Below are 54,050 nucleotides of genomic sequence, written 5' to 3' on the forward strand. Positions count from 1 at the left end.
CGCTGAACGGTCCTATCCAGGACGGCTCCGACGCCGTGATCACACCAGACACAGCCAGATCATCTCACCCATGACCAGCAGTTACGGGACAACCCTTAGACAAGTCCCATCGTTGCAGGTCAGGAGCACTCTTCGCGTTTCCGATCACCCACCGGACACATTAGGGGCGCGAACTCTGCCGCCCCCGGGCTTCACACCAGCAAGGGAAAATTCCCGCGATGACAGACGAACACGAACCTGACGGCGATCTCTACGTCCTGTGGCACGCGCGCCATCTCGCGGTGGAACAGGACGAACGGGTCATCCATCTCGATGCGGACGGCACCATCCACCTGGACGAGGAGGAATGGAGGATCATCGGCATCTACCCGGACCAGGCAGTCGCGGAGAGACAGCGGGAGATCTCCAGGAAGCTTCCAGGGTTCCGGGACGAACCTGATTGTTTCGAGATCGCACCCGTGATGGTGGACGAGGATTTGTGGAACCAGGGGTTCGTCACGGTGTACCCCGAAGGGCTTAGGCGAGATTGATGGACCGGACGCTCTACCTCCTGGTGCACAGGCATCACTTCGCGGACGAGCCGGGTGCTCCCACCACCGTCGACTTCATGGAAGACGGCGAACCGCTCTTCTGGGACGACAGCGAGGACAGCTTCACGTTCCTCGGCCTGTACTCGAGCCAGCAACGGGCGGAGCAACGCATCGAGCAGGCGCGCACCCTACCCGGATTCAGGGACCATCCCAACGGCTTCCACGTGCACGAGTACACCGTGGGTCAAACCCACTGGGCCGAAGGATTCCTCGTCGGCGAACAAACCAATGGCTGAGCAGGCATCACCGCCTCCAGCCGCGATTCTCCTCGACGGCCCGCCGACTCCATAGCAGGACCGAACCGGCCTGCGCGGCCGTCCGGCGGCCGTCTCCCTGGACACGGACGCGCAAGTACTACCCGGTAGGCCCTGTCACCTGGAAAGTGCTCTTTCCCTTGCAGTCGATAGGACCCTCAGCAAGTCCCATCATTGCAGGTCAAGAGCACTTTCCATTTTCTGATCAGCCCTCGGACAGGCTGCTTCGTGAAAGCGCGAGGTTAACGGCCCCAACCGAGATCACCGTCGTTCCGGCCGGAGGCGAGAGCGGGATGTCGATCTGCTGCGCGACCTTCCCCTGATCGTCAGGTCTGAGCACACTCCAGTAGAGGTCCCTACCCCACTTCCCGGAGGAAAGAGGGTTCACGGTCACCTCGATGTGCGACCACTTCTGGACGCCGTCGGCGTGTACGCCGAAGTGCAGCCGCATGTTGGAGCGAGGTCCGTCGAGTCTGACGTCGGTGAAGGTCGGGCGGCCGTTTCCGCCCGCGGCTTGGGCGGCGCCGACCACGGCAATGCTCAGGGATGCCACCGGCACCGCGCTGACCTGTACGGCCGCAGTCGAGGGACTCGCCGTCCTGGGCCTTGCCGCCGCCCCGAACTCGTACGTGGCCGGGCTGGCGCTCACCGTCTGCGGAGCGGGCATGGGCGCCACGATGGTGCTCGGCCCCTCCCTCCGACAGGCGATCGTCCCCGCCCACCTCATGGGCCCGCTCTACACCGCCGCCGGCCTCCTCCTCACCATGACCACCGTCACCGCGACCATGACCAGCAACCGCCGGGTTGAGGCGGCGCTGCGTGCCGCCGCCCCGCCGATGATCCGGATCACCCGGAATCCCGGGACCCCGTTCAGGAGCGTGCCATTTAGGGCTCCGCAAGGTCGTTGAGCCGGTGCTGAGCCCGGCTCGGCGTTCCTCACCTCGGACCCGGAGCGTCGGGCGCCTGGCCTCCACCGGATGCGACGAGTGGCCCGGCGGGCCGGTGCGGTGCTGTCAATCCTCGTCGTCCTCGGTGTCGTCCGGGTCCCGGAAGGGGCGCAGGCCCTGGCCGGGGCCGCTGGCTTTGATGTTGAACAGGTAGCGGCCCGGGAAGTTGCTGTGCCGGTCCTTGAGCGGGGAGAGGCGGGCGACGACCTCGTCCCTGATGTCCTGGCCCTCGGCGCGGAGTTGGGCGACGGCGGCATCCAGGTAGCGGGTGTTCCACAGGACGACGGCGTTGAGGACCAGACCGAGGGCGGCGAGCTGGTCCTCCTGGCCCTCCGGATACGGTCGCCGGCCTCCTCCGTACGGGCGGGCGTGGACGCACGCCGAGGGACCGGTGGCGCTGGGCGTCGCAGAGCTGTCGGCCGGGAGCCGGCCCGTACTCGGGGGGCGCCCCGGTGCGGGTGTGTGATCGGCTCCGCTACCGGATATGGCAGCAGGCCCGGCGCTCGCTACCGTGCCCGTGCCCCAGGCCGCTGTGGTTCAGCCCAGCGCGGTCATCAGGGCGGTGACGTAGGTATCCAGCCGCTCCTCCACAACTCGCCTCGTCAGCTCAGTCCTTCCTGCCTCCCGCCATGGCTGCGACACCTGCTGCACTTCTTCCGAGCATGCCAGCCCGTCCCGCACCCGCCAGTACAGCCGCTCGCTCGCGGCCGTGGCCAGCACCCCGCCGGCCTCCTCGTACGCCTCAGTGAACCGCAGACCCCATGCCGGGCCGTGCAATAGCGCGAGAATGGTCGAGCAGTGCGCCACGTCGAGATCCGCCGGGCCCCAGGAGGCCGCTGCCCAGTCGACGACCCCCGTGATCCGGGCACCTTCCGGTCTTGGTGACGACACGTATCGAACAGCACATTGCCGGGCTGGAAATCCCGGTGCAGAAATCGCCCTTCATAGGGCGGCGCGGGCTTGCGGATCACGTCGATCGCCGCGTCCCATACCGCCGTGTCGGCGCCCTTTGGAGTGACGACAGTGTCGGCGGTCGTCAACGCCACATACTCCCTGGGCCGCTCGGCGGGACGCAACGCGTGGATCGCCACGAGTTGACGGGCCAGCAGGTGAATGCGCGTCTCCAATCCCTCATCGTTGAGGACTGGCCGGCCCGCCAGATGTGTCATCAGGAGCGACGGGTACTCGCAATGCGCGGCGGTCGGATCTACCGCGACCAGTGCAGGAGCCGGCACGTCGGTCCCCGCAAGCTGGGTCAGGGCGCAGACCTCCCTGTTCAGCCAGTCCTCGGCGCGCTCCACAGAGAACGGGTCGACGAAGGTGCGCAGCACCAGGTCACGGGTGCCTCCCTCGCGCGTGCTGATGGTCAGCCTCGGCAGTGATGCCGCCGTGCAGTGCCTCAGCTCTGACGATCCGTTCGCCGACCTCCAGGTGCCGGCTCACCCAAGCCAGTGTCAACGGTCGGACAGCCGCCTCATCGTGGTGGGTCACCGAGCCACCTCAACATCCGGACGGCAGCATGCGCAAAACCTTTTTCCCCGGAGGCGATGGCGACACTGCTCCGCTCCTCTCCCCGCTGCCGCAGGCACCGGTGATCACTCGCTGATCCCGGCTGGGGGGCGCTGCTGCTTGCGGCATGCCGCACCAGGTCTCGCGGCGGATGTCCGCCGCTCCCTGAGCGGCGGACGCCGGTTGCGAGGCCCTGCACGCGTAGTGGTTTGCCAGCAGAATCCGAGTGGGGTGAGTGAGGCGCCGTCCGAGAAGAGGGCTCGCGCCGCGAGCGCTCGGGCCCTGTCGCGCACGCAAGCGACGTCATCCGATGCGGGCGTATTGTACTGATGTGGGTGGTGTTCGACGCGGCCGATGTGAGGCTCCACCACTGGTTGAAGCTTGCCGTAACCGACGGTATGGCCGTCCGAGGCGCCAGCAGGCGGCCCGGAGGGGGCAGCATCGGTGGCGGGCTGCGGCGGAGAGACGGCAGGGGCCGGTGTGCGACGGAGCGGACCTGCCCGCCCGGGCTCACGCGACGGGGCAGCGGGCGGGTCTGCTGGTCCCGTGTCGGACCGTGGCGGGAGCTCGGAGGCGTGTGGCGGCGGCCGGGAGCCGTTTCGAGTGTGCACGGGGACCGTCGTCCAGCGCCACCGGGGGAGGATGAGAACGTGCACGACGCTGCCGGCTTCCGTCCTGCCGCGGGCTCCGGCCCGGAGCTCCTGGATCCCGCCCTGGCCCAGGTGGTGCGGGAGACCGGCGCCTCTGTGGGCTCGGTGTACCTGCTGTCGCCGGGGGAGCAGCTCCTGAGGCTGGCGGTTCTGGCCGGAGTTCCCCCGCGGTTCGCGGCGCCCTGGGCGCGGGTGCCACTGGGGGACCCGATGCCGGTGGCCGAGGCTGTGCGTGAGCGGCGCCGGGTGTGGATCGGCAGTCACGCACAGCTGGCGCGCGGCTACCCGCGGGCCGCGCTCGTATTGCCCTACCACCTGGCGCTGGCTGCCGCACCGGTCACCACCGGCGCCACAGCGTGGGGCGCGCTGGTGCTGCTGTGGCCCGGTGCGCGCCCGCAGCAACTGAGTGCGCACGAGCGCGACGCGATCAGCACCGCTTGTGAGCACATCGGTGCGCTCCTGCAGCGTGCCGCCGACAACGGCAGTCCGGTCCTGCCGGGACGTGAGCCACATGCGTCGGCCACGCCGTGTGTTCCCACAGCCGAGCCGGTCGAGGTGCCGGCAGTGGCGAGGTTCGTCGACCGCCTCCCGGAGGGCTGCTGCGCTCTGGACCTGGAGGGCCGCATCACTTTCCTCAGCGCCGCCGCTGCCGACCTGGTCGGCTGCAGCGGCGCGGACCTGATCGGAGCGTTGCTGTGGGAGGCGCTGCCGTGGCTGGACGAGCCGGTCTTTGAAGACCGCTACCGGGCCGCGGTGATCAGCCGCGAGCCCACATCCTTCATCGCCCTGCGCCCACCTGACCGTCGCCTGGACTTCCGGCTGTACCCGGACGCCTCCGGCATCAGCGTCCGTATCACCACCACCGACGACCTCACCCGGGCGGAGGGGCCGGACCGCAGCGGGAGCAACGCCATGGCGAGGGGGACAGGCTCGCTGTACGACCTGATGCACCTGGCCGCCACGCTCACCGAGGCGGTCAGCGTACGGGACGTGGTCGAGCTGGCCGCCGACCAGATCATGCCCGCCTTCGGTGCCCAGGGCTTCGTCGTGTCCGTGGTCGAAGGCGGGCGGCTGCGCATCGTCGGCTCCCGCGGTTACCGATCCGAAGTCCTCAGCCGCCTCGATCTGCCGCCCTTCAGGGACGCGGCAGCGCCCACAGTGCGCGCGCTGACCACCGGTGTCCCTCTCTTCTTCGCCTCGCCCTCCGAGATGGCGCGGCTCAACCCCGAGATTCCGCGGCTGACCCGCAGGGCGGCGTGGGCATTTCTGCCGCTGATCGTCTCCGGGCGACCGGTTGGTTGCTGCGTGGTCTCCTTCGACCGCCCTCGGCCCTTCGCCCCCGACGAGCGCGCCGTGCTGACCTCTCTTGCCGGACTGATCGCCCAGGCCCTGGACCGCGCTCGCCTGTACGACGCCAAACACCAGCTCGCGCACGGCCTGCAAACCGGCCTGCTGCCCGCCGAACTGCCGGCCATACCCGGCCTGGAGGTGGCCGCGCGCTACCTGCCCGCGGCACGCGACATCGACATCGGCGGCGACTTCTACGACCTCATCCGCCTCGACGACACCACCGTCGCCGCCGCCATCGGCGACGTCCAGGGCCACAACGTGAACGCCGCCGCACTCATGGGCCAGGTGCGCACCGCAGTCCACGCCACCGCCGGCGCACCCCCCGGCGAAGTCCTCGCCCGCACCAACCGCCTGCTCACCGACGTCGAAACCGGACTGTTCACCAGTTGTCTCTACGCTCACCTCGACCTCGCCCACCACCGCGTCCAACTGGGCACCGCCGGCCACCCGCCCCCGCTCCTGCGCCACCCCAACGGTCACACGGAGGTGCTCCGCATCCGGCCAGGGCTCCTGCTCGGCATCGACCCCGCCGCCGCGTACCCGGCCACCGAGATGCCTCTGCCGCCGGGCTCCGTACTGGCCCTGTACACCGACGGACTCGTCGAAGCGCCCGGCGTCGACCTCGACGATGCCACCGCCGACCTGGCCGATCTCCTCGCACGAGCTCCGAACGAGACCATGGACACCCTCGCCGACACCCTCGTTGGCCACGAGCTGCACACCGATGCCCGCCGCGACGACATCGCCCTGCTGCTGCTCCGCCCGCATCCGGTCGGCGGCTGACGAGGACGGGCCTGCCCCCTGCGACACCCCCGTACAGGGCCTGGCGGCGTCCGGTGCGGAGCTGGAGTGGCTTGCCCTCGGCCAACTCCTGGTCCACCCAATGCATTTCGGCGTCACTCACGTGCAGGTCCGCATTGCGAAGTCGGCGCGCAGGTGATCCGCAGACGCGAGCGGCGGAGATGTCATAACCCCGATACGAATCCGCTCCGGCCTGAGGGGAGAGGCGAGCGCCGGCTCCATCACCGCCTGGCCGCGGGCATGCGGCCGGCGGCATACGACGCTTCCTGGCTAGTGATGCACCCGGGTCAGACACAGCGTGGTGTCGCCCTGCCGGCCTCCCCGCTCGGTGTACTCGTCGAATTCCGGTGGGCATTTCCCTTGGAGGGTGGCGCTGAACATGACTTTGTAGTCGGCTTTGGTGTCACTGCAGGCGATGGTGAACATGACCGGATCCGCGTGGGTTCCGCGGTTCTCAAGACAGTCCCCGGCGCCGGCGTAACGGGCGACCTCCTCCGGAGGCTTGCCGTCGTCGACCACCGCGTTCAATACGCAAAACCCTGCAACGACCACGCTCACGATACCGAGCGCGATGAGCGGCCGAAGCCAAGGACGTCGTGCGGGCCCCGTCGGCGTGAACATCGGGACGCCTGGCTGCTGCAGCGGCGGATGCCCGTATGCGGGCTGCGCAGTGTGGAAGTGCGGACCAGCAGCGGGCGGCCCGTAGGGGGCCGGACCGACGTGATGACCTGCGGGCGGCCCGTACGGGGCCGGGCCGGGTTGCTGGCCGTAGGGAGCCGGCCCCTCAGGCGGCGGTGAGTACGCAGTCATAACAGATCCCCCAGTCGTATTGCTGCCGGCCTGGGAAGCCAGGACGAGTTCGATCACCAGGCTATGAGGTCCCTCATCGTGCCGCACACCGGGGCCACTTCTCGCTGCCAGACAGGGCAAGGGGCGCACGTGCGGCCTCCCGTCTGCTGCGACCGTCGGCCCTCAACCGCCGCCCCCGTGACCGTGGAGTGGAGGGCAGCGCTGAGTCGCTGGCCCCTCGCGGAGCACGACAGGACGGAGCTGCCGGCCCGCGAGGACAGCCGACCTGGGCCAGGTCACCAGGACCGTCAAGCGCAGGCTCAAGCAGCTCCACTACCGCCCGGACCTGGTCGACAGCTGAATTGCCGGCACCGGCCTGGTCACTGACAGCTCACCGACATCACGAATTCAAGTTCAGCAGTAGTGCGCGATTCCCCAAGTCCCGTTATTTTTACCGCTGGTTGTCGTCAGTTGTGGGCGATGGCGGGAATGTAGGTGGCCTGCGGCTGAGGGGTGGACGGGGATGGCAAGGGTTCCGCGGCAGGGGGCCAGGGCCCTTGGGGAGCCGGGGGCCGGCGCACCGAAAGAACCGAGAGAGCGGTCCGACGCCGAACTCGTCATGCGCGCTCGCGGAGGGGATGACGCGTCGTTCGGCGTGCTCTACGAGCGGCACTTCGACTCGGCCCGCCGTGTGGCCGGCGCCTACGCATCCAGTCCCATGGATGCGGAGGACCTCGCCTCTGAGGGCTTTACCCAGGTGCTCGGTGCGATCCGGGCCGGTGGCGGCCCGCAGAAGGCGTTTCGGCCGTACGTGCTGACCGTGGTGCGCCGGCTCGCCGCCAACGACGCGGCGCGCGGAAGGCGGACCACGCCCACATCGGAGATGGAGGCGTACGCGCCGCTGCTGCCCTTCGAGGACCCGGTGCTGGCCGAACTGGAGGCGTCGCTGGTCGGGCGTGCCTTCGCCGCGCTGCCCGAGCGCTGGCAGACCGTGCTGTGGCACACCGAGGTGGAGGGGGAGAGCCCAGCCCAGGTGGCGCCACGGCTGGGGCTATCGCCCAACGCCGTCGCCGCGCTGGCCTTACGCGCTCGCGAAGGGCTGCGTAAGGAGTATCTGCAGGCGCACCTGTCCGAGCAGGAGCAGCGGCTGGAACGGGAGTGCCGCATGTGCGCCAAGAAGCTGGCCGCGTATCTGCGCGGCTCCCTGGGCAGACGGGACCGCCGTCGCCTCGAAGCGCACCTCGACACGTGCGACCGCTGTGTCCGGCTGCTGCTGGAACTGCGCGAGGTCTCCGGCCGCCTGCGCGGCATTCTGACCCCACTTCTCCTGGGCCCGGCATTCGCCGGGTACTTCGCTTCCCTGGTGGAGGCTTCGCCGGACGACGCGACGGACGACACGCCAGACACAGCAACGGACGGCCCCACCGACGGAACGACGGACGGCCTGAGAGGGCCGGCAGGCGGCGGAGGCACTGGCTCCAGCACCGGCGTCGTTGCCCTCTCCGCAGCCGTCGGCCTCGCCCTCCTCACGCTGGTCTCCGTACTGGTCCCGTCGTCGCGCGGATCCTCCTCCCTCCCCCGTACGGACAGCAGAGCGCCCGCCCCCACATCCTCTGCGCCCGCCTCCCGGCAGCCGGTGCCGCCCAGCCCGACCGCGCCCTCGCCGGCGACGACCCACCCCGGCGAGGGCAACCAGGACAGCCCTCGCCCGGACCCCGCACCACGAGCCCCCACCACCGAACCCGCGTCACCCTCTCCGCCCCCTCCCGCCAAGCATCCCGTTAACCCGACCACGCCCCCCTCTTCTCCGTCTCCCTCGCCTTCTCCGCCTACTCCCTCCCCTTCACCACACCCCCCGCGTTCCGTGCTGGCCGACGGCAGTCTCGAAACCCCCAGGGTGAAGCCGAACACCTTCCAGACCTTCACGGCCGGGCAGTTCCTGGGCCCCTGGAAGGTCACCAGCGGCTCGGTCGACCTGAAGGACGCCGGCTACTGGCAGGCCGCCAAGGGGAAGCAGTCCATGGACCTCAACGGCAATGGAACCGGGGCCGTGTCCCAGACCTTCGCCACAGTCACCGGGACCGCGTACACGGTGACGTACGCGCTCGCCGGCAATTCCGACGGCCAGGCTCCGGCGGTGAAGACGGGCACGGTCCTCATCGACGGGCAGAACGTCCAGGACCTCTCCTTCGACGCCACCGGCAAGACGCACACCGACATGGGCTATGTGACGCGTCAGGTGCACTTCGTGGCCACGGGCAAGTCCACGACACTGACGTTCGCCAGCACCACCCCCAACAGCGATGGCGGCCCGGTTATCGACGACGTCACGGTCATCGCCAAGCGGGGCAGGGGCTAGCTCTCCATTGCACGCTGGTCATGTACCAGGAGGGTTGCAGGTAGCCGCGTGCGAGGGAGCCGTTGGTGAAGTCCTCGATGTGCACCGTGGTCGCGTTGGTGGGCTGCTGGCAGACGCAGGAGACGGTGTTCCATGCGGGGTTGCCGCCTCGCGGGCGTACCACATGTTCCAGTTGGCGCCTTCCAACCAGACGGTGCCGACCTTCGAGCCGAACAGCTGCGGAGGCCCGGAATGGTTGGCCGAGATCATCAGCTCCGAGAGCGAAGGTGAACTCCTCTACGCTCAAAGCCCGTTGAGTGCCCCAAACTGCACGACGCTCCTGCTGGCCGACGCCGGCTTCGACGGAGCCGAGTTCGTCCGCGGGGTCCATGACCCGGTGCGCAGTTCCTGGTGCGCTCCTCCGGCCGCCGGGTACCCACTCCCGGGCATCGTGCCGACGGCTCCTGCCTGGCCCGGATCGGCTACGGCGTCCTGCCCGCCCTGCTGACCGTCCACGCCATGGAGACCCACGTCACCCTAATCCTGACCGACGGCACCGTCCGCCACGGACAATGGCGCCTGCTCAGCAGGCTCCTGGGCCCCGCCCTGCACCCCGCCACCGAGTTGGTCACCCTGTATCACGAGCGGTGGCAAGCCGAGACCACGTTCTCGATCAAGGCGACGTTGCTGGACGGCCGCGCCCTGCGGTCGCGCAGCCTGCTCGGCATCGACCAGGAGGTTCAGGCTCTACTCGCCACCTACCAGGCACCGATCCGCACCGCGGCCGACAGCGCCTGCACCCGGCCGGACCTGGACATGGACCGCATGAGCTGCACTGTCCTGTTGACCATCGCCGCCGACACGGTCGTCCCCGCCACCGGCATCCAGCCCCCGACCGACCCCGCCGACCTCCTCGGACCATCAGCCGGGCGGCACTCGGCGCCCTGCACCCCGCCCGGCGCCGACACCGCGTCAAAGCCCACATGCTCAAGAACCCCACAAGCAAGTACGGCCCGAACGCCGGACAACACCCCAAGACCAGCCAGAGCTACACCGTCCACAGCGTCATCACGTTCTTCGAGTGCGGGCTTGCGAATAGCTCACGGAAGTAAAGGAAATGGCGTTGCATTTGGCAGGACACCATTCGAGCTACCCCTGGAATGGGCCGGCCAAAGGCGCTTGGCGCTCCCGTGAGGGGTGGACTCACCCCTCACGGAAAGCCGAACCCGGTTCCATGACCCAACAAGCCGGGAGGGCCACCCGGTTAAATGGGTATCCCGGACCTCGCCATGCTGACCGCAATGACCTGCGGGAATGCAGGGATCGGCCGTGAAGCCGGCCGGCGGGCCGCAAAGGCGGCCGGCTCTGACACCTGGTTGACGCGGTGAATTAATGCGTAGCGGCTGAGCGTTGACCGCGAATCCGGAGCTTGCTTTGCTTGGGGCCGGGACGACGCCCGACTCGCCGACCGAATCCCCTCGGCACTCGAATTCAGCCCGGGCGTCTCCCATCGCACAGTTCACCCGACATGACCGTGACCACAAGAAGACTTGGCATGTTCCTGACGTGCTGCGGATGTCACACGTCAAAATTCCCCGACGCGCGACCAGCGGATCGAGCTGACCGTATTCGCACCGACCGGCGCCATCTCTTTCTCTGTTCCGGCCATGCACATCCCTGTAGTTCACATCAAGGAGTCGAAAAAGTGCGCATCAAGAGATACATCGGTATCGCCACCGCGCTCGCCTTTTCCTGCTTGGCACCCGTGGTGAGCGCCACCTCCGCGAACGCGACAGCACAGTCCCCCGCCCACCACCATCGGCACGGTACGGGCCTCAACCTCGCAGAGCTGCGGGCCCACAAGGGCGCCGCCAACAGGCTGGTGAAGCACGGAAACATGCTGGCGCCGCGTCCGCGAACAGGCGATGCACCGGAGAGCGCGGACCTGAGCAAGTACGCGCTCTCACCCGGCGACCAAGGGCGGGTCGGCTCCTGCGTCACCTGGGCCACCGGGTACTCCGGGTACGGGATCCTGATGAACGAACAGGGCGTCAAGGGCACCCCGATGGCGCCGATGTACATCTACTCGCAGATCGCCCAGGGCAGCGACCACGGCACCACCGGGCCCACCGCACTGTCGATGGAGCAGGACCAGGGCATCGACACCAAGGACGACTACTGGCAGGGCGACTTCGACTACACCACCCAGCCGGACGACAACGAGCGCGCGAACGCCGCCCACTACAAGCTGTCCGGGTACACCGAACTTCCCACCGACTCGTCCGAGTCGGCCAGGCCGGCCATCGAGGACGCGATATCGCAGGGCGAGCCGGTGGCGATGGGGTTCGAGGTGCCCGCGAACTTCGACGAGATGCGTGATGCCCAGGCCGCCTCGAGCTACAGCTACCAACCCGAGGGTTCCACCGGCGACGGCCACGAGGTGACCATCGTGGCCTACAACGACCAGGGCGTGAAGATCGAGAACAGCTGGGGCGACGGCTGGGGTGACGGCGGGTACTTCACCGTCCCGTGGAGCTTCTTCGACAGCGGCTTCGCCAACGAGCTCAACGCCATGGGCAAGCTCGTCCAGAGCTGAGGCGGCACGGTCCCTTCTCGGCCCCGGTCGGCGCCGGGCCGGGAAGGGGCCGTTCGACGATGCGCCCGCTCGTGTTGCGACCAGCGCGCCGCGCTGCCCTGGCAGGCGTCGGCCGATACCTGACGAGGCGGTCCACGTCCGCCGCGCGGTCCGGCTCAACGCCGATACCGCCCCATCGTGCACACGAGGCAGCCCCACCCGCCGCCCGTACGGTCATGTGCGGTGACGTCAGACACGCCTACCCTGTGGCGAGCCAGCGGGCGAGTTCTTGTAGCCGCACCCAACCTCTCGACGCCACTGAGGCGTCTGGGTTCACAGCGCCCAGCGCCGTGTGATGGTCAAAGTGGGGCCCCCGGGCTCAGGACAGCGCACCAGCGTGCGCGGCTGGAGGGAGATAACCGCGATGCGCGAGGTCGTCGAGTGGGATACGGGGATACGAGAGCCGCTCGCGTCGTTCGCACCGGGCGCCGCGGTGCTGGTGCTCGTCGAGGGAGAGGCGGGGACGGGTAAGACCCGGTTCGTGCGGTGGCTGCTCGGGCTCCCGGAGCTCGGCCGGATGCCGCGCCTGACCGTGGCCTTCACGGCCTCGGGCGCTTCCGTCCACGAGGAATCCGCCCGCCCGACGGGGACCGCGCAGCCGCGGCCTGCCGCCAGGACCTGCACCTCACTGGGGGAACTGCCGGTGCTGATCGGCGCTCGTGCGCCGACGCTGCTGGTGGCCGAGAACGTCCACCGTGCGGGCGAGCAGGACGCACGCGCACTGCGTGCGGTGCTGGCCCATCCCCCGGCAGGGCTGCGAGCCGTACTGACGTACCGGCCCGAGGAACTCGCCCGTCACGGACTGATGTTGGGCGCCCCGGTGGGGTACCCCGCCGAGTTGACCATCCTCCGACGGCGGCTCGGGCCACTCACCGTGGAAGCAGTCCGTGAGATGGCAGTGGCGGCACTGGGCGAGGAGCGTTGCCCGGCCCGGTTCGTCACCCGGCTTCATGAGCGCTCGGGCGGAATCGCGCAGGTGGTGGCCGATCTGGTGACGGAGCTGAAGACGGCCGGTCCGCCGGCGGACGGGAGCGCCACACCCGTCGGTCGGCACCGGCTGACCGCCGCGGACGTCGACGAGGCCGCGGTGCCGGTTCGGCTCATGGAACTGGTGGTCGGCCGAATGGCGACGCTGGACGAGAAGCAGCAGCGTGTGGTGTCGGCGGCAGCGGTGCTTGACGCGGTCGCCACGGAGGACGAACTGATCTCGGTGGCGGCCTTGTCCACGGGCGGCCGGGCGGCGCTGATAGCCGCGCTGTCCCCCTCGCCGCTGCACGAGGTGGGGCCCGGTCGGTACGGGTTCCGGGTACCGATGGAGTCGGCGGCCGTCTACCAACTGCTGCCCGGCCCGGTGCGGTGGGAGCTGCACGGTCGCGCGGCCGAGGCGTTGAAGGCTCGGCGCCCGGTGCCGTGGGAGCGGCTCGCCCGCCACCAGCTGGCCTCCGGCCGGATCGCGGACTGGCTGGAGAGCGTGGAGAACGCGGCGCGAGAGGCCGCCGAGGCCGGAGACCACCAGCTGACGATCTCGTTGATCGAGGACACACTGGCACACCCCGAAGTTCCCCCGTCGGAGCGGGCTCGACTGGCCCGGATCCTCACACGCAGCGCAAATGACGGGCTCGGTTCCGACCGGACGGCGAAGGTTCTGCGTCGTCTGGCCGATGACCCCGCGCTGCCGACCGTCGTGCGCGGCGAGATACGCCTCAACCTTGGGATATTCCTGTACAACCAGGTCGGACGGGGCCACGATGGACGCGCTGAGGTCGCCAAAGTGGCCGAGGAGTTGAGCGACTCCAGTCCGGTACTGGCGGCGCGGGCCATGGCGACGCTTGCGATGCCCTTCTTGACCGGTGTCCCGCTGGCGGAGAATCTCGCGTGGCTGGCGCGGGCCGAGGCCACCGCGGCCGAAAGCGGGGACGCGGTGGTCCAGGCGGCGTTCGCATCGAACCGGTCGAGCGTGCTGTGCGCCACGGGTAATGCGGACGGGTGGCGCCACGTGGCACGACTTCCCCGAAAATGCGACGATCCGCGCATTCTCCGGTACTCGATATTCGGCCTGGCCAATGCCGCCGAACTGGCGGTCTGGCTAGGTGAGTACGCACGAGCGCGCGAGCTGACAGCCGAGTGCGTGAGCATGTGGGCTCGGTGCAAGCAGCCGTACTGGGAACAGTCCGCATTGGTTACCTCGATGCACCTGGATCTGAGGACCGGTCAGTGGGCCGGCCTGGCCGACCGGGCCCGCACGCTGGTGGCAGAGGCGGGTGGTCCGCGTGTCAGCAACGCCAGGCTCGTACTCGGCCTGCTCGCCCTGGCGAAAGGCGAGTGGGACCAGGTGGACACGTACCTGTCGGGCTCCGAGCTGTTGGGCGACGACGCCAACGCACACGAGATGGCCGCGGCATCGGGCGGTCGCATCAGGCTTGCGCTCACCCGCCACGACCCGGAGGCCGCGACCCGCGAGGGAGCCGAGGCATGGGCCAGGCTCCAGGCCAAGGGCGTGTGGGTATGGGCGGCCGAATTGGCTCCTTGGGCCGTGGAAGCGACGTCCCGGGCTGGCGACCTGGACACGGCGCGACAGATGGTGGACGAGTTCGCGGCTGGTATAGCGGGCAGACAGGCACCCGCCGCCACGGCAGCACTGACCTGGTGCCGCGCGATGCTGGCCGAGGCAGACGGCGAACTCCAGGAAGCCGCCGAGCACTTTCAGCTTGCCCGTACACACTTTCAGGCGCTTCCCCGGCCCTACGAGGCGGCCCTCACCGCGGAGGCCGGCGCCCGGTGCGCCCTGGCAGGCGGCTGGAGGATCAGCGCGAGCATCTCACAACTCGAAGCGGCTGCACGGGAACTGGGTGCCCTCGGCGCCGCATGGGACGTGGCTCGGGTACGGACGAAACTGCGCAACCACCAGCCCGCCGAGCGTCGCCGACCGGGCCGTCCCGGCTACGGCGAGCGGCTGTCGCCCCGCGAGCAGGAGGTGGCCGCGCTCGCCGGTGCGGGGATGAGCAACCGCGAGATCGCCACCACCTTGTACCTGTCCCCACGCACCGTGGAGCAGCATGTAGCCCGCGCCCTGCGGAAGTTGGGCGCTGCCTCCCGTCGCGACCTGGCACTGCTGGACCGGAACAGCGAGCCGCCCGGCTGAGTACGTGGCATCACCGGGCGAGTGGGAGTCAGGGGTTGCCGCCCCCAACTCCTGGGGGAGCGGCCTAGTGTGGGTCCCGCTGCGCGATCGACTCGGTGAACATGCGGGCCCTGAAAAGGGGGACCTGACAGGTCCGAATCCTGTGGACCGGGGCAAGTACGGCTCGAAGATCCACTTGATCACCGAACGGACCGGTCTTCCCCTGTCCGTCGGAATCTCGGGGGCGAACCTGCACGACAGCCAGGCCCTGATACCTCTGGTGAAGGGCATACCGCCGATCCGCTCCCGCCGAGGACCCCGGCGACGCAGGCCGGCAAGCTCCACGGCGACAAGGGCTACGACTACGACCATCTGCGGCGATGGTTACGCCGACGAGGCATCACCCACCGCATCGCCCGCAAGGGCATCGACACCTCACAGCGACTGGGCCGCCACCGCTGGACAGTCGAACGCACCATGTCCTGGCTCGCCGGCTGCCGCCGCCGCAGGGTGCGGCGTCGGCGTCAGGCATCTTTCCGACGGACTTGACCTTCAGTCTTCTGGAGATTGGGGTTCAGGCAATCCAGCTTTCACCGTGTCACGCGGGTCCCTCGACGCCCTGTCTCCAATGCCTGAGCCCGGCCGTCGATTTTCTGGCATGCTGCGGTCCCATCACCGTTTCCGGATTAGGTAAGCCATCAGACCCAAGAACCTCCCTCCAAATTCTTCCCGATTGAATCGGGGATACGACAAGGCGCCTCATGGCGCACTGCCACCGGTCCGCGACCTGGACGGCCTGCGGGGCGCCGGCGGAGGCGCCTTCGGCGAAGAACGGCGCACGATCGCGGCAGACGACCTCAATGCCCGGCCGTTCGGCGAGCCAGGCCGCCAGGCTGGACGCCTCCCGGTCCGGCAGCAGATCGACGGGGCGGCGGGTCTCGATGTCGACGAGGACGGTTCCGTAGTGGCGGCCCTTGCGGGTGGCGTACTCGTCCACGCCGACCACCCGCGGCACGGGGACATCGGGCTCGGGCAGCGCATCGACCAGCCGGAGCACCGTGCTGCGGCTGACGGATACCCCGAGAACGCGGGCGATGCGGGCTCCGGCCCGGCCCGCGAGGGCCAGGCCCACCGCGGCCAGGGTGGAGCGCAACCGCTCGGTCCGCTGACCGTGCCGACGTGTCAAGCCGGGTATCTGCTCGACGAAGGTACGGCGTGCGCAGCCCGAGTTCCCGCAGGTGAACCGACGGACCCTCAGCTGGAGAACAACGCTTCGGCCACCGCTCGGTACATCAGCGGGAAACCGCAGGTAGGAACCATGAACCCGGTTCGACCAGACTCCGCAGACCGGACACAGGGCACCGTTCGCGATGCATTGCGCGTCAACGCGCATTGTCTCGATGTTCACGTCCACCGACAGCACCGCGACGTCCGCGATCGACGGGAACAACAACTCCTTCAGCCAGCGCGTGACCTCTTCCACGGCCTCGAACTGTCGGCGCAACTGCCTTGTCCACGGACCATTTTCGGGCGACTTCGCGCACGGCTCGAAGGTGTCCGGATGTCACTCAGAGTGGCCACGTCACAGAACCTGAGCCAGAACCCGTTCTGATGGACATAACCAACCGATGCTGCGAAATGGCTGCGCCACGCCGCACGCGCACAGCTGGGGAACGGCCACGAGGAACAACGCCCGGCCGCGGACCACGGAGACGAGACGGGCCTCGCCCGCTGAAACGGCACCGCACGCTTCAGCGGGCACCGGAGCGGCGCCACGGCTTGTTGTACGAGCCGCCGCAGGCGCGGCAGGAGGCGGTGTGGACGATGCTGGCGGGGGTCATCTGCCCGGCCGGTTCGGCCGGGTGGGGCTGGCCCAGAATGACCGCGGTCAGCTCCGGTTCCGCGCAGGAGCACGGGCGGCCCGTACGCCGGGGGCGCGGGCGGGCTATCGAAGGCGCGGGCACCGCGGCCGTGTCCGTCTTGCCCGCCGACTCCTGGAGGTATTCCATCCGCCAGCCGTCGATGGGGACCTTGCGGCGACGGCGGGTGTTGCGGTGGAAAAGCTGCTGCTCGGCGCGTTCCTGGATTGTCGAGGCGGAGGGCGCCGCCCGGTCCCGGGGGCGGGGCGGGGTCAGGGCTCGATGACTCCTGCGTGGTCGGACGAGGCCAGCAGGGTGGGGGTGCCGGCGAACTTGGCGTCGTAGCCGCCGTTGAGGAGGATCAGCGTCAGGGTGAGCGTTTCGTTCAGGCGGGCGGTGCCCTGGGCGTCGGTGGTGGCGGTGCCCAGGACGGTCGTTCCGGTGCTGAACGTGATGGTCTGGCCGGGTACCGGAAGTCCGGTGCTTGTGTCGGTCAGCGTGGCGGTCAGGAACGGGAAGTACACCTGCGGTGGGAATAGTTTCGTCAGTGCCGGGGTCGCGGTCAGCCGGGTGGCGTGGCTGACCGGGAGATAGGTGAATCCGTTCACCAGGCTGGCGGTGCCACCGGGTGTGGTGACAGTGACGGTGGCCGGGCCGGCCGCGCCGGGCGGGGTGGTGGCGGTGATCTGCGTGCCGGCGGGGTTGACGCTCACCCCGGTGGCGGGGTTGCCGCCGATAGCGACGCTCGCCCCGGTCAGGTTCGTGCCGGTGATCGTCACGACCGTTCCGCCCGTCGTGGGCCCCTGGGCGGGGTTGATACTGCTGAGGGTGGGCGTCGGTTGGATAACGCTCACGCTGTTTGACCCGCTGTTGGCGACATAGATTTTGCCGTTGGGGGCAACGGCGTCGGCGAAGGGGGCGAGGCCGACGGGGATGGGGGCGCCCACCACGGTATTGGTAGTGGTGTCGATCATCGTCACGTCATTCGTGCCGAGGTCGGCGACGTAGGCACTGCCGCTGGGTGCGACAGCCACAGGGATCGGGAGGCCGCCGACGGGGATGGGGGCGCCCACCACGGTATTGGTGGTGGTGTTGATCACCGTGACGGCGTTGGCGCCTTCACAGGCCACATAGGCGTTGCCGTTGGGAGCGATGGCCACCCCGAAAGGGGCGTTCGCCACGGGGATGCCGGGCACCAGGACGAAGTTGGTGGTGGTGTCGATCACCGTCACCGTACTCGAGCCGAAGTTGGTCACGTAGGCGTTGCCGTTGGGAGCGACGGCCACCCCTTCGGGGTCGGAGCCGACCGGGATGCTGGGCACCAGGACGGTGTTGGTGGTGGTGTCGATCACCACTACGTCGTTCGACGAGAACCGCGTGACGTAGGCGTTTCCGTTGGGGGCAACGGTCACAGCGGTCGGGTTGGGACCGACGGGGATGGGGGCGCCCACCACGGTGTTGGTGGTGGTGCTGATCACCGACACCGTGCCCGAGGACCTGTTCGCCACGTAGGCGTTGCCATTGGGAGCGACCGCCACGCCGGTCGGCCCGGAGCCGACAGGAATGCCGGGAACCAGAACGGTGTCGGTGGTGGTGTCGATCACCGTCACGGTGTTCGACGCGAAGTTGGTGACGTAGGCGTTACCGTTCGACGCAACGGCCACCCCGCGCGGGTTCGCGCCGACGGGAATCGTCGTCACCACGGCGAGGGTCGTGATCCCCCTGACTCCTGCGGTCCGGGCCGGATCCAGGCCACTCGGCAGCTGCCGGCCGGTGACGGCAGCCTCCAGGAACAGGTCGTGCCACGACATCTGAACGTTAGGATCCATTGCGGGCCCCTTTCAAAGAAGGGACCGCCTCTCGTCTGCCAAGCGCCACCCCGTACTGGCACAGGCACACAATCCCGCTCTGGGGCACTCCAGCAACCACACGTCACAACACACAGCAGGCTGCTCACCCCAGGAAGGATGGGCAGCCCACTGGTTGCTAATCGTCCCTTTCATGCCCTCATTTGAATCGACGAAACACCACCGAGCCCTCGCAGCTAACCAACCAGCTTGCGGCCTGTCCGGCGGATCTTCACGGCTGGCAGAGGCTGTAGGGTCCATCCGGCCCATCAACGATCTGGGGATGTGGGAGGGGGCCGTCGGATATGTGGCCAGACCAGCAGGCCGTGACTGCTGAATCCGATCCTGATCAGTGGGACTTGGAGCCGCTTGAACGTGTTGGTCCTCTCCGGTTCGGCGTAAGCCTGCAGGAGGCGATCGCTGCGATGGACGCACAGGAATTCACCTCTGACACCTCGTCGATCGAGAACTTCGGCCCGTTCGAGCAGATACGCGCTCAGTTCCGCAAGGCGGAAGCATCCAGGAACCAAGTGGATGTAGTGGCACCGCGCCGCCTACGCAGGCCTCGCCCGGGCCACTCGCCTTCGGCTGTCAGTGTTGCCGGCGGTATCCCCTTGGGGTGGCTGGGTGCGTGCAGGGGGCGTCGCTTAGGTGCTGGTGGGCGCGGGGGAGTGCGCGCCTGGCATGGCGAGGTTGTGCATATGTCTGTGTTTTGTCACACCACTCATCCACGCGGCCGGCGACGCAGCCGCCACCCGGCCGGTCCTGGACATGGACCGGATCAGCTCCCCCGTCCTCCTCCAGACTGCCGCCGACCAGGTCACCATCGCCGGCCACCTCCTGCCCACTGCGACCGGAATGGCATCGGACTCGGGTTGAGGGGCTGGGCGGTCAGGGCGCGCAGGCAGCGACGGTGTTGGGAGACGCTCCGCTCAGTCCTCCCAGTCTTCCCATTCTTCGCCGCCTCGCATGATGCGCCAGTCCTTGAGGTCTTCCAGTGCTGTGCGAGCCAACTCGGCGTATTGCACTGGGCACTCCCACAGTTCACGGGCCGAGAGCGCGGTGGGCACGGGAGTGTCGGGGTGGTCCTGCGGCGCATACAGGTGGACCACCGCGCGGTACCGGTCCTTGGTGGTGGCGTCCGCGGCGGACCAGGGATGCTGCGGGTGCTCGCAGGAGGCGTCCAGATCAATGGTTGCCAGAGCGGCAGCCAAGTCGCGGGTGTACGAGGGCGGCAGACCCTCGTATGTCTGGGCGATGCCCATCCACATGCAGAGGAACAAACCGATCCGTTCCTCGTCCCGCACCTGCCCGGAGAGCCAGCGGCGGGCGGACCACAAGGCGACCGGTCCGGTGTTGTCCTCCCAGGACCGGCGGATCGCCTCCTGCATCGCGACGACGTCGAGACTGGCGTCGTCCCGGACGAACTGCTCGTCGAGATGGCAGACGTCGATACCGCCGAAGACCTCCTGGCGCGCCTGACGCATGCGGTTCACGGCCCGGTCGGCGAGGTCCGCGAGAAATCCCTCGCAGTCGAACGCCGCCAGGTCATCGTCGTGGAGACCGCCATCCGCGGCGAATGCGGCCCGCCCGGCCGCGGTCAGCATGCTCACCCCGGCCTCGATCCCGTACTCCGAGTCCAGATCCGCGGGATGGGTGCCGGCCGGGCAGGCGCAGGAGGCCGGGTCCAAGGTGGCACGAAACCCCTCCAGGACTTCTGTGTACGAGGTGAACAGGGACTTGCTGAAGATGCGTGCGGAGAGATACCAGCAGGTGGCGTAGAGCAGGACCGTATAGCCGGTCCGCTCCTGGCGGCCTTCTGGAGTGCCGTTGCGGTCGAGCGCCTGCGCTGCGTCGTCGGCGAGGAGGGCGAGCGTCGATTCCGGGTCCACATAGGGGTAGTCGCTGACGATCCCGGACAGGTCGGAGACAAGTTGGCGGTGGTGGGCGGGCAGTGCGCAAGGGGGTTCAGTCACGTCCGTAACCGACGACTGCGCTGGACGGGCGGTTCCCGGCGCAAGGCGACTGCCGCACCCGCACGAGTGGCTGTCACCAGGCCTGGTCGAGCAGCATCATGTCCGTCCCTGCGAACCACCTGACACGGGCTTGAGCGTGTCGCGGCCACGAACACGATCGGAGCTGCCCTGGCGCAGACTGGTTCGCCGTCCACGATGTGGACGTAGCTGCTGGCCGTCTTACCCTCGCCCGGTGCGTGCGGAGCTCAGGCCGTGAGGGCGTCGATCGCCACGGGAAGGTGGCGGGGACCGCGCAGCACGGCGTTGACGCGGTACGGCGGCGGGTCCGCCAGCAGCCGTGGATTCTTGATTCGTCGAAACAGCTGGGGCAGGGCGAGCTGGGGACTGGGAGATCGATCCCGAGGACCTGGCGCACGTCTCGCCGTACCTGACCGAGCACATCAAGCGGTTCGAGGAGTTCCGCACGCACGAGGTCGGCATGGAACCGGAGGCGTACGGCCCGAAGCTCGACGTCGACTTCACCCGCGCTGCGCGAGACGGGCCAGACCGCTGTGGGCTTTGGCCAGGCTGCCTGATCCGGCCCGCGCTTCCAAGCTGCCGGCTATCGGGTCGGCGGCTGATACTGATCTTCGAGGCCCATCCCCCGCACCAGTTCCTGCATGAGCAGCTCGAACATGGGCTCCTGGTCGGAGAAGAGGGGGGCAAAGTGCCCGAAGACCTCCAGTGCGATTTGGCCGTAGAGCGACCGCCAGCAGCTCAGCATCACCACCATCGCGCCGGGAGGAAGGTCCACACCGGTGTCTTTCCGGTAATCCAGCATCTGCTGCCGCAGTCGCGGATCCATCTCATCCTCAGCGAGGACCGGGTACGGGCGCTCCGCCCACAGTTGCACGAAAACTGGACCCCAGACAGCGGCAAGTCGCCGCACCCAGGCGCTTGTCAGCTCTCCGTGGGCGTCACCGGCCGCTGCCGATGGTGTGCCGAACAGCAGGTTGAATTCAGGCTGGTGCGTTATCGCCCAGCTGCGGAGCGCACGCACCGGTTCAATCATCCGCATCGCGAAGTTGGCTTCGGGGTGAGAAGCGGCTGCGGACTGAAGGGCTTGCACCAGTTCGTCAACGATGTCCTCGGCGACCTGGTACACGATCTCCGGGAGTCCGCCCTCGAAGTGGTGATAGAGCGCGGCGGGGGTCACGCCGACACGCCGCGCGATCTCAGCAAGGGTCAGGGCATCGACGCCCTGGTGCGCGATGACACGGCGAGCAGCGGACCGCACTTCCGCAGACATCTGAGCGCGCAGTCGTTCCCGACGCCCCGGTGCCGTCATCCGCCCGCCCCTCACTCCTTGTGTGTGCTGTGTTAGCCCCGAACGGTGAACTTGAAGACCTTGTGCCCTTCGAAGTTCGAAGCGTCAACCTTGAGGGCGATCTCGGTCTTCTTTCCCTGGGGAACTCCCCATAGCAGGAGGTCGACCGTTCTGGACCCACCGGGCTCATACCGAGATGCTAGCGAGCCTCCGTTGATACATGCACCGCGCCTGAGCCCCTCGGCGGCGGGTCCCTCCTCGGGGACGTGAAGGTAAGTGGCGGTTCCCTTGGGCGCCTCGGCGGTGACCGCCACAGTCTCGGCCTCGTACTCACTGCCTGACTCGTGTTCCCACTCGGCGGAGTTGGTGTTCGTGAGTTGGATCGTCACTGGGACGATCGAGGTGCCCGACGGGGCGTTCAATTGGCAGGCTGGGTGACTCGACATGGGAGTGCCGGGCGTGGTCACGAGCGATCCGCGTGATCGGTGCGTGAAATCATCGCCCTGGATGCGACGCTGCAGGTCGTACGAGAGTGTTTTGGAGACCGGTGCTTCGGGTTCGCTCATACCGTCACTTGGCAGGCCGCCCCCAGCCCCGGCGACAGACGACCTGCCAATTTCTGACCCGCTGTCGCCGACCCACTGCGTGATTCCGTAGCCGCCGAGGCCGACGACCAGGACGGCGAACGCACCCATGCCGATGCGGATGTTGCGCTTCTTGCTGTTGTCGATGTTGCCGCCGGCGACCTGATGGCCCTTCCCGCTGACGCCTCCACCGCTGATGTTGACCTGGTGGTGCGGCGACCCGGACGTGGCAGTGCCCTGGCTGGTTTCCCGATGGCAGGAGTTCACCGCATCACTCAGCGCCTGCGCGAACGAAGAGTCACCCTGAGCAGCGCCGGCGAGCACGCCCGCCGCCTCCATCCGTCGCCCGGAATCCTGCGGGGCCCCTTCGAGCCCCTCCAACGCGCTCGTGCCGTCATCAGTTGACCGCAGACGCTGCCTCACCATGTCAGTTACGGCGCCAGCCGCCATGTTCTGGACTACGCCGGCCAGAAAGTCTCCCGCGATGCCGACGGCTGCCCCCGCCAGAATGCCGAGCTCCACCACTGCTCTTCCTCCCAGTGTTCGAATTGCGCGGCCCAACTAGCCCTCGGTTAAAGGGGCTTTACAAAATAGCGCACGTTTAAGATCCTTCTCCAGTTGCGAGCACCACGAGGGCCGGCCTTGGCGTGAGCGTCCGGGATACCGACGCTCGACGTGTGCCCGGAGACCGGCCGGGCCCGGCTTCCTCATGCCGGGCCGAGGAGATCTCCGAGGAGAACTCCCGGCTGCTGGCGAACCCGCTCGCCTCACCCGAGGACATCGAGGACCTGGGCGACTGGGCCCTGCACCGGCTCAGGCACAGTGCGTTGACGCGCGATGCAGAGAACGGAACGTCCACGCCGATGTTGCTGGCCCGCTCCCGCGACTGCGGGGGAACTCCAGCCCGCAGCCGGCTTGGCCCGCTCCTGCTGGGATGCAGCGGGGTTCCGTGCCGCATTGCGCGAGGCACCGGGGTGGGACGTCTTCCGGACCCTCCTCTTTACGCCCTGCCCGGCGCCTGGACCCGTGCTGCTGCCCGCCGGTCACGCAAGTCGTTCGCGCGAGCGGACACCGAAGGGTGAGGTGGCTGCAACCCGGCTGCTCGTGTCCGCGTGTGGCGATGGCGTCGGCTGCGCAGATCAGCGAGTTGGGAAGAGTGGCCGACCGAGGTCTTTGCGGAGCCGCTCTTTGAGTTCAGTGACATGGCTGGTGTGTTCATGGGCGATCCGGATGGTGTGGACGCCGCAGCGCGTCCAATGCCGGTCGCGGTCCTCGTCGTTGGCCTTGCGGGTTCGGCTTCCCGGCCACCGCGGCTGGATACCGAGACCTGCTGGGGTGGGCCAGGGCGTCGGGTATGGTGCGCCGGGCCGGAGCGGAAGGTACCGGTTCCTTCGGGGCGGCCCTGTCCCGCTACCTGCTGGCCCAAGGCGTGGACGTTTTCGATATGAATCGGTTCGACCGAGCCGACCGCCGTCGGCGCGGCAAGTCGGACCCGCTCGATGCCGAGAACGCGGCCCGGGCGGTGCTGAGCGGACGGCGTGCGCTCAGGCCAAGGCGGGCGATGGGCCCGTGGAGATCGCCCGGATGTACAAGCTGGCCAAGGACTCGGCGGTCAAGGCCCGCCCCCAGGCGATCAACCAGCTCAAGGCCGTCCTCATCCGTGCCGATCCGCAGCTGAGGGAGCAACTGGCCGGGCTGGGCAACGCAGAGCTCTTCCGCACCTGCGCAGGGCTCCTCGACGACAGCGCAAACCACGAGGCCGGCGCTGATGGAGCGCCACGCTCCGCAGTTGCTCGAGGTGGTGGGCATCGGTCCGGACCCGGCCGTCACTTTGCTGATCACGATCGGGGACAACTCGGAACGCCTGGGTCGTGAGGCGCCGTTCGCGGCGCTGTGCGGGGTCAGCCCGGTCGAGCGTTCCTCGGGCAGTCGGCAGTACCGTCGCCTCTACCGGGGTGGCGACCGGCAAGTGAACGCGGCCCTGCACCGGATCGTGCAGACGCGCCTGCGTGTCGACCCGCGCACCCAGGAGTACTACGAACGCCGCAGCAAGGAGGGCAAAACTCGGCGCGAGATAGTCCGCAGCCTCAAGCGCTACGCGGCCCGGGAGGTCTTCCACCTGGTCAGACCTGTGCAGTCGCAACCCCCGTCGTAGGGGCAGTCGGTGAAGGGCCGCTCGCGCATCGGCTCACGGCGCGCGGGCGGGCGCTCGTACCGGGACGGCGGCGCAGACCGGTGGGTGCGCGCGCCGTGCATCTCGGGGCCGTGACCAGTGGGATCGGCTGCTGATGCGGGGGAGGGCGAAGTGACAACCGTGCGTTAAGTGCGTGTTAGGTGGACGCCCAGCGGGATGAGGATGCTTGCCCTCCGAGACGCCGCATGACCGACGGCGTCCTGTGCCTGTCGAGGAGCATGGATGGACCGCATTCCCGTGTGTATCCGCGCGGATGACCAGATCTCACAGCTCGGAGTGACCGCGGAGCTCAGACCGCGACCGGAGGTGCGGGTGCTCGGCGCCGACGAGATGGACGAGGCGAGAGTCACCGTGGTCGTCACCGGCGCCGTGACCGAGGAAACCCCGCAGGTCCTGCGGTCGGTCGCGGCCCAGATGGGCGAGGCCCGACTGGTGCTGGTCACCCCGGAGATCGACGAGTCCGACCTGGTGCCGGTGGTCGAGGCGGGTGTGATGGGGGTGGTCCGCCGCCGGGAGGCCACACCGGAACGACTGGTGACGGTGCTGCGGTCGGCGGCGGCGGGGGAGGGAGCCGTACCCCCTGACCTGCTGGGCCGGCTGCTCGACCAGGTCGGGCGGGTGCAGCGCCAGGTGCTGGGGCCGCGCGGCCTGAACTTCAACAGCCTCACGGAGCGGGAGGTCCAGGTGCTGCGGCTGGCCGCCGAGGGCTTCGACACCGACGAGATCGCGGCCGCGGTCGCCTACTCCGCGCGGACGGTGAAGCAGGTCCTCCACGACTTCCAGAATCGCTTTCAACTCCGCAACCGATGCCATGCCGTGGCGTACGCCATGCGCAACGGCTTGATCTGAGGGAGACGTTCCCCGATCCCGCCCCGGAGCGTCGCCTCATGGGGCGAATTACGCGGAACGCGGGACGACGTTGAGCGCTGCCCCTAGGGTCTCTCGGACGACGCCTCCCGCTGAATGGAATCCGTGCCTGAAGCGGCGGGGTGGCGTGTCCGGTTGGGTGCGGAGTTGTGGGTGGCGATGGTGGTTGAGCCGGGGCAGGGTCGGGAGCCGGGGGAGTGCGGGGAGCCGGGGCCCGGTGGGCGGGGCGAGCAGTGTGACGCGGAACTGATAGTGCGTGCCCGGGCCGGCGACGAGGCCGCTTTCGGTGTGCTGTACGAGCGCCATTCGGCGTCGGCCAGGCGGCTGGCCGGGCTCTATGCCTCGACTCCGGCGGATGCGGAGGACATCGCGGCGGAGGGTTTCACCCAGGTGCTCAGTGCGGTGCGGGCGGGGGGCGGTCCGCGGGAGGCGTTTCGGCCGTATGTGTTGACGACGGTGCGTCGGATCGCGGTGAGGAAGGTGGCGAGGGCGAAGCGGGACGTGCCGAATTCGCCGGAGCTGGAGAGTCTGGCGCCGCAGATTCCGTTCGAGGATCCGGTGGAGGCGGATCTGGAATCGTCGCTGGTGGCGCGGGCGTTCGCGGCGTTGCCTGAGCGTTGGCAGGCGGTCCTGTGGCACACCGCGGTGGAGGGGGAGAGCCCGGCCCAGGTGGCGAAGCATCTGGGGTTATCGGCCAATGGGGTCGCCGCGCTGGCCCTCCGTGCGCGTGAGGGTCTGCGTAAGGAGTATTTGCAGGCGCATTTGTCGGCGGAGAAGGTGGAGCGGGAGTGCCGCGGGTGTGCTTCGAAGCTGGCTGCTTATGTCCGTGGGTCGCTCGGTGAGCGGGCTCGACGGAGTGTGGAGGCGCACCTCGCCGAGTGCGACCGCTGTGCGCTGCTCTTACTTGAACTGCGGGAGATTTCCGGGCGTTTGCGCGGCGTCATGGGTCCGCTGATCTTGGGACCGCTCTTCGCCGGGTACTTCGCCTCACTGGCTGACGCGTCACCGGACGGTGCGGGGGAGCCGGCCGACCCGAGGAACGACGCCGGACTCGGTGGGGGCATGGCGGGCGGCGATGGTTCATCGAGCGCCGCGGTCGCCGTCACGACGATGGCCGCCGTCGTCGCCGCTCTCACGGTGGCCGGCGTGCTCCTCGTGCCGGGTAGCTCCACCGAGCACCCCGGAAGGGCAGGCAGAGCCCCCGCCACCGAGCCCGGTTCCACCCCGAGGCCCCACACCGCCTCCGCACCACCCGAGCCCACGGCACCCGGCGAGACGCCGCCCCTGCTGACGGCCCCGCGGCGGCGGGGCGGTCACAGGGCCGAGCCGGGTCCGCAGCCGGATCCGGGGGCGCCCGGTAAGCACACGCCCGAGGAGCCGTCCAGCCCCGCTCCGTCCACCACCCCGTCCCACGGCCCCGAGCCCGTTCCGAACCCCAAGCTCAACGACGGCGCCTTCGAGTCGCCATCGGTCGGTGACGCGCCACATATCCCGTACCGGGACGGTCAGTTCATCGGAGCATGGCGGGTCGAGAACTCGGTGAACCTCACCGGTCCGAAGGGGTGGCAGCCGGCGACCGGCGCGCAGTCCCTCGATATGAACGGTGATCAGCCCGGGTCCACAGCAGGGGCGATCAGCCAGAGCATCGCCACCAAGCCCGCCGCGCAGTACGTCGTGAGCTTCTACCTGGCCGGCAACCCCAGCTGCGGGAACGTCGTGAGATCTTTGACCGTCCAGGTCGCCGGCGTCTCGAAGGGCTTCTCCTTCGACACCACCGGGCATTCCGCCGCCGCGATGGGGTGGCGGCCGGAGACCGTGCGCTTCACCGCGACCGGCGACCGGGCCACCCTGCGGCTGGCCAGTACCAGCGATCCGACCAGCCCTTGCGGACCGACCGTCGACGACGTCAAGGTCACTGCCAGTCAGCCGGGAAACTGAGCCGTCCGGCCGCGACCGGCAGGTCCGCCACCTCGCCTCGGTCGGGGCGGCGCGACCGGCGGGTGTGCTGGGCGACGCACGCAGCCCGTTCGTCGGCGTCGAGGCCGAGCGAGGCGAGCGTGGCGAGGTACCGCCGTCGGGTCTGCTCGGCGGCGGCGGGTGCGCCGATGCGGTGGTAGGCACGCAGCAGCAGGTGCCACCCCGTGTCGTGGAAGCGGTCGACGGCGAGGCACTTCTGGGCTGCGGCCACGGCTTCCTGCGAGTTGCCGGCCTGGAGCTCGGCGGCGGCGAGTTCCGCGGCGGCGTCGGCTGCCTGGTGCCGGTACGTCTCGCGGTCCTGCTGCAGCCATTCGGCGGGGCCGTCCTCGGGGAGCAGCTCACCGTGGTACTGGGCGAGCGCGTCCCGCAGGCCCTGTACGGCCGAGACGCTGTCCCCGGCGGCCTTCGCCTGCCTGCTCCGGGTCAGCGCGGTCTGGAACGCCAGCGTGTCGAGGTAGGCGCCGACCGGCAGGTTGAGCAGGTAGGCGTCACCGACACGGACCACCAGTCGTGGTTTGCCGAGATCCCGGTCGGGTTCCAGGAGATTACGCAGGCTGGAGACGGCCACTTGCAGATTGGCCGTGGCCGACTTGGGCGGCATGTCCGGCCAGAGAGCCTCGATGAGCGCCTCCCGGTGTACGGGCCGGCCCGCACGCATGGTGAGCAGCCGCATGGCGGCGCGGGCGCGGGGGCGGACTCTCGTCCAGTCGATCACCAGGTCACCCACGGTCATCCGGAATCCGCCGAAGCACCTGATCGCCACCCGGGGGTTCCGCTCGTCGGTGTGGGCGGAGGCCGGCAGCGGGTGCCATCGGCCGATCGGGCCGTTCGGGACGGCGGCCGGCAATGCGCTGGTGGAGCGGGGCGGGATGGCGTGCCGTGAGCTGTGACGCCGCTCGCCGTCGGGGTGCCGGACCGTGAGCGGCGCGCCGGCATCCTCGACGCTCACCGGGTGCCCGCTCCGTACGGCGTCGGGTGTGAGGCCCGGTGGGTCCTCGTCGCCATCGAGCAGCGCGAGGAGTTCCCGGGTCCAGGAGCGGATCAGGTGGGCATCCGTCGCGCGACGGCACCAGGTCGGCGAGGCCGGGTTCCGGCCGCAGCCTTCACAGCAGACGCCGGCCAGGGAAGAAGCCAAGCGGCGCACTGCCCGGACGGTGACCTCGTCGCCGCCGTCCGCCTCGTGGAGGAGGCGGAGGGCGACCCGCAGTAGCCGCAGCCCGGCGTCGGCTTTGGACCGGTCGCTCGCCTCTGGTCCGGTGGCGTGGTGGCCGCCCGTGCCATCGGCGAGGTGGCCCCTGGACGAGGGCGCGTCAGGCTTTCGCATGTCGGCATCCTTCTGCTGTCCCGGTTGTGCTGCACAGTTCGTGTCCACACCTATTCAGAGACGTCCGATGCGGCGCTATGACGGGAGAACTCCAACATTTTCCGGTGCCGCCGCCGGACCCGCGCGGGGCCGCCCCGCGCGGCTGGAGAGGCTCCCTTGGCGACCTCGCCCAACGGTCACCAAGGGCGGCATCGGCCGGCGAGCGCCCTTTCATGCGGCTCGGCTACCCCGAAATCCGCCCCGATCGCGGCTGCGGAAGCGCGTTCCGGACGCCGACCATGTGACCGGCGGTCGATGCGGCCGGTGACCGCGCAGGAGGGACGACGCCTTGTCCTGCGCGCCCCTCTGCTCTGGGAAGACGACGACCGGTCCGGACATCGGCCCTGCGCGACGAAGACGGTGAGGAGCCGCTACCCATGTACACCGAGACACAAGGACTCTCTGCTCTGCGGACCGTCGGGGGCTGCGAGTTACGGGCCGCTGGCATCGACTGGGACGCGGTCCGAGTGCCGCGCAGCATCGGCATACGCGCGTTGGCGATCCTGGGGACCCGCAGCGGCGCGGTGATCGAGGACCCGTACGAACCCGCCGTCTACTGGTTCGTCCGCGAGGGGGCGACCACCGGGTGGGACGTCCCGGGCACCCGTCCGCTCAGCGTGACCCAGCACCTCGTCGTCCCGCCGCCGCATCGCGTCGAAGGGCCGGGACCGCACTGGCGGATCCGCCTCACCGACGGACGGCTGATCACCGACGTCCAGGCGCTGCGCCGGGCCATCGAGGTCGCGGTCGCACCGTTCCGAGGCCCGTGAGACGAGACGGCTCGACCGCCGCCCAACCGAGCGGTTCGCCGCTGGCCTGCCAGGTCCCGCGGCCGTACGACACACGGTCACGGACACCCCCTGGACGCCGTCCTCTCCCTTCCCCCGGAGGACGGCACGGCCCGCCCTTCGCCGGCGGGCGGGCCGCACCAGCCGTCCCGTCCCTCTTCGGTCCCACTGCCGACCGGAGCGGGGCGGGGCGGCCGCGACATCAACGAGCAGAAAAGGCAGCGGAGTTGAGCAGCCCGGGCAGGGGGAGTTGCTCGCCGCGGCCGAGAACCACCGCGGCCGAAGACGGCCGTGGCCAACCCTGCCGCTGTGCGCCGAGGGAGAATCGGGTGGAGCTACAGACCGCCGCACCAGCGATGATGGTGTTCGGGATCTTCATCATCGTGATGATCATCATCGGTGTCTGGGCCTACTGGGAGACCGACAGCTTCCGAGAATTCGCGCTCGGCGGCCGACGGCTCAACGCCCTGGTAACCGCCCTGTCGGCAGAGGCCAGCGATATGTCGGGCTGGCTGTTCATCGGCCTTCCGGGCGCCGTGTACGCCGAAGGAATCGGGGCCACGTGGATCGCCGTCGGCCTCATCATCGGCACATACCTCAACTGGCGTTTCGTCGCACCGCGGTTGCGCACCTACACCGAACGTGCCAACGACTCGGTGACTCTGTCCGCGTACCTCGAAGAACGGTTCGAGGACCGCAGCGGGATTCTTCGCATGCTCTCGGCGACCGTCATCGTCGTGTTCTTCACCCTCTACGTGGCGAGCGGATTCGTGGCGGGCGGTGTGCTCTTCCACCAGGTTTTCGGCGTCGACTTCGCTTTCGGTCTCACCGTCATCGCCGTGGTGATGGTCATCTACTCCCTCCTCGGCGGCTTCCGCGCCGTGAGCACGACCCATGTGGTGCAGGGCGCGCTGATGCTCTTCGTGGCGTGCGTCCTCCCTGTCGTCATCATCGGGCACCTCGACGGCCTCTGCGCGGTGCACCATGCGATCGCCGACAAGAGCCCGGCACTGCTCGATATGGGGGCGAAGCCCGGTTTCGCCGACGGCCGGTGGAGCGCGGGCGAGCCGCTGGGTCTCGTCGCGGTGAGTTCCCTGCTCGCCTGGGGGCTCGGCTATTTCGGGCAGCCGCATATCCTGGCCCGCTTCATGGCCATCCGCAGTACGCACGACCTCCCTCTCGCCCGGCGTATCGCCATGGGGTGGGTCGTCCTCTCGCTGACCGGCGCGAGCCTCGTGGGACTCCTCGGTATCGCCGCGCTCCGCACCTCGGTCGGCGACCGGGAGATGGTCTTCATCGAACTGGTCAAGCAGTCGGTCGATCCCTGGTTCGCCGGTGTGCTGTACGTGGGGGTGCTGGCCGCGATCAAGTCGACCGCGGACAGCCAGCTGCTGGTGACGGCGACCTCCGTCACCGAGGACTTCTTCCGCGCGCTGCGCAACCGGCGGGCCACGGACGCGACATTGGTGACGGTGACACATGCGGCGCTGGTCGGCGTCGCGCTGGTCGCCTATGTGATCGCGCTCAGCGGAGGCAGCGTCCTGGACATCGTCGCCCACGCCTGGGCCGGCTTCGGCGCGGCCTTCGGCCCGGTGTTCCTGCTCTCGCTCTACTGGCCGCGCATGACCAAGGCGGGAGCGACCGCCGGCATCGTCACGGGCGCGCTCACGGTCATCCTGTGGAAGCACATCGACCCGCTGCTCGGCCCGCTCCGGACCGGAATCTACGAGATGGTGCCGGGCGTACTCGCGGCCACAACGGCAGCGCTGCTCTTCGGAACCTTCGTCGGTCGCCCTCCGCGCCGCTCCTGGACAGCCGAGTCCACCGGTCGAGCCGCTCCTGACGCACCGCCGCAGACCCAGCCATCCTGAGGAGATCCATGGCCCGATTGCTGCGACTGATCCGCACCCAGACGCCTCCGCGCGCCCTGACGCAGTGATCTGCTGCTCAGCCTCTGGACGGTGACAGTGGCCCCGGCGAAACCGGGGCCACTGTCTAGCCTCCCCGTTTCGCTTCGGTGGCTGATCTGGAGTGATGGCTGTGAAGTGGGGTTTTGGTTGTTGGCTGCTGGGCAGGCATGGTCGAGGCCCGACGCGCGGGTCGGGTTCTCCAGGGTTCCTCGGGTCGTGGGCGTGCAGGGACGGTGCCGACGTTCAGGTGGCAGGCCGTGGCAGCGCCGCTAGGCGGGCGAATGCGTTGGTCAGCTCGTTTCGCCAGGGCCAGGTCGCGGCGATCCGCAGGTGCATGCGGCGTCCGCCGCGGGTGATGCGGGCGGCTGCGTGCAGCAGCCGGTAGCGGAGCTTCTTGGGCTCGGCTGCTGCCAGTTCGCCCTCCAGCAGCAGGATGCGTGCCCAAGGGAGCAGGTCGAGGGCGGTCAGGGACAGCTCCAGCCAGGCTTGGTTGACGTGGGAGTGTCGGGAAGGGAAGCCCCAGCAGGCCATGAAGGACCTGGGCGTCAAGGGGCCGTAGATCCCCAAGGACCCTAAGGACGCGGCTGCTTGGTGGAAGGGCCTCGACGAAGCATCGCGCCAGGAGTACGCCACGATGTATCCGGAGCAGATCGGCAAGACGAACGGCCTGCCCAGCATGGTCCGTGACGATGCGAACCGGCTCGCGCTGAATCAGCAGCTCAATTTCGTCAGCGGCAGCGACCAGGCCCTCCCCGGCATTCCGGAAAACCGTCACAACCTTGAGGTCCTGAAGGCCGAACTCGACGAACGTGACGGCGCCACGGGAAACAAGAAGCTCTACCTGCTGGATTTCAACGGATTCGATGACGGTAAGGCCGTCATCGCCATGGGAAATCCGGACACCGCTGATAACGTCGGTGTGCAGGTGCCCGGCACAGCCACGGACATGAACTCGACCGGAGGCCAGCTGTCGCGGATCGAGAAGCTGCAGAGGTCGGCCGAGCGGGCCGATCCGTCGGCGAACACCTCGATGGTCTACTGGCTCGGTTACGACGCTCCGGAAATCCCCAGTGATGATGCCCCGAATCTCGCCGTTGCCGGCACCGGTCGTGCCGACGACGCGGCTCCGGACTTGCGGGATTTCACCCGCGGCCTGCGCGCCTCGCTTGAAGGGTCGGACCGTGCGCATATGACGGTGCTGGGACACAGCTATGGCGCCACGGTGGTCGGCGACGCGGACGCTGGCGGGAAGGGCCTCGACGCCGACAGTATTTCCGTCGTCGGCAGTCCGGGGGAGACGGTGGGCCGGGCGTCCGATCTCCACGTCGACCCGCACCACTTTTATACGGGAATCGCCGATGACGACCTAATCAGTCAAGCGCAGGATCTTACGCTCGGCCCTGACCCCAACACCGCGGACTTCGGCGGCACCCGATTCGTAACTGATACTCACGGACACAGCGGCTACTGGGACGACAACAGCGAAAGCCTTGCTAATCAGGGGCGGATCATTGCCGGCCAGAAACCGAATCAGGCACCGCCTACACCCATCGACATGTAAGGAAATCCCTTGGAGAAAAAACACTCTGAGGCGGCGATATCACTTTTTAGGCGAACTCGCCTGATCGCAGTGACCGCCGCGGTAATTATTGTCACCGGAGCCTGCATGTCTCAGCCGTCCAGCGACCCCAACAAAGCACTTCCGCGTAAGAGCCGCGAGGACTCTTTGGCCTGGGCGAAGCGCTACACCTCATCCATGGCACATTATGCCGGGGTCAAGGTGGGTAACAAATTTGGCCCTTTTACGGATTTCGAGGACTGCATCGGCCAAAATGATGAGGTAGCTGACGACGGCCGCTACACCCTCACGTACACGGTGTACGCTGAAGTCCCGCGAGAAGAGCAGATTCCAGTAGTCCGCAAACTCCGGGCAGCGCTCAAGGACCACGGGGGCGTAGAGGTCTCTTCGTACGAAGAGCGCCCGCAGTCTCACGAGGTCGTCCTCGACGGCCGCCACAAGACAGAGAATTTCAGCCTCATCGCAGACACCGCTAAACCGCCCAACACCCTCCGCCTGTCCGTCAGCACCCCCTGCTTCCTTCCTCCTGGTGCCAGGCAACAGAAATTCTGAGCGAGTTACTGAGCTCGCAGAGCAAGCCACGATACGCCCGTCACGACATCACGAGTTCAAACTCAGTAACAGCTGAGTTCCCGCCCAATGGGGCGGGAACTCTTCGCGTGCGGGTTCCCACCGCCACCTGCGTCCTCCGAGGAACACCGCCGGGCAGTTCCGCCTCTACAGCACATCGCGCAGCGGGACTACCGGCTCAGATAGCGCCCTCACCGCGCACCCCCGAAGGTGTGATGGCACTTTGCGGATCGGTACCACGTAAGTAGGAGGCCGGGGCCTCCACGTACAAGCTTTTGCAGTATTTCGTCAAGATACCCATGAAAGAGCTGAACGCGGCAAGCTGCTCCGCCGAAGTAGTTCCCAGCCGCGCACCTGATCCGCCCGCTCCGCCGAGCGCTGCTGAAACGAATACGTGACCCAAGAACCCATCAGTGTCCCCACCACCACCCACCACGCTCGCTGAGGTACGGCGTTGGACGGCGCCCCGGTTTTGATCGCGCTCGTTGCGGTTACGGAACCATGGGCGCTTGCTCGACCCGGCTGCTGGCGGACTCGTGGGAGACAGTTGAAGGGGATCGGCCCAGCCGCTTGGCCAGCTGCCGGGCCGATTCTCCCGCGGCGATATCTCCTCGCGCTCGCTGCCGCTCAGATGCCGCTCTGACCGCGTCTGCGGGGTAATGCGGACGCCGCCGCTCTGGTACAGGAACCGACGGGCGTGCCGCATCGGCGCCCCGAGGCCCGCCCGATCGAGCTGAACGGCTGCCCCTCGCGCCAGCGTCTCCAGATATCATCCTGCTGAGCTGGCGAAAACCCGTAGTCACGTACCTGTGCCTCCACGATCACGTGCTCATCCGTGGGTGATGCGTTGATCACTTGAGGGTGCCTTCGTTTGACGACAGGCGACTGACGCCCTGTGGGCCGCAGCAGGCCGCCGGCCGCCGCCTCGTAGTCCCCTTACAACAGATGGCGGGCGAAGAAGGTACCCACCCGGCGCCGTACCTCAGCGAGTTTCACCGCAGGGTTGCCGGTGCCGATGAGCGCGGCCCGCGCTGCCGCTGTCACGAGACCGGAAGTCTGGAGTTGAGGGATGAGCGAGCCGTAGTCGGTGAACGCCCAGTGGTTCGCGTCGGGGAGCAGCACACGGCGGCCGGGAAGGTCCGCCCAGGACGACTCGATCCGGGGGGCGCCCTCGAATCCGTCGGTGCGGAACAGCAGCAGCGGCTGCTCGACGCCAGCCGGCGTCGGGTACAGGTCGAGATAGCCCTCCAGGTTGGCCACCGCGCCGACCCGGCGGTCGTCACGGGCCGCGTACACCACCGCCGTGCCGCCTGCGGAGTGCCCGTACAAGCCGATCCGGCAGGAGTCCATGACGCGGGCGAGTGGCAAGTCACTGAGCCGGTCCAGGACCAGGCGGAGGTCCGCGATCCGGGTGTCCACCATCGTGCGGAAGGTCGCCGGGTCCGGTGGCCCGAACAGGACGGTCGTCCGCAGTCCGGTCGGCAGCTCCACCTGGGAAGCGTCACCGGGGTGATCGACGAGGACGACCACTCGACCGTGGCTCGCCAGGTCCTCGGCGAGGGTCGTGCCGAGCGTGCGGGAGTCACCGCCGCCGGGTGAGTACACCAGCACCGGCCGCCGCCCGGGCAGCGGGGGCGCGCCCATGTACCCGTGGGTGAGGACCGCGCCCCAGTCCACGGCCCCCGGTTCCGGCAAACCCGGATGAACGTGGGGCGCGAGGCCGGCGAACTCCCGGGCCGCGGCCGGGGTGAGCTGCGGGGCCCGAGAGAAGCCGCGTACCGATCGGGCCGGGTACAGGACGGTCAGCATCAACTCCCGCGCGCCGCCCACCCAGGGATCGGCCCGGGCCGGGTCCGTCAGATGGACCGTCTGCATGCCTACGGGGTACGGGCCGGCGGGCGAGGGCAGCCGGAGGACGGGACCGCCACCAGATGCGGACGCGGCCGTGGGCAGCAGGGCGGTGGCACTCCCGAATAGGGTGCCCTTCAGAAGAGTGCGTCGCGAAGTCATACGAACATCCTTGAGGCGGGGCCGTCACGACGCGAAGGTTCAGGCCCTGGCCGAAAGGCTGGCCCACTATGAGGAGCTGTGAGGGTGCTGCGAGTCCACTTCACCGCGGAGGACTTCGCCCGTATCCGGTTCGCACCCCGCCCGGCGGCGCACCAGGAGTTGCACGCCGCCCTGACCACAGCCGTGACCCAGCGTGGCGGGCCGCTGTTCGCGCCGTGGCGCGGCCGCATCCTGCGCTCCCTCCCGGCCGCGACCAGCCCGCTCGCCGACCTGGTCCCGGCGGGCCGCCCGCCCTCCTTCCTCAACGTCGTCGGCGACACCATGGCCGACGGCTTCGAACAGATCCGAGCCACCAGTCCCGGTCTCGCCCGATCCGAGCTGGAGCGGGTCTACGGGGCGGTGCCCGCCCCTCGCTGGATCCGGGGCCTGCACGCGGCCGACGAGACGGCCTGGCACACGCTGCACCGCGCCCAGCAAGCCGCGTTCAAGACGGTCCTCGCCCGGTCTCGTCCGTCGTACAGGATCTGCACTGTGAGGAGTTCACCCGCTACGCCCTTACTGTCGCCGAGCACGGCGTGGCCGCCACCTTGACCGGCCTGGCCCCGGGCAGCCGGCTCCACGAGGGTGTGTGGGAATGGCCCGGCCCAGTGCCGGCCCGCGACGTCCGCCTCGATGGGCGCGGCCTGGTTCTGCTGCCTACCTTCCACCACCCGGCGGGCCCGCTTCTCCAGGACACCCCGGGCCATCCCGCAGTCCTGACCTACCCAGCTGGTCCCGGGCTCCCGCCCACCGCGGGGGGCACGGACGTCTCCGCCGAGTCCCTGGCCGCGGTCCTGGGCCGCACACGGCTCGACGCCTTGCGCCTCCTCGCCGACCCTCACACCACGACATCCCTGGCCCGCGCCCTCCAGGTCAGCAACGCGACGGCCTCTTCCCACGCGGCCGCGCAAAGATCGGCGGGCATGGCGACGACAACCCGCGCAGGCTGCTCGGTCACACACCAGCGCACAGCCCTCGGCACGCTGGTTGCGGGCGCCTGGCCCTAGTTCGCCACAAGATGGAGCCAGCCACGCCACGAAGGTGACGTACCTGAGCACGTTCGCCCAGAAGATCGGCGAGGAGCGGCTCGACGCGGAGTTCGCCAAAGTGATCAAGGGCAGCAATATCGCCCCACCCTCCCCGGAAGCGTTGCGCGACGGCCGCAAACCAGCTGACCAGGGCAAGCGCGTGACCCCGGCCGGAACCCGCGGTTGGCGCCATCGTCCGGGCTGGCGCCGGTCGCGCAGGACCACAGCCAGCTCTCTTCGGGGTGTCTGAGCGAAGGCGGCTCATAGTCGACTTGAGTGATCCTTCCCCAGGTGAATACCTACACCGGCACCCGCATCACCCGAGCCGGCAACATCCGCTACGAACACGAACACGACGCTCAAGGCCGCGTCATCCTGCGCCAGAAAACCCGCCTCTCCCGCGGACACCTGGCGCTACACCTGGGATGCCGAAGATCACCTCACCACCGTCACCACGCCCGACGGCACATAATGGCGCTACCTCTACGACCCACTCGGCCGGCGCATAGTGCCGTGGCCGGATTGGTTCACCGGCTTCGAGCCGTTGCTCGTACCCTCGGCGCATGGAAGATCGTGAACAGTACGAGCGGTATCGGCAGGACCGGAAGGTGCTGGCGGCCATCGGGGCCCATCTCGATCCGCAGGTCCCACGGATCACGGTCCGGTTGCCCCGGTCCCTGGCGGAGTCTGCCGTTGCTGCCTGGGACCGTGAGGAATTGGGCAGGATGGGCGAGGAGAGCCGCGAAGAGTATGAACTGCGTGACGATGCAGCCGAGCTGGCGTTGATCGGCATGGCGATCACCTCGCGTGGCGAGTGGGGTGGTGAAGAAGTGATCGTCGATCTGGACGTAGTCCAGATCGCGGCGTCTGTGCGGGCCGTGCGGTAGCTCAGGCCACGTCAGCCAGGGGCCGGCCACCCCACCGCAGACCCTTCTCACTGCGGATCCGGGCACGTTCCCTGCGTTGCGCGGCCAGGACGTCGGGGTGGCGGGCGTTGGTGTTGCGCCAGCGGAGGTAGGCGTGCAGGGCTCGGGTCTGAACGGTGTGGTTGCGGTGGTTGGAGTTCGCGATCGTGAACTGCCGCAGCGGTCCGAAGTGGGCCTCGATTGGGTTGGCCCATGACGCGTAGGTCGGGGTGAAGCAGAGCTCGACGCGGTTCTTCTTCGCCCAGCGTCGAATGGTGTCGCCCTTGTGGGCAGACAGGTTGTCGAGGATGACGTAGATCGGGGCGCCGTCTGGGCGGGCCGCGCGGATCGACCTGAGCGCGGCCAGGGTGTTGTTGGCGCCCTTCTTGCGGCGGTTGACGCCCCAGAGGGCGTCGTCGCCGACCGAGTAGCAGCCGTGGAAGTATCTGACTCCGTGGGTGCGGTGGTAGGTCGCGGGGTGCCGCTCTGGGTGCCCGGCAGGTGCCCAGCCGGAGCCGCCGGTGGGGCGGATGCCGAGCGGGCCGAACTCGTCGAACGCGAAGACGCGGTCGGAGAAGCGTTCCAGGACGTGCTCGATGCGGTCGAGCTTGGTGTCGCGCTCGGGGTCGGGGGATTCCTTCCAGGTCTTGGTGCGCTGGAAGGTGATGCCGCGGCGGGCGAGCAGGCACCGTAATGCCTCGCGGCCGATCCGGATCACACGGCCGTGGACTCTCCGCAGGTAGGCGGCCAGTTTCCGGATCGACCAGCGGCTGAAGGGCTGGCCAAGCTTGGTCGGGCGGGTGGTGGCCGTCTGGACGACGAAGTCCTCGTCGTCAGGATTAAGAAGGCGGGGACGGCCTCCCGCCTAACGAGGGTCCAAGCAGGCCAGACCGATCTCGTTGAACCGGTGGATCACATCGCGGACGGTGTCCTCGTCCGCCTGCACCAGCTGGGCGATCACCGGAACCCGGTTCCCGCCGGCCGAGGCCAGCAGCATCATCGCCCGCCGGAACCGCACCGAACTGGTGCTGCCCCGACGCACGATCTGCTGCAGCTTCTGCCCCTCCCGGTCGGTCAACCTGCGCACACGGACAGGCTCGGCCACCACGCCCCCAACGGTCAGATCAACAGACGCCACCGCACATCCAACCCCCAGAACCACCAACCCGGCGAACCATCCCGGTCAAAGCAATAGCCAAGCAACGCCTGGCCGCCGACCAAGAAACGGTCCTCGAAGAAACCCGATTCGCCTGGGAGGGCAGCACCCTCACAGAGCAAAGCACCCGCACCCCGCCATCGGCCGAAGAGCTCAGCCTTACCTGGGACCACGATGGGATAACCCACATCGCCCAGACTGAACGCGAAACCCGCCCTGACACACCGCAACACCTCATCGACGAACGCTTCTTCGCCATCGTCACTGACCTCGTTGGAACCCCCACCGAACTTGTCGATGAAAGCGGCAACGTCGCCTGGCAAGCCAGAGCCACCCTGTGGGGCACCACAAGCTGGAACCACTCCGCAACCTCCTATACCCCACTGCGCATCCCCGGCCAATACTTCGACCCCGAGACCCAACTCCACTTCAACTACTTCCGCACCTACGACGTCACAGGCGTCTACGACGAACAGACAAAATACCCAAGGGTGTGACCATCGAGGCGCACGGCTCTTAAACGGATTCTCATTCACGCAACATAAGAGCACCGGAATCAGCGGCCAACCCAACATCACATTCATGCCGAACGAAAAGAGAGGGACCTGAAACCATGCAACGCAACAACGAGTCAGATCCCACAAGCACCCGGCATAAGGACACCGTGATGACTGCTTCCTTCGAACAACTGGCGCACATCATCCCCCCGCCCGCAGAACCCCGAAGCAAGGACTGGGACAGCGCAGAGCAAGCACTTGGTACCCAACTGCCCACCGACTACAAGGAACTCATATACACCTACGGAGGCAGCAACTGGGACGACTACCTCTACGTCCTGGAACCCGCCTGCCCCAACGACAACTACGACCTCATCGACTGGGAAGAGCAGCAAACAGAGGCACTAGATGGACTGTGGGAGTTCGAGAAGAAGCCGACCGAACTCGAAGACGAAGGAACCAGAGTGATCCCGTGGGCCACCACCGATAACGGCGAGTGCCTCTACTGGCTCGTCCGTCCCGGCCAGCATCCAGATGCCTGGACCGTCATGGTCAATGAGGCACGTGGCGAGCGCTGGGAGCACTTCCCCCACACCTGCACCCAGTTCCTGGCCGCCGCCCTCATCGGCGGCCTGCGCTCCGGAATCCTCTCCTCTCGCTTCCCCCTCCCTGTCCACGAGTTCCGGCAACTCCAGGCCGTGTAAGCGCCACCACCCGGATCTCGAAACCGCTCCGCAGGCAAGCTAGTACTCCAGTTGCGCTTCGCTATTGCCGCTGGTCAAAGGCTTGTTTTCAAGTGTAGTGAGCTGACTGGCCGTCATGTTGCCGGAGTTCGTGATGCCGGGTGCGGCGTTGGTAGTGACAGCGTTTGGCGGTGGCCTGGTGGCGCCGCCGGAAGCAGGACCATTTCAGGGCGTGATGTGTGCGCTGACGGTGACCTGTTCCAGGGCGGCAAGCTGCCATGAGCTTGCGGATCTCCGCCACGCTGAGCGGGACGAGGAAAGATCCGTTTCTGCGGCCCCCTTTTCAGCGGTGTTGGCGGCGGCCATGGCGGCGAGGAAGGCGTGAGCAAGCATCGCGAGGTGATGTGCCGGTACCAGCCCGGGTAGCGCCGGACTTCGTACTGGTCGAGGCCGCATTCGTTCTTCGCGCTCTGGAAGCAGCACTCGATCGCCCAGCGGCTGCCGGCAACGGTGACCAACTGGTTCACAGTGGTCCCCGTGACTGCGTATGCCAGGTAGTAGGCGATCTCGTCCGGGCAGGCGATGCTGCGGCGGGCCAGCACCCATCTGCGGTGCGAGGGCCCGTCACCCTCGAAGAACGGGACGGCCGGCAGCATCGCGGCCGTCCAGTCGTAGACGCGTGGGCTCTTGGCGCCGTCGCCGCAGGAGAGCCGTTCCCAGGAGTCGTCAGGTGCGTCCGAGATGAGCTGGTCGATGCGCCAGCACCCGGCCAGGGACTTGACCTGCTGCGACTTCGGCACGGCGACGACGTAGCCGACTCCGGCTTCCTCGAGCATGCGGCGGGAATGCCAGTCCTGGCCGTAGAGCGCATCCGCGGTCACCCACGCGATGGGCAGCAGTGAGGCCAGCGCCCGGGTGACCAGGTGTCGGGCGAGCTCGGTCTTGGTAGCGAACGCCCGGCCGTCGGGCACCCCTGCCGCCCGGCACCGTTCCCGGTCGGACGTCCATGACTTGGGCAAGTACAGCTGCCGGTCGACCAGGGTCCGGCCCCGCGTCGAGGCATAGGCCGCGAACACGGCGACCTGGCAGTTCTCTGTACGTCCCGCCGTGCCTGAGTACTGCCGCTGCACGCCCGCCGAAGTGGTGCCCTTCTTGAGGAAGCCTGTCTCGTCGATGATCAGGACACCGTCGGGCTCGCCGAGCCGTTCGGCGACGTATTCCTGCAGGTCGTCACGGACCTCGTCCGGATCCCACCGGGCCCGGTTCAGCAGGTGCTGCAGACCGGCCGGCACGTCATGGCCGACGTACTCGGCCAGCTGCCAGCCGTTCTTCCTGCCGACAGGACCGAGCAGCCCGCGCACGTAGTCCCGCATCCGCCGCCGCAGATCGACCCGGCCGAACCGGTGACCGACCCGCAGCAGCACCTCCTCCAGCTCCGAAGCCCAGACTTCGGGCTGCACATCATCTTGCATGATCAGCACAACAGCGATCACACGCCGCCGGTCACGGACTCCGGCAACATGACGGCAAGTCAGCTCACTACACTCGAAAACAAGCCTTTGACCAGCGGCAATAGCGAAGTGCAACTGGAGTACTAGGCCGTTTCTGATGGCTCTTGCTGGGGAGGTGGATCAGCGCTTCGGCTGGGCAGGCGCGTCTTATGGTGCGGCGACATGAGCTTACGGACGCGCAGTGGCAGAAGATCGAGGCGTTACTGCCCGCCAACGGCAAGCCCGGCGGGCAGTGGGCCGACCACCGCAGGGTAATCAACGGTCCGCCGCCCCCGGGGCCGTCCGCAGCGGCACCTCGCGGATCAGCCAGGCGGCCGCGAAGGCGACGGCACACAGCGCGGCCGTGCCGATCATGACGCTGTGCAGTCCGCCGGTGACCCCGGCACGGAAGGCGTCCCGCACCCCGTCGGGCAGCCCGAGCAGCACCGCGGGGGTCACTTCGTGGCCTCCCGTGATCCGCTCCCCGTCCCGGCCGAGCCGGTCCGTGAGGGTGGCGGCCATGCGGCCGGTGTAGACGGAGCCGAGCACGGCAACGCCGAGCGAGCCACCGATGGTCCGTAGCAGCGTGGTGGTGCCGCTGGCCGCGCCCATGTCGCGGGGCTCCGCGCTGTTCATGGTGATGAGCATCGCGGGCTGCATCAGACAGCCGAGGCCCAGGCCGAGGACGAGTGTCAGCGCGGAGGCCACCGCCGTGGCGGTGTCCGCGCCGACCATGAGCAGGGCCAGGGCGCCCGCCGTGGCGACCGCGCCGCCCGCGATGGGGTACCCGCGGTACCCGCCGCCGTTGGCCACCGCCCGCCCGATGAACAGCTGCGCGCCCATCATGCCGAGCATCAGTGGGAGCAGAAGCAGCCCACTTTCCGTCGAGGACATGCCCCGTACGAACTGCATGTATTGCGGCAGATGGCTCGCCGCGGCCAGCGTCGCCGCGCCCACCAGGAAGCTCAGCACCTGGGCGAGCGTGAAGTTGCGGTCGCGGAACAGGCGCGGCGGGATGATGGGTTCGTGTGCTCGTCGCTCCACGTGGACGAACCAGCCGAGGGCGCCCATCGAGAGTGCGGCGAGCCCCGCGATCTGCGGTGAGATCCAGTCGTACGCCGCGCCGGCCCAGGTTCCGATCAGGGTGAGCGCCAGAACGCCCGCCGTGAGGAGTGCGGCGCCCAGGAAGTCGATGCGGGCCGGGCCGCGGTCGCCGCGCAGTCGGATGCAGAGTCCGACGATCAGGAGTGCGGCGGCGCCGACGGGCACGTTGACGTAGAAGACCCAGCGCCAGTCCAGCTGGTCGGTGAGGAAGCCGCCGAGCAGCGGGCCGCCGATCATGGCGACCGGCAGGAGTACGCCGATCATCGACTGGGAGCGCCCCGCCTGCGCGGGCGGCAGGAGCGTCCCGAGGAGGGAGAGCGCGCCCACGAAGAGGCCGCCCGCGCCGAGCCCTTGGAGTGCCCGGAACGCGATCAACTGCCCCATGTCCTGGGCGAGTCCGCAGAGAACCGACCCGACGAGGAAGACCGCGATCGAGGTCAGGTAGCTGCCCTTGCGGCCGTACAGGTCGCCGACCTTTCCCCAGATCGGGGTGGAGACGGCAGTGGTGAGCAGATAGGCAGTCACCACCCAGGAGAAGTGGTCCAGGCCGCCCAGGTCGCCGACGATCGTGGGCAGGGCGGTACCGACGATCGTGCCGTCGAGTGTCGCCAGGATGATGCCGAGCAGCAGTCCCAGGATGGCGAGGCGCGACGGTGGCGCCATGGCCGGCGGCGCGGTCGGCGACTGGTCGGCACCGGGCTCCGCTGTCTTGGGCGCGGCTTGCCCCATACGCTGATTCATGTTTTCCCCCAGTGTTGTTGACGCTGCATCAGGCGGTGTAGGGGCGCGCGTTCCTGGCGTCTCGCAGTGCCTGGGCCCACCAGGCGAGTTGGTCGAGCATCGTCTTGGCCGCGGCGTCGCTCTGCGTGTCCTTCATCGCGTACTCCTCGTCGAACAGACCCCAGGCGTTGTGCAGGCTGACCGTGTTGCGGATGGTGGTCGCATGCAACTCCGCCATGACGAGCCGGAGTTGCTCGACCGCGCGCAGGCCGCCCGAGATGCCGCCGTAGGAGACGAAGCCGATCGGCTTGGCGTGCCACTGCTCGTTGTGCCAGTCGATGGCGTTCTTCAGGGACGCCGGGAAGCTGTGGTTGTACTCCGGCGTGACGAACACGAACGCATCGGCGGCCGCCAGGCGCGGTGAGACCTCCGCGAGGGCCTCTTCGGTGCCGGACGCGGGTGGCTGACCGAAGGCCGGGAAGACGGTGGGCAGCGGGGTCTCGGCCAGGTCGATGACGTCGACGCTCATGTCGTCGCGCTGGTCGAGGTGGCTCTTGATCCACCGTGTGACGACGGGTGCGAAGCGGCCCTCCCTGGTGCTGCCGACGACGACCGCTACGTGGAGCTGCTGCGGCTGCTCGCTCATGGGAAATCCCCCTGATGTGTACGACGTATTGGGATGCGTACAACGTACACGTTGCTGTGTACGTCGTCTACTGGCGATACGCTGTACACGAACGGTCAGCCGGAGAGGAGCCCACTCGTGGCAGCCCAGAAGAAGAGCAGAGATGCGGATGCGCCCGTGCTGTGGGAGCGCATGGACCGCCCCGCCGCCGCGCCTCGCGCCTCACTGACGCCGCAGAAGATCGCCGCTGTGGCGGTGCAGGTCGCCGACGCCGAGGGCTTCGCCGCCGTCACCATGCGCCGCCTCGCCACCGAGCTGGGCGTCGCACCCATGGCCGCGTACCGCCATGTCTCGGGCAAGGACGACCTGTGGGCGCTGATGGTCGACCAGGTCACGGCCGAACTCGCCGTACCCGACGAGGTGACCGGCTGGCGCGACGTCCTGCGCGCCTACGCACTGGCCAGTCGTGCCATGATGCTGCGGCATCCCTGGCTGGCCCAGCTGCCCACACCGCACTTCGTGCTGACGCCGAACCGGATGGCGGTCGCGGAACGCCAGCTTGCCGCGCTCGACGGCCACGGCATGGACACCGACTCGATGATGGCCGCCTTCCGCGCGGTCACCGCCTATGTGCACGGCGCGGCGCAGTCCGAGGTGGCGCTACGCCAGTACATGGAGGACAACGGCTGGGTCAGCGGCGACGAAACGCGCCGCGCACTCGCACCCCAGATGACCTATCTGATGGAGACCGGCCGCTACCCGACCTACCGGCGCTACGCGCTCGGGGCCGGGCGTAAGGACGACGCGGCCTGGCAGTTCGAGACGGGACTCGACTGCGTACTCGACGGGATCGCGGTCAGGATCGACAGCTAGGGTCTGTCCGATGGGTCGGGGCCGGGCCCGGCCCCGACCCATCGGACAGCACACCTAGTTGGATGCCGTTTCTGATGGTGTGATCGCTCGTTGAGCCGTGCATGACGGATTTGGTTTGAGCGGTTGGTACCGGACGAGTTGTGGGTGCTGTTCCGGCGGGTGGTCCCGCCGACGGAGGTCATGCGCCCCGAAGGCGGCGGCCGCCGACGGGCCGGCGACCGCGCCTGCCTGGCAGCGATCATCTTCGTGGCCACCTCGGGCTGCACGTGGCGGCAGCTGCCGCCGATGTTCGGGCCAGCCTGGCCCACCGTCTACCGGCGCTTTGCCCAGTGGAGCCGGGACCGGGTGTGGGCCAAGCTGCACCGCGTCATCCTCGACGAGCTCGGCGCCCGCGGCGCGTTGGACTGGTCGCGGTGTGCGATCGACTCCGTCAGCGTCAGAGCGGCAAAAGGGGGCCACTGACCGGACCGAATCCGACCGATCGAGGCAAGAGCGGATCGAAAATCCACCTGATCACGGACCGCAACGGGCTGCCCCTGTCCCTGGGCATCTCCGGCGCCAACAGGCACGACAGCCTCGGACTGGAACCACTCGTGGTCGGGATCCCGCCCATCCGTTCCCGGCGCGGACCGCGCCGCCGGCATCCAGCCAAGCTCCATGCCGACAAGGGCTACGACTACGACCACCTGCGCCGATGGCTCCGCAAGAAAGGCATCCGCCACCGCATCGCCCGCACGGGTATCGAGTCCTCCACCCGGCTGGGCCGCCACCGCTGGGTCGTCGAAAGGACGGTCTCCTGGCTCGCCGGATGCCGCCGCCTGCACCGCCGCTATGAACGCCTGGCCGAACACTTCCTCGCCTTCTTCGGCATAGCCGCGACCCTCATCGGCTACCGCCGACTCACCAAGTGAAACGACGTCTTATGCGGAGGGCGAGCCTCGGCGTCGTGTCGCGATGCGCCGAGGCATCGCGTTCCATTTCTGGGCCCCCGTTGTCATGGAGATCATGGGCCACGGTGTCTGGGGTTCCCTGACGCGGAGGTTGGTTTCGGCGGTCTCACTCGGCAGGCCTACACGGCAGCGGGCAGGACATGGTCGCCGACCTTGTCCGTGCTCAGGCACAGCGAGCAGACGACCGCGTCATGGGTGGCGCAGGCGCTGAGGTCGGGGCGTTCGTAGGGCTGGTGGCAGACGTGGCAGTCGAGGGTGACCGCGCTCGGGTTGCCGTCGGCGTCGAGCATCGGCTCGTCGATGCCGTCGTCGGTGCGGCGCAGGTAGTACTTGCCCTTGGTGGCGATCGCCATCAGCGGGGTGAGGACGAAGGCGATGACGGCGGCGGCGACGGGGGAGTAGGGCTGGAGGGTGTCGCCGAGGGCGTAGAAGTATATGGCGATGGACAGGCCGGAGGCGGCGACGAAGGCGACCACGCCGACCGGGTTGACGGCGTGGAGCATGCCGCGGCGGAACTCGGGCTGGAGCGGGGAGAGTTTGAGCAGGTACTTGTTGATGCCGATGTCGGTGGCGACGGTGACGACCCAGGCGATGGCGCAGTTGGAGTAGAAGCCCAGGATGTCGTTGAGGAAGCTGAACATGTCGGCTTCCATCAGGGCAAGCGCGAAGCCGAGGTTGACCAGGACGAAGACCATGCGGCCGGGGTAGTTCTTGGTGATGCGGGTGAAGGAGTTGGTCCAGGCGAGCGAGCCGGAGTAGGCGTTGGTCACGTTGATCTTGATCTGGCTGATCACGACCAGGGCAACGGCCAGCGGGAGCACCATCCAGGACGGCATCATCGCGTCGAAGGCGCCCTTGAACTGCTGGATCGGCTCGGGCGCGACGTCCGGGCCGACCTTGGCAAGGATGTACACGGCGAGGAAGACACCGATGGCCTGCTTGAGCGCGCCGAGCACCACCCACCCGGGTCCGGCCATGACGACCGCGGTCCACCAAGTGCGCTTGTTCGCCTCGGACTTGGGCGGCATGAAGCGCAGGTAGTCGATCTGCTCGCCGATCTGCGCGATGAGCGACAGACACACGCCCGCGCCGAGCAGCACGGAGGCGGTGGTGACGCCACCGTCGCCGTCGGTGCCGGCATAGGCGAGGAAGCGGTCGACCGTGCCGGGGTCGGTGGAGATCAGGTAGACCAGCGGGCCGACCATCAGCAGCAGCCAGATCGGGGTCGTCCACACCTGGAGCTTGCTGAGCGCCTTCATGCCGTAGATCACCAAGGGAATGACCATGAGGGTGGAGACCAAGTAGCCGAGCCACAAAGGCAGTCCGAGGCCGAGCTTGAGGCCCTGGGCCATGATCGAGCCTTCGAGGGCGAAGAAGATGAAGGTGAAGCTGGCGAAGATGACGCTGGTGAGGACCGAGCCGTAGTAGCCGAAGCCGGAGCCGCGGGTGATCAGGTCCAGGTCGATGTTGTAGCGGGCGCCGTAGTAGGCGAGGGGGAAGCCGGTGACGAAGATGACGACGGCGGCCACGGCGATCGCCACGAGCGCGTTGCTGGTGCCGTGGGCGAGGCCGATGCCGGCGCCGATGGAGAAGTCGGCCATGTAGGCGATGCCGCCGAGGGCGGTCGTGGCCACGACCATGGGGGTCCAGCGGCGGTAACTGCGGGGCGCGAAACGGAGGGTGTAGTCCTCCAGGGTCTCCTTGACCGCCTGGTCGGCGGCGGGCTTCGCTGCTTCTGGCGTCGTCTGCGGTGACTCGGTGGTAGTCATGCCACGTCTCCCGGTGGGGCTGGGTGCGGGTGCGGTGATGCAGTGGGAGCCCCGCGTGGCGTCATCGGCAGAACGGGAAGCCGACGGGCCGTCAGAAGCTGTCTCTGGCAGCCCTGAATGCGACGGTGATCCCACGGCCCGCCACGCTAGAAAGCGGTTGTTACCACCGATTCCCGTTGACGTGAACGCGATGTTTCCGCAGGTCCGGATCTTCAGAGAGGAATAGCGGCCAGAGCGCGTGCCGGGTGGCGGGGGCTGAGGAAGACCACGATGCCCTTGTACTCGGGCGAGGGATGGGTGGCCTGGGTCCAGCCCTGCCGGCGGTAGAAGGTGACGGCGCGCGGGGAGCGGACGGAAGTGAGCAGCCAGGAGCGGCCCTCGGGGACGTCCTCGGTGACCGCTTCCAGCAGTTCGGCGGCCAGCCCCGTGCCGTGGGACGCCGGGCGGACGGCGAGTTCGTCGATTTCGCGGCCGCCGCACAGCCACTCGACCGTGCGCTGGGCTCCCAGTCCGGCGGCGGCCTGCGGGTAGCAGCGGTCGGTGGAGAAGGGGGCCACGGTCGTCCAGGCGGTGGCGAAGCCGATGGTCTCGGCTCCGGCGAAGGCGAGCGCCGCGGTGAAGCCGGGGCGGCGGACGTTGTCCACCAGCCGGCCCACGAACTCGACTGCCCGCTCCTCGTCCTCGTTCCAGGGCGGGGCGCAGAAGGCTTCGGCGTATACGGAGTGCAGGGCGTCGGCGTGCTTCAGCAGGTCCTTGCCGCGGAAGAGGCGGATGTCAGTTGCCATCAGGCGGCACCTGCCAGGGCGCTTGCCGCCGGGTGCGCGGTGGCGCCCCACATGGGTGCCGACGGGGCGATTGACCCTCTTTGTAGCCAATCATTCATTGTTGCGACTAGTGTGCAATAAGCGATGTTGGGCTTGCCCGGTGTTCTTGCTGACAGCCTCCTACGGGCCCGGACTCGCACCGTCACCCACGCTGCGCGTGCTGCTGCAGGCAGTGGGCGCCCTCGGCGGGTTCGCCACGCTGCCCGCGCTCATCGCGGCGGCCTGCAGGACCGCCGGTTCCGCCTTGGCAGAACAGACTCGTCGCTGGGCCGGATCCTCGGCCCTCATCTCGGGTCGATGGATGGCAGCCTCTGCCGCCACCACGTCACGGCTGGTGTGCTCGGTGGTGATCGCCATCGGGATCACCGGTCAGGCACAGCTGTGGGTGTCGCGCATGGTCGAGCCGGTCCGACAAGCAACAGCCGTGCACCACATAGTCGGCGACAGCGTCGTGCGGGTGACCAGTCCCAAACACATCACCAGGGAATTCGCCGAGTCGCTGCCGGGGCAAGCGGTCTTTCTGTCCTTGACTGAGAGCAAGGGGACCATCCGAGCCACAGGCACATGCACGGACCTGAAGGCCGTGGAACTGCCCTGTCGATCCACCACGGCCACCCCCGCAGCCGAAGCCGACGGACGCCTCCGCTACGCCCTTGGCAGCGGGACCGACATCACCACCATCGCCACCACACCGATGTCCGCGCCCGCAAGCGGGGCGGCGCTGGTGCTCTCGCGTCACCACACCGTGCTCGACGTCTCCGAGATCAAACGGAGAGCCAACCGCACTCTCGCACCCGGAACCGACGTCAGCACGCTTGGCACTGACTGGATCAGCGGGGGAATGGTCCTCAAGGATCAGTCGGGCTGGCTGCTCTACTTCGGCCTGCTGGGAACATCCGTCCTTGCCGTAGGGTTCGCGCTCAACACGCAGGCCGCGTTTCTGCGCCAAGGGCGGGCCGCTGCCCCCCTGACGGTCCTCAGCGGCCGCCGCACCGTCTTCTTCGGGCTCAGCGGGTGGAGCTTGTTTGCTCCAATGCTGAGTGCAGGAGCGATAGGGGTCCTCGTCTATTCCTGGCTTGCCGGACCGCTCACGGCGGACGGATACGCAAGCCTTTCATCGACTCCAGTGTTGGCCGGCCTTGGAGTGAGCGCGACCCTGGGCCTCGTCCTGTGGGGGTTTGGCGGTGCTAGCGCGGCACGGAGCGCCAGCCGCTGGCGCCCCAACGACGACTGATCTCAGCGCCTCAGGGCCCGGCCTCTGCCTTCGCCTCGGCGCTTCGCCGGGCAGCGGACTTCTGCTGGGCGCGGGTCGCGGCGGCGCCGACCGGGTCGATGACGGTTCATAACCGAGTGTCCTGGTCAAAGTCGAGGAGGTCCTGGACGGCCCCGTGGACGGCTCAGCTGAACCCCCCTGGGGGGTGCAGTGACCGCAGCGGGGAAACGTGTGTGCCAGCTGTGCCAGAGGGCCTGGATCCGTCGTCGGATCCAGGCCCTCGCGCATCTGGCGGATCAGCTGGCGTACCGAGTCAACGCAGCTGGCGTCCCATCTTTGCCGACTGACGGTTGTGCCCCTTGGTGTTCCACCACTCTTCGAGCAGGGCGTGGACCAGGTGCACGAGTTGCTTCAGCCGTTCAGGATCGGGCTGGGGTGAGGTGAGCACGTCGGTGAAGGACTTGTCGTTCCAGGGGAGAGTGAACTCCCAGTCTTCTTCCGGGTGCTGTTGCCGCACGACGGTGATGCGGTACGTGAAGGTGACGCTTCGGTTGGCGTGGTGATGAATCGTCAGGTTCGTGACCTCAAACCTGACCTGCCCGTCGCCAGAAGTGTACGAGCGAGCCAGAGCTCGCTCTGCCGGCGTCTGTTCCACCACGCGAACCATCCCCTTCTCCTCACCTATCGATGAAGGAACTTCCCGCGCACGGGAGAGCGGCTCATCCGCTCGCCGAACCGGTGCACCCGCAGCGATGTCTCCGAAACCTGACCACGCACCGCCACATGCGCTATGGACCAGCGCGTCCAACGTTGGCTGAGCTACTCGGCCCGCCGATCAGGCTCGCCGGGCCGTGTTGGCAGCGCTGGTCTCCCTACCCGGTGCCGCCGTCCTCGTCTTGCAGGCGATCCTCCCCCAGAACTCGCGAGATCGCCTGGAGTGGTGGCGAGACCGTGTCACTCCCTGCGGCGTCCTGCGGCCGGTACAGAAGCCCTCGTGCCAAGGCGAGCTATACAGTCCGGCATGAGCATCGTCGATACGTCTATAGCCGCGGCATCAGCTGCGCTCAGCGGGCTGGCTGCCTGGGGCGCATGGAAGGCCTCCCGCGAGGCCAACAAGGCAGCCTGGAAGGCGAACGCTACGGCCGACTCCGTCGCACAGATCGAGCGGGGTCGCTGGCACAAGGAACTGACGCCCCAGCTCCGGATCAAACTCCAAGCTGAGCCCCATGAGGTGCTGTACGTACGCTTCGACAGCCCGGCCACCCTGGGCGAACTCACCGTCCAGCTGACCATCCGAGACGACCGTGATCGCTCTCGTTTTCCCCACCTGGCCGGTACTCCGACACCAGAGCAGAGAGCAGAAGTCATCTGGGGGCCGTACCGCTTCCGGCCTGGAGTCGATGAAGCGGATGGACTGGGGCGTTCGGTCCCCGGATTCCCGCTTCTTCCCGGTGACCGGCATCGGCTCGCCCTCGACCCGTCCTTGAAACCGTTCTGGTACGAGGGCGCCGAGGGAGAGCAGCGCTGGCGCAGCGACTACCGCACCGCTCCTATCCGCCTTTGGGCGGTCTGCACCGCCCCCGACCACAGGCCCTGGAAGCTCGCTTTCGCGGTGCCGCAGGACGGCAGCTGGGCCCTGGGCGGCGCCTGAATCTGGGAGCGAGGGGCTATCAGGCGTCGGGAACAGCAACTCGCCGGCCCTGGGCTTCGGGCGCGGAGAGGCCGTCACCTGGTGTTGTCGGTCATCCGTCGGCACCTCGCGCCTCAGCTCGGCTCGACGGCGTTGCGCCAGACCTTGGCGTCAAAGGTCACGAATCGGCTGGGACTCGTATGCGCTGATGCGCCTTGGTACGTGAGCAGGACGAGATGTCCTGCTGCCGTTCGGACGCAGATCTGCGAGCGCCGGCTCAGTTGCTTCTGCTCGATGTGATTGGTGTAGCGCGTGGCGGACCGGCAGGTCTCCAAGGAGCCGTGCTCCGCGGTGTTGAGCAGGACAAGCTTCGTGTCGTACGAGCCCAAGTAGCAACCTGTGAAGTCGCAGAGGTAGTACACGTCGTCGTAGTTGCTGTCCTTCGGTTGACGGGGGTCGCCGGTGAATTCCAGGTGGTATCCGTGGGGCAGGTGCACACCTGGATAGGAAGCTGGCTCGGGATGAGGCCGCTTTCCGTTGGTCCCGGGGCCGCCAGGTCGGGAGGGCTGCTGACCAGGCGAGTTGTGGCCCGTGGCCCCGCGCTGTCGCTGAAGGCACTCCACAGTGCGGCGCACCCTACGACTGCAAAAAGTACTGCGCCGATCACGCCCAATGTGACCCCTACGACGCTCTTTTTGCGACGGGGCCTCGTCGGTCCCAGCACACCGCCGAACGTCGCACCTGGTCCGCTACCTGGTGGCATCGCCACGTTCGTCATGCGCGGCAAGCAGTACCTTGTCGCGCTGCACGCTCAGGAAGACGTCCTGGTGCTGCACACGCTGCACTGGGCCGACGAGGTCCGTTCCCCGCAACAGGAGCTGCCTGCGCTGGGCCAGTGCGGCAAGGCCAAGCCCAAGGAGCTGGACACTGCTCGGCAGCTGATCGACGCGTTGGCCATCGACTGGCGTCCCGAGGACTACCACGACACCTTCGAGGAACGGGTGAAGGAGCTGGTCGAGGCGAAGGCCAAGGGCCAGGAGATCGTCAGCGAGGAAGCCCCGCCCGAGGCCACCGACGTCGTCGACCTCATGGAGGCACTGCAGCGCAGCGTCGATCAGAGCCGCAAGCAGCGCCAGCAGCCCGCCGGCGACCGGGGGAAGGTCAGGCGCCTGTCGTCGGGGGAGGGCAGGGACGGCGAGAGGAAGCAGGAGAAGGCTGGCAAGGGTGCGAAGAGCCAGCTTGAGCAACTCAACAAGGGTGAGCTCTACGAGCGGGCGACCAAGCTGGACCTTCCGGGCCGGTCGAAGATGAACCGCGACCAGCTCATCAAGGCACTCGCCAAAGCCGCCTCGTAACGGTATGACGTGCCCATCGGCGCCCGCCACGAGTACGGGTGCCGGTGTGGCTGCTGCCGGTGGATGCGATGGGGCTCGCCGAGGCTGTAGTGCGGCAACCGGGGTCTGGTCCCGTTTCGGGGGCCTTCTGGAATAGTCCCGTTGCCCAGAGCGAGCTGGCTGCGCTGACCCGGCGCTTCGAGGAGAACGCTCAGACCACCGACCGCGAGTTCGGCATCGTCAAGAGCGACCTGACCGCGTTGCGTCTGCAGGTCGGCACCGCAGGCAAGGACCCCAACGCGGGTTGAGACGCCCAAGCCGACCCGTTCCAGGGGCGTGCCCGGGAAGGAGACGTCGGTCAGGGTGGCGCCGGTCGTAAAGTTGCCCCTCGCGGCTGAGGCTCAACCACTCAACGTGCGAGGCGGAACAGGACGCCCGCCAACACTGGGGCCACAGCGTGAGGAGATCCCGAAGGCGTAGGGAACCGCCTGGCCATGAGTGGGCCGGCTAAAAGCGTGTTGCAGAGGGGATCGGCACATGCAGCTGAGCGGGGTCAGCTCAGTGGTCGCCGAGGGCGACTCAGCACTGCCACATGAGCAACGCGCGGCCGCACGGCTCACAGGCGAACGCGTATGCACAACCCCCGCCGCGAAATTCATGGCGGTGCTGTGATCAGGGCCTTCCTCAAACTGAACGACGAACGGCATGGTGTCAGCACACGAAGGGCAGGAGGGAGTCTCATCACCCTGGATCCAGGCGGGATCCCCTCCAAGCTGGCCAAGCACGGACGATTCGAGACGTTCGCTCCTCGCCGCCCAGGCTTCGCGGGCCAGCTCGTAGTTGTCATCAGGCTCTTGCGCCAGGTCGGCAGCCCGGACATCGCCGAGCACGAGCAGAGATTGCTCGGCACCTTCTGGGCGGGGCAACGGATCAAGGCCAGCCATCGGGAAGAGCAGGGCACGGTCCCCTCCCGAGGCCGGCTCCCAGTCGTTGCACATGCCCGGGTCGTTTTGACAGGCGAACAACGCAAGGATTCCGCGCTTGCCTTCCGCTGACCCTGCACCAAGGTTGTTCAGGATGACCTGGGCAAGGAACTGCATCGGGCCCTCGCATGACGCGCAGCACGGCCATTCAGTGCCCGCGGGAGCCAGGGGCACTCCACCCGTCCGGGTCACCAGGGATTCCGGCGCGGTTGGGCCGGCGTCGATCATCAAAGTCGTCATGGCCCAGGACCCTAGTTGTGTTGTCCGGAGAGGTTGGTGACGCGGCTGGCTGGGGTGTGGCCGCTGATTCCGGCGTGGGGTCGGTGGTAGTTGTACCAGTCCAGCCAGCCAGGGAAGGCTGCTTGTCGTTCGGTGTCTGAGGTGTAGGGCCGTTGGTAGGCCCATTCGTCGAG

The 54,050-nt window shown here is 68.2% G+C and carries 44 protein-coding genes and 10 pseudogenes; 29 read left to right on the forward strand and 25 right to left on the reverse strand.

Going from position 1 to position 54,050, the window contains the following annotated elements; genetic code table 11:
- Positions 1-218: 218 nt before the first annotated feature.
- Entirely contained in the window at positions 219-530 is a 312-nt protein-coding gene (locus IG62_RS0127780) for a hypothetical protein (protein ID WP_030808990.1), read from the forward strand.
- Positions 530-826: a DUF7336 domain-containing protein gene (locus tag IG62_RS0127785; RefSeq protein WP_030808993.1), complete on the forward strand. Its 297-nt coding sequence runs from the start codon at positions 530-532 to the stop codon at positions 824-826. The genes IG62_RS0127780 and IG62_RS0127785 overlap by 1 nt, the downstream gene beginning before the upstream one ends.
- A gap of 223 nt (positions 827-1,049) precedes the next feature.
- Here IG62_RS0127785 and IG62_RS0127790 read toward each other — a convergent pair whose 3' ends face one another.
- Complete coding sequence (locus tag IG62_RS0127790) at positions 1,050-1,376, reverse strand: hypothetical protein (RefSeq protein ID WP_158795126.1); 327 nt, start codon at positions 1,374-1,376, stop codon at positions 1,050-1,052.
- Between the two features lie 4 nt (positions 1,377-1,380).
- On the opposite strand from IG62_RS0127790, the gene IG62_RS0127795 reads away from it, so the two are divergent.
- A complete protein-coding gene (locus IG62_RS0127795; RefSeq protein WP_030808999.1) occupies positions 1,381-1,752 on the forward strand; it encodes a hypothetical protein in 372 nt (123 codons plus the stop codon).
- A gap of 105 nt (positions 1,753-1,857) precedes the next feature.
- Here IG62_RS0127795 and IG62_RS47980 read toward each other — a convergent pair.
- Positions 1,858-2,130 (reverse strand): annotated as a pseudogene (locus tag IG62_RS47980) (Tn3 family transposase); the annotation flags it as partial.
- Between the two features lie 198 nt (positions 2,131-2,328).
- Positions 2,329-3,282: pseudogene (locus IG62_RS42370) on the reverse strand (phosphotransferase family protein).
- A 668-nt stretch (positions 3,283-3,950) separates the two neighbouring features.
- Between IG62_RS42370 and IG62_RS0127805 the strand changes: the two are divergent.
- A complete protein-coding gene (locus tag IG62_RS0127805) occupies positions 3,951-6,083 on the forward strand; it encodes a SpoIIE family protein phosphatase (RefSeq protein ID WP_030809002.1) in 2,133 nt (710 codons plus the stop codon).
- Positions 6,084-6,371: 288 nt separating this feature from the next.
- Here IG62_RS0127805 and IG62_RS42375 read toward each other — a convergent pair whose 3' ends face one another.
- Entirely contained in the window at positions 6,372-6,659 is a 288-nt protein-coding gene (locus IG62_RS42375; protein ID WP_158795127.1) for an LppU/SCO3897 family protein, read from the reverse strand.
- Between the two features lie 850 nt (positions 6,660-7,509).
- Between IG62_RS42375 and IG62_RS0127815 the strand changes: the two genes are divergently transcribed.
- From IG62_RS0127815 to IG62_RS45285, 5 genes and pseudogenes are all read left to right on the forward strand, one after another.
- Positions 7,510-9,249, forward strand: coding sequence for a choice-of-anchor C family protein (locus IG62_RS0127815; protein ID WP_158795128.1), 1,740 nt, complete (start codon positions 7,510-7,512; stop codon positions 9,247-9,249).
- 498 nt (positions 9,250-9,747) lie between these two features.
- Positions 9,748-10,422 carry a transposase gene (locus IG62_RS46645; RefSeq protein WP_158795129.1) on the forward strand — a complete coding sequence of 225 codons (675 nt, stop codon included), beginning with the start codon at positions 9,748-9,750 and terminating at the stop codon, positions 10,420-10,422.
- Positions 10,423-10,933: 511 nt separating this feature from the next.
- A complete protein-coding gene (locus IG62_RS0127825) occupies positions 10,934-11,824 on the forward strand; it encodes a C1 family peptidase (protein WP_030809012.1) in 891 nt (296 codons plus the stop codon).
- Between the two features lie 403 nt (positions 11,825-12,227).
- Entirely contained in the window at positions 12,228-15,005 is a 2,778-nt protein-coding gene (locus IG62_RS0127830) for a helix-turn-helix transcriptional regulator (RefSeq protein ID WP_051798689.1), read from the forward strand.
- Positions 15,006-15,079: 74 nt separating this feature from the next.
- Positions 15,080-15,515, forward strand: a pseudogene (locus IG62_RS45285) (transposase); the annotation flags it as partial.
- Between the two features lie 67 nt (positions 15,516-15,582).
- Here the strand turns inward: IG62_RS45285 and IG62_RS0127835 are convergent.
- The 3 genes from IG62_RS0127835 to IG62_RS0127845 all read right to left on the reverse strand — a co-directional run bounded on the left by IG62_RS0127835 (position 15,583) and on the right by IG62_RS0127845 (position 18,672).
- On the reverse strand, positions 15,583-16,467 hold the full coding sequence (locus tag IG62_RS0127835) for an ISL3 family transposase (protein WP_234326768.1): 885 nt from the start codon (positions 16,465-16,467) through the stop codon (positions 15,583-15,585).
- 268 nt (positions 16,468-16,735) lie between these two features.
- Entirely contained in the window at positions 16,736-16,993 is a 258-nt protein-coding gene (locus IG62_RS0127840; protein ID WP_030809021.1) for a hypothetical protein, read from the reverse strand.
- A 122-nt stretch (positions 16,994-17,115) separates the two neighbouring features.
- Positions 17,116-18,672: an IPT/TIG domain-containing protein gene (locus IG62_RS0127845; RefSeq protein ID WP_234326769.1), complete on the reverse strand. Its 1,557-nt coding sequence runs from the start codon at positions 18,670-18,672 to the stop codon at positions 17,116-17,118.
- A gap of 702 nt (positions 18,673-19,374) precedes the next feature.
- Here IG62_RS0127845 and IG62_RS0127850 point away from each other — a divergent pair.
- On the forward strand, positions 19,375-19,569 hold the full coding sequence (locus IG62_RS0127850) for a hypothetical protein (protein ID WP_030809027.1): 195 nt from the start codon (positions 19,375-19,377) through the stop codon (positions 19,567-19,569).
- A 53-nt stretch (positions 19,570-19,622) separates the two neighbouring features.
- Here IG62_RS0127850 and IG62_RS0127855 read toward each other — a convergent pair whose 3' ends face one another.
- From IG62_RS0127855 to IG62_RS0127865, 4 genes and pseudogenes are all read right to left on the reverse strand, one after another.
- Entirely contained in the window at positions 19,623-20,666 is a 1,044-nt protein-coding gene (locus tag IG62_RS0127855; RefSeq protein WP_030809030.1) for a hypothetical protein, read from the reverse strand.
- A gap of 245 nt (positions 20,667-20,911) precedes the next feature.
- Positions 20,912-21,046: pseudogene (locus tag IG62_RS49100) on the reverse strand (cytochrome P450); the annotation flags it as partial.
- A 221-nt stretch (positions 21,047-21,267) separates the two neighbouring features.
- Positions 21,268-21,993 carry a TetR/AcrR family transcriptional regulator gene (locus IG62_RS0127860; protein WP_030809032.1) on the reverse strand — a complete coding sequence of 242 codons (726 nt, stop codon included), beginning with the start codon at positions 21,991-21,993 and terminating at the stop codon, positions 21,268-21,270.
- A gap of 32 nt (positions 21,994-22,025) precedes the next feature.
- Complete coding sequence (locus IG62_RS0127865) at positions 22,026-23,078, reverse strand: hypothetical protein (RefSeq protein ID WP_158795130.1); 1,053 nt, start codon at positions 23,076-23,078, stop codon at positions 22,026-22,028.
- 832 nt (positions 23,079-23,910) lie between these two features.
- Here IG62_RS0127865 and IG62_RS49105 point away from each other — a divergent pair.
- The 4 genes from IG62_RS49105 (at position 23,911) to IG62_RS43450 (ending at position 27,555) form a co-directional block, all read left to right on the forward strand.
- Positions 23,911-24,234 (forward strand): IS110 family transposase, encoded by a 324-nt coding sequence (locus tag IG62_RS49105; RefSeq protein ID WP_234326770.1) that lies wholly within the window; start codon positions 23,911-23,913, stop codon positions 24,232-24,234.
- A 120-nt stretch (positions 24,235-24,354) separates the two neighbouring features.
- Positions 24,355-24,711 carry an IS110 family transposase gene (locus IG62_RS49110; protein ID WP_234326772.1) on the forward strand — a complete coding sequence of 119 codons (357 nt, stop codon included), beginning with the start codon at positions 24,355-24,357 and terminating at the stop codon, positions 24,709-24,711.
- A 261-nt stretch (positions 24,712-24,972) separates the two neighbouring features.
- Positions 24,973-25,599, forward strand: a complete 627-nt coding sequence (locus IG62_RS0127875) for a response regulator transcription factor (protein ID WP_030809038.1) — start codon at positions 24,973-24,975, stop codon at positions 25,597-25,599.
- 270 nt (positions 25,600-25,869) lie between these two features.
- A complete protein-coding gene (locus IG62_RS43450; protein WP_158795131.1) occupies positions 25,870-27,555 on the forward strand; it encodes a sigma-70 family RNA polymerase sigma factor in 1,686 nt (561 codons plus the stop codon).
- Here the strand turns inward: IG62_RS43450 and IG62_RS0127890 are convergent.
- Entirely contained in the window at positions 27,530-28,918 is a 1,389-nt protein-coding gene (locus IG62_RS0127890) for an AfsR/SARP family transcriptional regulator (RefSeq protein ID WP_030809043.1), read from the reverse strand. The genes IG62_RS43450 and IG62_RS0127890 overlap by 26 nt on opposite strands.
- A gap of 416 nt (positions 28,919-29,334) precedes the next feature.
- Here IG62_RS0127890 and IG62_RS0127895 point away from each other — a divergent pair, with 416 nt between their 5' ends.
- Together IG62_RS0127895 and putP are read left to right on the forward strand one after the other, a co-directional pair.
- Positions 29,335-29,727: a hypothetical protein gene (locus IG62_RS0127895; protein ID WP_030809046.1), complete on the forward strand. Its 393-nt coding sequence runs from the start codon at positions 29,335-29,337 to the stop codon at positions 29,725-29,727.
- A 347-nt stretch (positions 29,728-30,074) separates the two neighbouring features.
- Entirely contained in the window at positions 30,075-31,616 is a 1,542-nt protein-coding gene (gene putP, locus IG62_RS0127900; protein WP_324604649.1) for a sodium/proline symporter PutP, read from the forward strand.
- Between the two features lie 282 nt (positions 31,617-31,898).
- Here the strand turns inward: putP and IG62_RS0127905 are convergent.
- Positions 31,899-32,171 (reverse strand): annotated as a pseudogene (locus IG62_RS0127905) (transposase); the annotation flags it as partial.
- Positions 32,172-32,289: 118 nt separating this feature from the next.
- Between IG62_RS0127905 and IG62_RS0127910 the strand changes: the two are divergent.
- Entirely contained in the window at positions 32,290-33,216 is a 927-nt protein-coding gene (locus tag IG62_RS0127910; RefSeq protein ID WP_051798695.1) for an alpha/beta hydrolase, read from the forward strand.
- 9 nt (positions 33,217-33,225) lie between these two features.
- Positions 33,226-33,786, forward strand: coding sequence for a hypothetical protein (locus tag IG62_RS47420; protein ID WP_158795132.1), 561 nt, complete (start codon positions 33,226-33,228; stop codon positions 33,784-33,786).
- A 545-nt stretch (positions 33,787-34,331) separates the two neighbouring features.
- On the opposite strand, the pseudogene IG62_RS50290 reads toward IG62_RS47420, so the two are convergent.
- Together IG62_RS50290 and IG62_RS0127920 are read right to left on the reverse strand one after the other, a co-directional pair.
- Positions 34,332-34,623 (reverse strand): annotated as a pseudogene (locus IG62_RS50290) (helix-turn-helix domain-containing protein); the annotation flags it as partial.
- A 117-nt stretch (positions 34,624-34,740) separates the two neighbouring features.
- Positions 34,741-35,679 carry an alpha/beta hydrolase family protein gene (locus tag IG62_RS0127920; protein ID WP_234326771.1) on the reverse strand — a complete coding sequence of 313 codons (939 nt, stop codon included), beginning with the start codon at positions 35,677-35,679 and terminating at the stop codon, positions 34,741-34,743.
- A gap of 219 nt (positions 35,680-35,898) precedes the next feature.
- Between IG62_RS0127920 and IG62_RS42390 the strand changes: the two are divergent.
- From IG62_RS42390 to IG62_RS0127930, 3 genes and pseudogenes are all read left to right on the forward strand, one after another.
- Positions 35,899-36,860, forward strand: a pseudogene (locus IG62_RS42390) (ArsR/SmtB family transcription factor).
- A 34-nt stretch (positions 36,861-36,894) separates the two neighbouring features.
- Positions 36,895-37,131, forward strand: a complete 237-nt coding sequence (locus IG62_RS47985) for a hypothetical protein (protein WP_199812536.1) — start codon at positions 36,895-36,897, stop codon at positions 37,129-37,131.
- A gap of 313 nt (positions 37,132-37,444) precedes the next feature.
- Positions 37,445-37,768: a hypothetical protein gene (locus tag IG62_RS0127930; RefSeq protein WP_030809064.1), complete on the forward strand. Its 324-nt coding sequence runs from the start codon at positions 37,445-37,447 to the stop codon at positions 37,766-37,768.
- A gap of 1 nt (position 37,769) precedes the next feature.
- On the opposite strand, the pseudogene IG62_RS42395 reads toward IG62_RS0127930, so the two are convergent.
- Positions 37,770-38,891 (reverse strand): annotated as a pseudogene (locus IG62_RS42395) (IS630 family transposase).
- 80 nt (positions 38,892-38,971) lie between these two features.
- Here IG62_RS42395 and IG62_RS45315 point away from each other — a divergent pair.
- Both IG62_RS45315 and IG62_RS0127940 read left to right on the forward strand, forming a co-directional pair.
- Positions 38,972-39,394 (forward strand): annotated as a pseudogene (locus IG62_RS45315) (RHS repeat domain-containing protein); the annotation flags it as partial.
- A gap of 215 nt (positions 39,395-39,609) precedes the next feature.
- Positions 39,610-40,143: an SMI1/KNR4 family protein gene (locus IG62_RS0127940; protein ID WP_030809067.1), complete on the forward strand. Its 534-nt coding sequence runs from the start codon at positions 39,610-39,612 to the stop codon at positions 40,141-40,143.
- A 204-nt stretch (positions 40,144-40,347) separates the two neighbouring features.
- On the opposite strand, the pseudogene IG62_RS42405 reads toward IG62_RS0127940, so the two are convergent.
- From IG62_RS42405 to IG62_RS0127955, 3 genes and pseudogenes are all read right to left on the reverse strand, one after another.
- Positions 40,348-41,594: pseudogene (locus IG62_RS42405) on the reverse strand (IS701 family transposase).
- Between the two features lie 294 nt (positions 41,595-41,888).
- Positions 41,889-43,457, reverse strand: a complete 1,569-nt coding sequence (locus IG62_RS0127950) for a DHA2 family efflux MFS transporter permease subunit (protein WP_324604650.1) — start codon at positions 43,455-43,457, stop codon at positions 41,889-41,891.
- Positions 43,458-43,485: 28 nt separating this feature from the next.
- Entirely contained in the window at positions 43,486-44,082 is a 597-nt protein-coding gene (locus IG62_RS0127955; protein WP_030809073.1) for an NADPH-dependent FMN reductase, read from the reverse strand.
- Between the two features lie 117 nt (positions 44,083-44,199).
- On the opposite strand from IG62_RS0127955, the gene IG62_RS0127960 reads away from it, so the two are divergent.
- Together IG62_RS0127960 and IG62_RS0127970 are read left to right on the forward strand one after the other, a co-directional pair.
- Complete coding sequence (locus IG62_RS0127960) at positions 44,200-44,934, forward strand: TetR/AcrR family transcriptional regulator (RefSeq protein ID WP_030809076.1); 735 nt, start codon at positions 44,200-44,202, stop codon at positions 44,932-44,934.
- Between the two features lie 108 nt (positions 44,935-45,042).
- Positions 45,043-45,845 (forward strand): IS5 family transposase gene (locus IG62_RS0127970; RefSeq protein ID WP_234326775.1). Its coding sequence is split into 2 segments (ribosomal slippage): positions 45,043-45,384 and positions 45,387-45,845, totalling 801 coding nucleotides; the frame shifts between segments, so codons are not numbered across the junction.
- A 158-nt stretch (positions 45,846-46,003) separates the two neighbouring features.
- On the opposite strand, the gene IG62_RS0127975 is transcribed toward IG62_RS0127970, so the two are convergent.
- Together IG62_RS0127975 and IG62_RS0127980 are read right to left on the reverse strand one after the other, a co-directional pair.
- Positions 46,004-47,653 (reverse strand): purine-cytosine permease family protein, encoded by a 1,650-nt coding sequence (locus IG62_RS0127975; RefSeq protein WP_030809086.1) that lies wholly within the window; start codon positions 47,651-47,653, stop codon positions 46,004-46,006.
- A 212-nt stretch (positions 47,654-47,865) separates the two neighbouring features.
- A complete protein-coding gene (locus tag IG62_RS0127980) occupies positions 47,866-48,438 on the reverse strand; it encodes a GNAT family N-acetyltransferase (protein WP_030809091.1) in 573 nt (190 codons plus the stop codon).
- Between the two features lie 196 nt (positions 48,439-48,634).
- Here IG62_RS0127980 and IG62_RS0127985 point away from each other — a divergent pair, with 196 nt between their 5' ends.
- Positions 48,635-49,711, forward strand: coding sequence for a hypothetical protein (locus IG62_RS0127985; RefSeq protein ID WP_030809094.1), 1,077 nt, complete (start codon positions 48,635-48,637; stop codon positions 49,709-49,711).
- A gap of 292 nt (positions 49,712-50,003) precedes the next feature.
- Here IG62_RS0127985 and IG62_RS0127990 read toward each other — a convergent pair whose 3' ends face one another.
- Positions 50,004-50,357 (reverse strand): hypothetical protein, encoded by a 354-nt coding sequence (locus IG62_RS0127990; protein WP_030809096.1) that lies wholly within the window; start codon positions 50,355-50,357, stop codon positions 50,004-50,006.
- Positions 50,358-50,711: 354 nt separating this feature from the next.
- Between IG62_RS0127990 and IG62_RS0127995 the strand changes: the two genes are divergently transcribed.
- The gene (locus IG62_RS0127995; RefSeq protein WP_030809099.1) at positions 50,712-51,341 is read left to right on the forward strand and encodes a hypothetical protein; all 630 of its coding nucleotides are present in this window, start codon (positions 50,712-50,714) and stop codon (positions 51,339-51,341) included.
- A gap of 113 nt (positions 51,342-51,454) precedes the next feature.
- On the opposite strand, the gene IG62_RS0128000 is transcribed toward IG62_RS0127995, so the two are convergent.
- Positions 51,455-51,817, reverse strand: coding sequence for a hypothetical protein (locus IG62_RS0128000; RefSeq protein ID WP_030809103.1), 363 nt, complete (start codon positions 51,815-51,817; stop codon positions 51,455-51,457).
- A 24-nt stretch (positions 51,818-51,841) separates the two neighbouring features.
- On the opposite strand from IG62_RS0128000, the gene IG62_RS0128005 reads away from it, so the two are divergent.
- Positions 51,842-52,675, forward strand: coding sequence for a Ku protein (locus IG62_RS0128005; RefSeq protein WP_324604652.1), 834 nt, complete (start codon positions 51,842-51,844; stop codon positions 52,673-52,675).
- A 38-nt stretch (positions 52,676-52,713) separates the two neighbouring features.
- A complete protein-coding gene (locus IG62_RS0128010; protein ID WP_030809110.1) occupies positions 52,714-52,962 on the forward strand; it encodes a hypothetical protein in 249 nt (82 codons plus the stop codon).
- A 93-nt stretch (positions 52,963-53,055) separates the two neighbouring features.
- Here IG62_RS0128010 and IG62_RS45325 read toward each other — a convergent pair whose 3' ends face one another.
- Both IG62_RS45325 and IG62_RS45330 read right to left on the reverse strand, forming a co-directional pair.
- The gene (locus tag IG62_RS45325; protein WP_324604651.1) at positions 53,056-53,877 is read right to left on the reverse strand and encodes a DUF1963 domain-containing protein; all 822 of its coding nucleotides are present in this window, start codon (positions 53,875-53,877) and stop codon (positions 53,056-53,058) included.
- 11 nt (positions 53,878-53,888) lie between these two features.
- Positions 53,889-54,050: integrase core domain-containing protein (locus IG62_RS45330; RefSeq protein WP_158795133.1), on the reverse strand; the 162-nt coding region annotated here is incomplete at its 5' end.

This window comes from Streptomyces sp. NRRL S-337, from assembly GCF_000720175.1.
GTDB lineage: Bacteria > Actinomycetota > Actinomycetes > Streptomycetales > Streptomycetaceae > Streptomyces > Streptomyces siderophoricus.

Bases quoted from the DNA above. Each gene is read 5' to 3' on its own strand.
- IG62_RS0127780 (WP_030808990.1), top strand. From the start codon at position 219: ATGACAGACGAACACGAACCTGACGGCGATCTCTACGTCCTGTGGCAC.
- IG62_RS0127785 (WP_030808993.1), top strand. From the start codon at position 530: ATGGACCGGACGCTCTACCTCCTGGTGCACAGGCATCACTTCGCGGAC.
- IG62_RS0127795 (WP_030808999.1), top strand. From the start codon at position 1,381: ATGCTCAGGGATGCCACCGGCACCGCGCTGACCTGTACGGCCGCAGTC.
- IG62_RS0127815 (WP_158795128.1), top strand. From the start codon at position 7,510: ATGCGCGCTCGCGGAGGGGATGACGCGTCGTTCGGCGTGCTCTACGAG.
- IG62_RS46645 (WP_158795129.1), top strand. From the start codon at position 9,748: ATGGAGACCCACGTCACCCTAATCCTGACCGACGGCACCGTCCGCCAC.
- IG62_RS0127830 (WP_051798689.1), top strand. From the start codon at position 12,228: ATGCGCGAGGTCGTCGAGTGGGATACGGGGATACGAGAGCCGCTCGCG.
- IG62_RS0127840 (WP_030809021.1), bottom strand. From the start codon at position 16,993: ATGGAATACCTCCAGGAGTCGGCGGGCAAGACGGACACGGCCGCGGTG.
- IG62_RS0127845 (WP_234326769.1), bottom strand. From the start codon at position 18,672: ATGGATCCTAACGTTCAGATGTCGTGGCACGACCTGTTCCTGGAGGCT.
- IG62_RS0127850 (WP_030809027.1), top strand. From the start codon at position 19,375: ATGGCGAGGTTGTGCATATGTCTGTGTTTTGTCACACCACTCATCCAC.
- IG62_RS0127860 (WP_030809032.1), bottom strand. From the start codon at position 21,993: ATGACGGCACCGGGGCGTCGGGAACGACTGCGCGCTCAGATGTCTGCG.
- IG62_RS49105 (WP_234326770.1), top strand. From the start codon at position 23,911: ATGGTGCGCCGGGCCGGAGCGGAAGGTACCGGTTCCTTCGGGGCGGCC.
- IG62_RS0127875 (WP_030809038.1), top strand. From the start codon at position 24,973: ATGGACCGCATTCCCGTGTGTATCCGCGCGGATGACCAGATCTCACAG.
- IG62_RS0127890 (WP_030809043.1), bottom strand. From the start codon at position 28,918: ATGCGAAAGCCTGACGCGCCCTCGTCCAGGGGCCACCTCGCCGATGGC.
- IG62_RS0127895 (WP_030809046.1), top strand. From the start codon at position 29,335: ATGTACACCGAGACACAAGGACTCTCTGCTCTGCGGACCGTCGGGGGC.
- IG62_RS0127910 (WP_051798695.1), top strand. From the start codon at position 32,290: ATGTATCCGGAGCAGATCGGCAAGACGAACGGCCTGCCCAGCATGGTC.
- IG62_RS0127920 (WP_234326771.1), bottom strand. From the start codon at position 35,679: ATGCAGACGGTCCATCTGACGGACCCGGCCCGGGCCGATCCCTGGGTG.
- IG62_RS0127930 (WP_030809064.1), top strand. From the start codon at position 37,445: ATGGAAGATCGTGAACAGTACGAGCGGTATCGGCAGGACCGGAAGGTG.
- IG62_RS0127940 (WP_030809067.1), top strand. From the start codon at position 39,610: ATGACTGCTTCCTTCGAACAACTGGCGCACATCATCCCCCCGCCCGCA.
- IG62_RS0127950 (WP_324604650.1), bottom strand. From the start codon at position 43,457: ATGAATCAGCGTATGGGGCAAGCCGCGCCCAAGACAGCGGAGCCCGGT.
- IG62_RS0127955 (WP_030809073.1), bottom strand. From the start codon at position 44,082: ATGAGCGAGCAGCCGCAGCAGCTCCACGTAGCGGTCGTCGTCGGCAGC.
- IG62_RS0127975 (WP_030809086.1), bottom strand. From the start codon at position 47,653: ATGACTACCACCGAGTCACCGCAGACGACGCCAGAAGCAGCGAAGCCC.
- IG62_RS0127980 (WP_030809091.1), bottom strand. From the start codon at position 48,438: ATGGCAACTGACATCCGCCTCTTCCGCGGCAAGGACCTGCTGAAGCAC.
- IG62_RS0127990 (WP_030809096.1), bottom strand. From the start codon at position 50,357: ATGGTTCGCGTGGTGGAACAGACGCCGGCAGAGCGAGCTCTGGCTCGC.
- IG62_RS0127995 (WP_030809099.1), top strand. From the start codon at position 50,712: ATGAGCATCGTCGATACGTCTATAGCCGCGGCATCAGCTGCGCTCAGC.
- IG62_RS0128005 (WP_324604652.1), top strand. From the start codon at position 51,842: ATGAGGCCGCTTTCCGTTGGTCCCGGGGCCGCCAGGTCGGGAGGGCTG.
- IG62_RS45325 (WP_324604651.1), bottom strand. From the start codon at position 53,877: ATGACGACTTTGATGATCGACGCCGGCCCAACCGCGCCGGAATCCCTG.